This window comes from Burkholderia sp. Bp9015 (assembly GCF_003853505.1).
Classification (GTDB): Bacteria; Pseudomonadota; Gammaproteobacteria; order Burkholderiales; family Burkholderiaceae; genus Burkholderia.
Genome location: NZ_QTPZ01000008.1, coordinates 55,437 through 111,953, shown reverse-complemented (window position 1 = coordinate 111,953; position 56,517 = coordinate 55,437). Strand labels below are relative to the sequence as shown.

The 56,517-nt window shown below is 62.1% G+C and carries 54 protein-coding genes and 2 pseudogenes (2 of these 56 running past the window's edge); 44 read left to right on the top strand and 12 right to left on the bottom strand.

Annotation, left to right across the window (positions count from 1 at the left end; genetic code table 11):
• From istA to DIE12_RS11380, 3 genes and pseudogenes are all read right to left on the bottom strand, one after another.
• A pseudogene (gene istA, locus DIE12_RS11390) lies at positions 1-408 on the bottom strand (IS21 family transposase) (its annotated part extends 228 nt beyond the left edge of the window); the annotation flags it as partial.
• A 486-nt stretch (positions 409-894) separates the two neighbouring features.
• Positions 895-2,055 (bottom strand): porin, encoded by a 1,161-nt coding sequence (locus tag DIE12_RS11385; RefSeq protein WP_124551235.1) that lies wholly within the window; start codon positions 2,053-2,055, stop codon positions 895-897.
• A gap of 70 nt (positions 2,056-2,125) precedes the next feature.
• Positions 2,126-2,683, bottom strand: a complete 558-nt coding sequence (locus tag DIE12_RS11380; RefSeq protein ID WP_124551234.1) for a VOC family protein — start codon at positions 2,681-2,683, stop codon at positions 2,126-2,128.
• A gap of 173 nt (positions 2,684-2,856) precedes the next feature.
• Here DIE12_RS11380 and DIE12_RS11375 point away from each other — a divergent pair, with 173 nt between their 5' ends.
• The 5 genes from DIE12_RS11375 to DIE12_RS11355 all read left to right on the top strand — a co-directional run bounded on the left by DIE12_RS11375 (position 2,857) and on the right by DIE12_RS11355 (position 7,167).
• A complete protein-coding gene (locus tag DIE12_RS11375; protein WP_124551255.1) occupies positions 2,857-3,702 on the top strand; it encodes a fumarylacetoacetate hydrolase family protein in 846 nt (281 codons plus the stop codon).
• A 118-nt stretch (positions 3,703-3,820) separates the two neighbouring features.
• On the top strand, positions 3,821-5,137 hold the full coding sequence (locus tag DIE12_RS11370) for an MFS transporter (protein ID WP_260429018.1): 1,317 nt from the start codon (positions 3,821-3,823) through the stop codon (positions 5,135-5,137).
• 70 nt (positions 5,138-5,207) lie between these two features.
• Positions 5,208-5,996, top strand: coding sequence for an SDR family NAD(P)-dependent oxidoreductase (locus DIE12_RS11365; RefSeq protein WP_260429017.1), 789 nt, complete (start codon positions 5,208-5,210; stop codon positions 5,994-5,996).
• Between the two features lie 73 nt (positions 5,997-6,069).
• Positions 6,070-6,819: an IclR family transcriptional regulator gene (locus DIE12_RS11360; RefSeq protein WP_124551233.1), complete on the top strand. Its 750-nt coding sequence runs from the start codon at positions 6,070-6,072 to the stop codon at positions 6,817-6,819.
• A gap of 72 nt (positions 6,820-6,891) precedes the next feature.
• The gene (locus DIE12_RS11355) at positions 6,892-7,167 is read left to right on the top strand and encodes a hypothetical protein (RefSeq protein WP_124551232.1); all 276 of its coding nucleotides are present in this window, start codon (positions 6,892-6,894) and stop codon (positions 7,165-7,167) included.
• Between the two features lie 368 nt (positions 7,168-7,535).
• Here DIE12_RS11355 and DIE12_RS11345 read toward each other — a convergent pair whose 3' ends face one another.
• A complete protein-coding gene (locus DIE12_RS11345; protein WP_124551231.1) occupies positions 7,536-7,694 on the bottom strand; it encodes a transcriptional regulator in 159 nt (52 codons plus the stop codon).
• A gap of 560 nt (positions 7,695-8,254) precedes the next feature.
• Between DIE12_RS11345 and DIE12_RS11340 the strand changes: the two genes are divergently transcribed.
• From DIE12_RS11340 to DIE12_RS38050, 23 genes are all read left to right on the top strand, one after another.
• Positions 8,255-9,001 carry an SDR family NAD(P)-dependent oxidoreductase gene (locus tag DIE12_RS11340; protein WP_260429016.1) on the top strand — a complete coding sequence of 249 codons (747 nt, stop codon included), beginning with the start codon at positions 8,255-8,257 and terminating at the stop codon, positions 8,999-9,001.
• Positions 9,002-9,112: 111 nt separating this feature from the next.
• Entirely contained in the window at positions 9,113-10,477 is a 1,365-nt protein-coding gene (locus DIE12_RS11335; RefSeq protein ID WP_124551230.1) for a cytosine permease, read from the top strand.
• Between the two features lie 94 nt (positions 10,478-10,571).
• Positions 10,572-11,576: an AraC family transcriptional regulator gene (locus tag DIE12_RS11330; RefSeq protein WP_124551229.1), complete on the top strand. Its 1,005-nt coding sequence runs from the start codon at positions 10,572-10,574 to the stop codon at positions 11,574-11,576.
• A 126-nt stretch (positions 11,577-11,702) separates the two neighbouring features.
• Positions 11,703-13,034, top strand: coding sequence for a Rieske 2Fe-2S domain-containing protein (locus tag DIE12_RS11325; RefSeq protein WP_124551228.1), 1,332 nt, complete (start codon positions 11,703-11,705; stop codon positions 13,032-13,034).
• 463 nt (positions 13,035-13,497) lie between these two features.
• On the top strand, positions 13,498-14,244 hold the full coding sequence (locus DIE12_RS11320; RefSeq protein ID WP_260429015.1) for an aspartate/glutamate racemase family protein: 747 nt from the start codon (positions 13,498-13,500) through the stop codon (positions 14,242-14,244).
• Between the two features lie 403 nt (positions 14,245-14,647).
• Complete coding sequence (locus DIE12_RS11315) at positions 14,648-15,772, top strand: porin (protein ID WP_124551227.1); 1,125 nt, start codon at positions 14,648-14,650, stop codon at positions 15,770-15,772.
• A gap of 49 nt (positions 15,773-15,821) precedes the next feature.
• Complete coding sequence (locus DIE12_RS11310) at positions 15,822-16,139, top strand: DUF4148 domain-containing protein (protein ID WP_124551226.1); 318 nt, start codon at positions 15,822-15,824, stop codon at positions 16,137-16,139.
• Positions 16,140-16,621: 482 nt separating this feature from the next.
• On the top strand, positions 16,622-17,629 hold the full coding sequence (locus DIE12_RS11305) for an AraC family transcriptional regulator (protein WP_124551225.1): 1,008 nt from the start codon (positions 16,622-16,624) through the stop codon (positions 17,627-17,629).
• Between the two features lie 329 nt (positions 17,630-17,958).
• Positions 17,959-19,323, top strand: coding sequence for a Rieske 2Fe-2S domain-containing protein (locus DIE12_RS11300; RefSeq protein WP_124551224.1), 1,365 nt, complete (start codon positions 17,959-17,961; stop codon positions 19,321-19,323).
• A 157-nt stretch (positions 19,324-19,480) separates the two neighbouring features.
• Positions 19,481-20,887, top strand: a complete 1,407-nt coding sequence (locus DIE12_RS11295; protein WP_124551223.1) for an amidase — start codon at positions 19,481-19,483, stop codon at positions 20,885-20,887.
• Between the two features lie 36 nt (positions 20,888-20,923).
• Positions 20,924-21,949 (top strand): FAD-binding oxidoreductase, encoded by a 1,026-nt coding sequence (locus DIE12_RS11290; protein WP_124551222.1) that lies wholly within the window; start codon positions 20,924-20,926, stop codon positions 21,947-21,949.
• A gap of 9 nt (positions 21,950-21,958) precedes the next feature.
• On the top strand, positions 21,959-23,287 hold the full coding sequence (locus DIE12_RS11285; protein ID WP_124551221.1) for a M20 family metallopeptidase: 1,329 nt from the start codon (positions 21,959-21,961) through the stop codon (positions 23,285-23,287).
• Between the two features lie 118 nt (positions 23,288-23,405).
• Entirely contained in the window at positions 23,406-24,854 is a 1,449-nt protein-coding gene (gene iaaH / locus DIE12_RS11280; protein ID WP_124551220.1) for an indoleacetamide hydrolase, read from the top strand.
• A gap of 37 nt (positions 24,855-24,891) precedes the next feature.
• The gene (locus tag DIE12_RS11275) at positions 24,892-25,848 is read left to right on the top strand and encodes a VOC family protein (protein WP_124551219.1); all 957 of its coding nucleotides are present in this window, start codon (positions 24,892-24,894) and stop codon (positions 25,846-25,848) included.
• Positions 25,845-26,675 (top strand): alpha/beta fold hydrolase, encoded by an 831-nt coding sequence (locus DIE12_RS11270; RefSeq protein ID WP_124551218.1) that lies wholly within the window; start codon positions 25,845-25,847, stop codon positions 26,673-26,675. The genes DIE12_RS11275 and DIE12_RS11270 overlap by 4 nt, the downstream gene beginning before the upstream one ends.
• A 14-nt stretch (positions 26,676-26,689) precedes the next feature.
• A complete protein-coding gene (locus DIE12_RS11265) occupies positions 26,690-27,115 on the top strand; it encodes a lipocalin-like domain-containing protein (RefSeq protein WP_124551217.1) in 426 nt (141 codons plus the stop codon).
• 102 nt (positions 27,116-27,217) lie between these two features.
• Positions 27,218-28,021, top strand: a complete 804-nt coding sequence (mhpD, locus tag DIE12_RS11260; RefSeq protein ID WP_124551216.1) for a 2-keto-4-pentenoate hydratase — start codon at positions 27,218-27,220, stop codon at positions 28,019-28,021.
• A gap of 5 nt (positions 28,022-28,026) precedes the next feature.
• Positions 28,027-28,956 carry an acetaldehyde dehydrogenase (acetylating) gene (locus DIE12_RS11255; RefSeq protein ID WP_124551215.1) on the top strand — a complete coding sequence of 310 codons (930 nt, stop codon included), beginning with the start codon at positions 28,027-28,029 and terminating at the stop codon, positions 28,954-28,956.
• Between the two features lie 11 nt (positions 28,957-28,967).
• Complete coding sequence (gene dmpG / locus DIE12_RS11250) at positions 28,968-29,987, top strand: 4-hydroxy-2-oxovalerate aldolase (RefSeq protein ID WP_124551250.1); 1,020 nt, start codon at positions 28,968-28,970, stop codon at positions 29,985-29,987.
• An 18-nt stretch (positions 29,988-30,005) separates the two neighbouring features.
• Positions 30,006-31,139: an alcohol dehydrogenase catalytic domain-containing protein gene (locus DIE12_RS11245; RefSeq protein ID WP_260429014.1), complete on the top strand. Its 1,134-nt coding sequence runs from the start codon at positions 30,006-30,008 to the stop codon at positions 31,137-31,139.
• A gap of 12 nt (positions 31,140-31,151) precedes the next feature.
• Positions 31,152-31,685, top strand: a complete 534-nt coding sequence (locus DIE12_RS11240) for a cupin domain-containing protein (protein ID WP_124551214.1) — start codon at positions 31,152-31,154, stop codon at positions 31,683-31,685.
• 26 nt (positions 31,686-31,711) lie between these two features.
• Positions 31,712-32,233: a hemerythrin domain-containing protein gene (locus DIE12_RS11235; RefSeq protein ID WP_185641238.1), complete on the top strand. Its 522-nt coding sequence runs from the start codon at positions 31,712-31,714 to the stop codon at positions 32,231-32,233.
• Positions 32,234-32,583: 350 nt separating this feature from the next.
• Positions 32,584-32,742, top strand: coding sequence for a hypothetical protein (locus DIE12_RS38050; RefSeq protein WP_185641237.1), 159 nt, complete (start codon positions 32,584-32,586; stop codon positions 32,740-32,742).
• Positions 32,743-32,948: 206 nt separating this feature from the next.
• Here DIE12_RS38050 and DIE12_RS11230 read toward each other — a convergent pair.
• Both DIE12_RS11230 and DIE12_RS11225 read right to left on the bottom strand, forming a co-directional pair.
• A pseudogene (locus DIE12_RS11230) lies at positions 32,949-33,225 on the bottom strand (IS701 family transposase); the annotation flags it as partial.
• 353 nt (positions 33,226-33,578) lie between these two features.
• A complete protein-coding gene (locus DIE12_RS11225; RefSeq protein ID WP_124551213.1) occupies positions 33,579-34,370 on the bottom strand; it encodes a DNA-binding transcriptional regulator in 792 nt (263 codons plus the stop codon).
• 192 nt (positions 34,371-34,562) lie between these two features.
• On the opposite strand from DIE12_RS11225, the gene DIE12_RS11220 reads away from it, so the two are divergent.
• From DIE12_RS11220 to DIE12_RS11190, 7 genes are all read left to right on the top strand, one after another.
• Positions 34,563-36,419, top strand: coding sequence for a bifunctional 3-(3-hydroxy-phenyl)propionate/3-hydroxycinnamic acid hydroxylase (locus DIE12_RS11220; protein ID WP_124551212.1), 1,857 nt, complete (start codon positions 34,563-34,565; stop codon positions 36,417-36,419).
• A 2-nt stretch (positions 36,420-36,421) separates the two neighbouring features.
• Positions 36,422-37,381, top strand: coding sequence for a 3-carboxyethylcatechol 2,3-dioxygenase (locus DIE12_RS11215; protein ID WP_124551211.1), 960 nt, complete (start codon positions 36,422-36,424; stop codon positions 37,379-37,381).
• A 20-nt stretch (positions 37,382-37,401) separates the two neighbouring features.
• On the top strand, positions 37,402-38,205 hold the full coding sequence (locus DIE12_RS11210; protein ID WP_124551210.1) for a fumarylacetoacetate hydrolase family protein: 804 nt from the start codon (positions 37,402-37,404) through the stop codon (positions 38,203-38,205).
• A gap of 13 nt (positions 38,206-38,218) precedes the next feature.
• On the top strand, positions 38,219-39,160 hold the full coding sequence (locus tag DIE12_RS11205) for an acetaldehyde dehydrogenase (acetylating) (protein ID WP_124551209.1): 942 nt from the start codon (positions 38,219-38,221) through the stop codon (positions 39,158-39,160).
• A gap of 13 nt (positions 39,161-39,173) precedes the next feature.
• Entirely contained in the window at positions 39,174-40,193 is a 1,020-nt protein-coding gene (gene dmpG, locus DIE12_RS11200; protein WP_039355196.1) for a 4-hydroxy-2-oxovalerate aldolase, read from the top strand.
• Between the two features lie 89 nt (positions 40,194-40,282).
• Positions 40,283-41,539 (top strand): 3-(3-hydroxy-phenyl)propionate transporter MhpT, encoded by a 1,257-nt coding sequence (gene mhpT / locus DIE12_RS11195; protein WP_124551208.1) that lies wholly within the window; start codon positions 40,283-40,285, stop codon positions 41,537-41,539.
• A gap of 69 nt (positions 41,540-41,608) precedes the next feature.
• Complete coding sequence (locus DIE12_RS11190) at positions 41,609-42,484, top strand: alpha/beta fold hydrolase (RefSeq protein ID WP_124551207.1); 876 nt, start codon at positions 41,609-41,611, stop codon at positions 42,482-42,484.
• Positions 42,485-42,752: 268 nt separating this feature from the next.
• Here the strand turns inward: DIE12_RS11190 and hcaR are convergent, their stop codons facing one another.
• Positions 42,753-43,790 (bottom strand): DNA-binding transcriptional regulator HcaR, encoded by a 1,038-nt coding sequence (gene hcaR / locus DIE12_RS11185; RefSeq protein ID WP_260429013.1) that lies wholly within the window; start codon positions 43,788-43,790, stop codon positions 42,753-42,755.
• Here hcaR and hcaE point away from each other — a divergent pair.
• The 5 genes from hcaE to hcaD are packed head-to-tail and all read left to right on the top strand — an operon-like array spanning position 43,771 to position 48,040.
• Positions 43,771-45,126 carry a 3-phenylpropionate/cinnamic acid dioxygenase subunit alpha gene (gene hcaE, locus DIE12_RS11180; protein WP_124551206.1) on the top strand — a complete coding sequence of 452 codons (1,356 nt, stop codon included), beginning with the start codon at positions 43,771-43,773 and terminating at the stop codon, positions 45,124-45,126. The genes hcaR and hcaE overlap by 20 nt on opposite strands.
• Complete coding sequence (gene hcaF / locus DIE12_RS11175) at positions 45,123-45,665, top strand: 3-phenylpropionate/cinnamic acid dioxygenase subunit beta (RefSeq protein WP_124551205.1); 543 nt, start codon at positions 45,123-45,125, stop codon at positions 45,663-45,665. The genes hcaE and hcaF overlap by 4 nt, the downstream gene beginning before the upstream one ends.
• 2 nt (positions 45,666-45,667) lie before the next feature.
• Positions 45,668-45,988 carry a 3-phenylpropionate/cinnamic acid dioxygenase ferredoxin subunit gene (gene hcaC, locus DIE12_RS11170; protein WP_124551204.1) on the top strand — a complete coding sequence of 107 codons (321 nt, stop codon included), beginning with the start codon at positions 45,668-45,670 and terminating at the stop codon, positions 45,986-45,988.
• Positions 45,985-46,806: a 3-phenylpropionate-dihydrodiol/cinnamic acid-dihydrodiol dehydrogenase gene (gene hcaB / locus DIE12_RS11165; RefSeq protein WP_124551203.1), complete on the top strand. Its 822-nt coding sequence runs from the start codon at positions 45,985-45,987 to the stop codon at positions 46,804-46,806. Before hcaC ends, hcaB begins: the two co-directional genes overlap by 4 nt.
• The gene (gene hcaD / locus DIE12_RS11160) at positions 46,772-48,040 is read left to right on the top strand and encodes a 3-phenylpropionate/cinnamic acid dioxygenase ferredoxin--NAD(+) reductase subunit (RefSeq protein ID WP_260429012.1); all 1,269 of its coding nucleotides are present in this window, start codon (positions 46,772-46,774) and stop codon (positions 48,038-48,040) included. The genes hcaB and hcaD overlap by 35 nt, the downstream gene beginning before the upstream one ends.
• Before the next feature lie 1,095 nt (positions 48,041-49,135).
• On the opposite strand, the gene DIE12_RS11150 is transcribed toward hcaD, so the two are convergent.
• A complete protein-coding gene (locus DIE12_RS11150; protein WP_124521182.1) occupies positions 49,136-50,296 on the bottom strand; it encodes a DUF4382 domain-containing protein in 1,161 nt (386 codons plus the stop codon).
• Positions 50,297-50,658: 362 nt separating this feature from the next.
• On the opposite strand from DIE12_RS11150, the gene DIE12_RS11145 reads away from it, so the two are divergent.
• On the top strand, positions 50,659-50,871 hold the full coding sequence (locus tag DIE12_RS11145) for a hypothetical protein (RefSeq protein ID WP_044843850.1): 213 nt from the start codon (positions 50,659-50,661) through the stop codon (positions 50,869-50,871).
• A 58-nt stretch (positions 50,872-50,929) separates the two neighbouring features.
• Here DIE12_RS11145 and DIE12_RS11140 read toward each other — a convergent pair whose 3' ends face one another.
• The 3 genes from DIE12_RS11140 to DIE12_RS11130 all read right to left on the bottom strand — a co-directional run bounded on the left by DIE12_RS11140 (position 50,930) and on the right by DIE12_RS11130 (position 53,225).
• Entirely contained in the window at positions 50,930-51,229 is a 300-nt protein-coding gene (locus tag DIE12_RS11140; protein WP_124488380.1) for a hydrogenase maturation factor, read from the bottom strand.
• 86 nt (positions 51,230-51,315) lie between these two features.
• Positions 51,316-51,738, bottom strand: coding sequence for an NUDIX hydrolase (locus DIE12_RS11135; protein WP_124521180.1), 423 nt, complete (start codon positions 51,736-51,738; stop codon positions 51,316-51,318).
• A gap of 98 nt (positions 51,739-51,836) precedes the next feature.
• The gene (locus DIE12_RS11130) at positions 51,837-53,225 is read right to left on the bottom strand and encodes a nucleobase:cation symporter-2 family protein (RefSeq protein WP_124521178.1); all 1,389 of its coding nucleotides are present in this window, start codon (positions 53,223-53,225) and stop codon (positions 51,837-51,839) included.
• 533 nt (positions 53,226-53,758) lie between these two features.
• Between DIE12_RS11130 and DIE12_RS11115 the strand changes: the two genes are divergently transcribed.
• Together DIE12_RS11115 and DIE12_RS11110 are read left to right on the top strand one after the other, a co-directional pair.
• Entirely contained in the window at positions 53,759-54,094 is a 336-nt protein-coding gene (locus tag DIE12_RS11115) for a putative quinol monooxygenase (protein ID WP_124488383.1), read from the top strand.
• Positions 54,091-55,248 carry an iron-containing alcohol dehydrogenase gene (locus DIE12_RS11110; RefSeq protein ID WP_124521176.1) on the top strand — a complete coding sequence of 386 codons (1,158 nt, stop codon included), beginning with the start codon at positions 54,091-54,093 and terminating at the stop codon, positions 55,246-55,248. Before DIE12_RS11115 ends, DIE12_RS11110 begins: the two co-directional genes overlap by 4 nt.
• Before the next feature lie 171 nt (positions 55,249-55,419).
• Here the strand turns inward: DIE12_RS11110 and DIE12_RS11105 are convergent, their stop codons facing one another.
• Entirely contained in the window at positions 55,420-56,328 is a 909-nt protein-coding gene (locus DIE12_RS11105; protein WP_124521174.1) for a LysR family transcriptional regulator, read from the bottom strand.
• Between the two features lie 184 nt (positions 56,329-56,512).
• Between DIE12_RS11105 and DIE12_RS11100 the strand changes: the two genes are divergently transcribed.
• Positions 56,513-56,517 carry the start of a putative glycolipid-binding domain-containing protein gene (locus tag DIE12_RS11100; RefSeq protein ID WP_124521172.1) on the top strand. Its footprint extends 580 nt past the window's final position, so the window shows 5 of its 585 coding nt (coding positions 1-5); its start codon is at positions 56,513-56,515; its stop codon lies off the right edge, out of view.

Genomic DNA, 56,517 nt, shown 5'->3' with positions numbered 1-56,517 from the left:
ACAGCTCCAGTCGAACTGGAACGCCTCGCCGGGCTCGAAGGCCAGTGGTACGTAGGCCTTTCTGCGTGGAGCTTCGGCCTGCTCCTCATGCCAGCGCCGAACAAACGCGCTGACGCGGCCGTAGCTGCCGGCATAGCCCTCGCCGCGGATCGCCTCGAACATGAACCGCGCAGTGCGCCGGTCACGCTTCGGGCGATGACTGTCAGCCCGCAGCCAGCCCGTCAGCTGTGCGGCCCACTCGTCGACGACGCTTGGACTGACGCGCTTCGGATACTTCGGCTCGACGGCATCGGTCTGCCGCAGCCAGCTGCGCACCGTGTTTCGGGACAGGCCCGTACGCCTCGCAATCTCGCGCAGCGGGACCTTCTCGCGGAAATACATCCGCCTGATCTTGGCCAATATGCCCACCGTGATCACCTTTGTATCCCCTGCTCAAGGATTGAGCAGGGCATTCAATCACGTGGGTCAAAATTCGATGAAAATTGCACCCCTTAGTGGGTCAGTTCTGCGTGGACATCAACAGGCAAATCGCTCCGCGGGGATCGAGTGCCGCAGGATCACGTGCTCTTGTCGATCGACGCAGTGCAACTGAATAACAAGCTTTACTAGATCCACCGCCATTCTGGATACCGCTTCCATATCTGATCTCCTCATCGAATCGTCGGCGACTCGCGTCATCGTGCTCTTGCCGGAGCGAAAGTCCCTGGCATTCGGACACGAACGGTCAGCCCTGTCCAGAAAACTCAAGCGGCCTAGGTTCCACTTAAAATCTCGGAATCCTGTCGGAACAGGCGGCGCCGCCTCACTGACGAGGTTTCCAACCCATGCCAAGATGAAAAGGAAGACAGACACGCGCCTGCCCCCCCGAATCACCTGATCGCCCATATGGCGCGATCAGAATCGGTGCCGCACGCCCACGCGAGTCACATACTGATTCGAACTGTTCGATGCGGAGAATCCATCGAGATTGGCTACGGCGGACTCGCCGAGCGAATCGGTCCCGGACGCGTGCTGATACTGCGCCAGGATATAGACATCAGTCCGCTTGCTCAGTGAATAGTCGATGGTGAAGCCGCCTTGATGGTAGCGCGCGCCGCCCTGCTCGTCGTGTGGCCGGCTCCATGTGTAGTGGTACACGACTCCGGTGTACAAACTCGGTGTGACGGCATAGAGCGCATTGACTTCGCCGTTAAAGAACAGCACGTCATCGTGGTAATGGAGTCGATTGGGGCCGGCATCCGAACCGAGGTTCGAGAAGCGCGTGTGGCTGAACGAACCGCCAAGCGTCCATTTGCCGACCTGATACGTTCCGCCGAGAGCATAAATCTCCATCCGTTCCGCGGAAAGATAGCCGCTGAATACGGGCGGCGCAACGAGCAGGGTGCCTTTCGCCGCGCCGGATCCATCCATGCTGGCGGTGTTGATGCGGTTGAAGTTGGCATAGCCCGCTCCGAGGTTCAGCGAGCGATTCTGGTAATGCACACCGGTCGACCACATCGCATTACGTGACATCGATCCTGCCTGATTGCCGAATCCATAGACCCCGCCAAAGGAGAATCCATTAAAGCTCGGACTCAGATATTTGACCGCGTTGTTCGTCTTGTACGAGGAGTCGAGATTGTCGACATCGCCAGGGTGCGTCGCGATTACGCCGCCAAAGCGGTTCGACGCATTGGCTTGCCACAGATAGTCACCAAAAATGTCCCACTGGCGGCCGAGCAGGACTGAGCCGTATCGGTCGCTGACGAGACCCACGTAAGCGTGCCGGCCGAACAGGCGCCCGTTCTGAGCGGCCTTTCCGCTCATGACGTCAAAGCCGTTTTCCAGCGAAAACTGCGCGCGCAGGCCTCCACCAAGATCCTCGGTGCCGTTGAGCCCCCAGCGGCTCGAACTCAACGTGCCGCTCGTCGCGCTCGTCATGCTATGTCCCGCGACGTTGCTCACATAGTTGACCCCCGCATCGACGATGCCGTAAAGAGTCACTGAACTTTGTGCGTGGGCGCTCGCCGCGCCAAACGCGACTACCCCGGCCACCAGGGGCAGGTAACGTTTCATCTGTGTCTTCCTTTGTTTTAGATTTATTTGCCGCGCGTTTGCGCGTCTTTTGTCTTGTCTCTGCCGCCGTCTACCTGGTCGCGTCTTCCTCCATCCGTTGTGCCATGCGCGCGCGCCACGTACTGCGCGCCTCGAACCCCGGCAAGCTGCGCGCGTGAGTTTCGACCTGTTGCATCAAAACGTCTTCCGGCTGGCACAAATCGATGTCCACCTTCATCGGTTGTGACACGTACCAGGGCGTATCGGTGAAGAGTTCTAGCCGGTTGCCTTCCGGGTCGCGCACATAGAGCGAAATCGCGTTGCCGTGGGTGACCGGCTTGATTTCCTGCATGTCGAGGTCCACGAGGCGTCGGTAGAACGCACACAAGGTCTTGAGGCTGTCGGCCCTGAACGAAATCTGGTTGATGACATTGAAGTGCTCGCCGTTGGGCCGCCCCGTCGCGAGCACAACCTGATGGTGCTCGTCGGGATCGCGGCTCAAAAACACCAGATCGACCCAGCCATCCGCCCCCGGCAAACGCCCGCGGTCCGTCACCGTGAAGCCGAGCACGTCGTGATAGAAGCGCTCCATGCGCCCAGGATCCAGGACGTACAGGCCGACATGGCTAAAGTTCAGTCCCACTCTCATTGTTTTCTCCGTTTTTGTCTTGAAGTGACAATACATCAAGAAAATATTTGATGTAAAGCAATTTGATGTGTATATTTTGTCACCAGCGGGGTCGCGCCAAGGTTCCGGTCGCGTTCCTTTCGGCCTATTCGCACTGTTTGTCAATCGGACGGGCAGGTATCCATGGAGGAGCAATGAAGTTCATTAGTTACGTGCGCAATGCAAAGCCCGGTGTGGGCGCAGTGGTCGGCGATGGCGTGATCGATCTGGGCAGCCGGATAGGCCACACGGATCTGGGTGGCGCGCTGCGCACGCTCGGTCTCGACGCGCTCAAAGACAAGGCAGCCAGTGCCAGCGCCGACTTCGCGATGAGCGAGATCGAGGCGTTTCGTCCGGTCGTGGCCGATCCGGGTCTCATCGCGTGCGCGGGTCTCAACTACGCCGCGCACGTCGCCGAAACGCGGCGCGAAGCGACCGAGCGGCCGACCATCTTCCTGCGCGTGAACGAATCGCAGCTCGGTCACGAGCAGGAGATGAAGATTCCGCCGGAGTCCGCCAAGCTCGATTACGAAGGCGAGATCGCTGTCGTGATCGGCAAGGGCGGCCGTCGCATCGCCGAGGACAGGGCCTACGAGCACATCGCCGGCTACAGCTGCTACAACGATGGCAGCGTGCGCGACTGGCAGTTGCATACGTCGCAATGGATTCCAGGCAAGAACTTTCAGGGCACCGGGGCGTTCGGTCCATGGCTCGTGACGACGGATGAGATTCGTGAAAGCGATGTGCTGACGCTCGAAACGCGCCTGAACGGCGAAGTGATGCAGCGCGCCAATACCGATCTGCTGCTGTTCCCGATCGCGACGCTGATCTCGTATGTTTCCACGTTCGTGACACTCAATCCGGGTGACGTGATCGTCACCGGCACGCCGGGCGGCGTTGGCGCGAAGCGTCAACCGCCGGTCTTCATGAAGGCCGGCGATATCGTCGAGGTGGAAGTCAGCAAGGTAGGTGTGCTACGCAACCGCGTCGCTGCTGAGTAAAACTGACTGCACGTAGAGAGAGAAGGAAGCCTTTTTCCAGGGCCATCGACGGTTGCACCGCTGTGCGCGCGAACCGTCGATCTGGAAAACAGCATCTAATATTGATTGGAGCGAGACAATGAGCTACACGGCAGACGGGATAGCGGGCGTATCAGGGTCCGCGGGGCAGGGCATGACGCGTGCGCAATGGCGCATGGTGTTGCTGGCCAGCCTCGGCGGCGCACTGGAATATTATGATTTCGTGGTTTATGGCTTTTTCGCGCACTACATCGCGAAACAGTTTTTCCCGGAGGCTTCGTCGTTCATCGGCCTGCTGCTTTCGTTCGCGGTGATGGCCATTGGCTACTTCATTCGACCGCTAGGCGGGATCGTGCTCAGCAGCATCGGCGACCGCTATGGCCGACGCAGGGTGTTCCTCGTTTCGATCGCCGTCGTCAGTGCGGTGACGTTTTGCATGAGCTTCCTGCCGAACTATGCGAGCTGGGGCATCGCCGCGCCGATCATGCTGGTTTTGCTGCGCGCGGTGCAGGGTTTTTGCATCGGCGGCGAAATGCCGGGCGCGATTACTTACGCGGTAGAAGCGACGCCCGCACGCGCGGGCCTCGCGGTCGGCATCATCATCGCAACGCTGAACTTCGCGGGCCTGCTGGCCAACGGCGTCAATGTCGCGGTGCAGACGCTGCTCACGCCGGAAAACGCCGCACTTTATGGCTGGCGCATCGCGTTCTTCCTCGGCGGGCTTTTCGGTCTCATTTCGTACTGGATGCGCCGCAATCTAGAAGAGTCGCCGGAGTTCAAGAAAATGCAGGGCTCGGTCGTCAAGCAACCGTTTCGCGAGACGATTCGCACGCACGGTGGCGCGGTCCTCGTCGGCGGGCTGTCGATCGCGACGATGGGCGGTTTCACCGGCATTTTCTATGGCCATATGCCAGCGTTCCTGGCGCAGCAAGCCGGCTATGTGCCGCGCGACGCCGCCGTCGCCCAGAACATTTCGCTGATCGTTGGCGCATTCGGCCTGCTGGCCGCAGCATGGCTCGGCGACAAGATTCCGCGCCGCCACATTTTGCGCGTGTCGGCGGCGCTGCTCGTGGCGCTGAGCTGGCCGTTCTATGTCGCGCTGACCTCGCACTCTGTGAACCTGATCGTGCTGTGCTCCCTCGCGTGGCTGGTGTTCTCGCTGACGGCCGGTACCTGGGGTGCCGTGCTCGCGGATCTTTTTCCCGTCCACGTGCGCTTTAGTGGCATTGCGTTGTGCTACAACGTTTCGGTTGTGGTCTTCAGCAGCTTCGCACCGATTGTTGCGTCCGTGCTGATTCAGGAGACCGGCTCGCTCAACGCGCCTGCGCTTTACGTCGCGGCCATTTCGGCGATTGCCTTCGTCGCGAGCTTCGGGATCAGGCGCGCACAGGTGCGCGCTCAACAGCCCGCTGCATAAGAAACGCGCGCCGCAATTTATTCCATCGACGGGCATGGGCTAGGTCGATGTCCGTTCTTATTGATGCTGGGTGAAGACAGTGAACAGATATGAAAACAAGGTAGTTCTGGTTACGGGTGGCGTCGGCGCGTTCGGCATGGCGATCGCGACGCGTCTCGTCGAGGAGGGTGCCTCGGTGGTGCTCGGCGATCTTTCCTTACCGGGCCAGGACGCGATCAACACGATGTTCGGCGCTGCGGGCCGCGTGCACGGCGTGCAGCTCGACGTGACGAGTCCCGAAAGCTGGGAACTGGCTATTGCCGAAACCCGTCGCCGCTTTGGCCGTTTCGACATGCTCGTCAATAATGCGGGAACGCTGTCGCCGGCCCCGGCCGTGTTCGACGAGATCGGCCTTGACGAATGGCGGCGTGTCTTTTCGGTCAACGTGGACGGCTGCTTTCTCGGCGTTCAGGCTGCACTCAAGGCCATGAAATCCTCAACGGAAGGCGGCGCCATCGTCAACATGGGTTCGATCGCGGGCTACGTTGGCTCAAAGGACAACGGCGCCTACGGCGCGAGCAAGAGCGCGGTGCGCAATCTGACCAAGCAGGCGGCGATCAGCGCAGCCCGTTTTGGTTACAATGTTCGCGTCAACGCCGTGCATCCGGGCTATGCCTGGACACCGCTCGTCGAGGCGAAGCTCACCGAGCAGTATGGGAGTCGCGATGCGGCCATGCAGTTCATGCGCTCGCTCAATCCGATGGGTAAAATCGTCGAGCCGCGCGATGTGGCGGCTGCTGTTGCCTACCTCGGCTCCGACGACGCACGGATGATCACCGGTGCAGACCTGATCGTCGATGCGGGGCGGTTGAGCCAGTGACCGGCTGGATGGAGCGGTGCGAAGCCGCTTCCCCAATGGGCGCAGCCATGATCACATAGAGACAAAGCATTTCATGACTGCTTTCAACAAGTTGCTTTCGATTCTGGACCTGTTCAGCGAACAGTCACCGTTTCTGACGGCCGATCAGATCGGCGAAAAACTGGGATGCTCGGCTTCAACAGCATACCGGTATGTTCGTGAACTGCTCGCCGTCGGGCTGCTGGCCAAACATGTCGGCAGCGAATACAGGCTGGGCCCGAAAATCATCAAGCTCGACTACGAGATACGTAATTCCGATCCCGTGCTCTCGGTCGCGCAACCCATCATGGCCGAACTCGTCGAGCGGGTTGGCTTCGACGTTGTCATATCGCACTGGTTCGATCATGAACTCGTGGATACGCATCGCGAGACCAAGGACCCGGCGCTTGCCCTGAAATACGGCCGCGGCCGGCCCCGGATGCTGTTTCGGGGCGCCGCGCCCAAGGTGGTGATGTCAACCTTTCCCCGCGCACGGCTGCTTGCACTATACGAAACGCACGAGGAGGCGATCCGGGCAAGCGGCATGGCCCAGTCGTTCGAGGAGTTGCGCTCGGTCCTGTGGGCCATACGCAAGGCGGGGCACTATGTTTCCCATGCGGAAGTCGAGCCAACCGTTGCTGCCATCGCGGTGCCGGTTTGCGCGGACCGGTCGGGTGTCGCGAGTGCAGCGTTGCAGATCGTCATGCCGGTTTCCCGGCTCGAATTCACGAACGTCGAGCGCCTGATCGAAGCACTCAAGGAAGCCGCCGCCATGGTCAGTGCACGCAGTGCAAAAGCAGAATGAGACTCTGCCTTGTTCTGTTGCCCACCTTACCCGTGAAATCTTGGCGTATCCGGTTTTTTCGCGGTTGAGGGCGTGCAACGACATTACAATCGAAAAACGGTTTTTGCGGTCGACAAGACCTCGAAACCGCCTGCAATCATACTCATGCAAAACCGCATTTTGCGGTTGATACAGGTCAGGGGCGGTGTTGAAGATACCGAATCCGCTCTCTGGCTCTGGCCATCGCGTCACGGTCAGGCGCTGCTCCTGCTGATCCTGACGGTGACGCGCACAAGTAAGGTGAAGGTCGCCCGGCCCGACGAGTTAGCCTCGATGCGAAGGTATGGACAATTCCGTGCGCTCGGATGAAGTACGAGGTCGAACTGCGCGTGCCGCTCTGCGATGAGGCCGTCGAGCTCGTGTGCAGGCAGATTGATAGCCACGCAAAGTGAGGATGGCTGTTTCCCGGCGACAAGGAAGGGAAGCCGCTGTCGAACATGTCGATGCTGCTGCTTCTGGCCGGATGGAGCGTGCCGACATCACCGTGCATGGTTTTCGATCGACGTTCCGGGACTGGGTCGCGGACTGCATTGACTATCCGGCTTCACTGGCCGAGCAGGCGCTCGCACATACCATCATCGTCGATGACGGTCTCCGGGTACCGGCGCCGAGATATGCTCGAGGGCCGGCGCGGGGTGATGGAAGATGCGCGGGCCGTGCATCGAACGTGCTGCCCTTCACGCAGCCGGTGACTGATGCGTAGCGTCCGCGACCAGCGCGAGGCCGGGGCGCTTCCCTGCGCGCTCGGCGAGCTGCGCATCAATGCCCTCCTCGAGCCATGCAGAGCGGCTGAGCACGAGCTCGAATGGTTTCGGGAATGTGCCGGTCGCGATCATGCGGTAGAGCGTCGATTGACCGTGCCCGCTGCTTCGTCATATCAGGGACGCGATACTTGCCTGCGCCATCAATTCTGGTCGTGGAGCGCGGATCTGCTGGCCGGCAATCGTTCCGCAATTGTCATCCCGCGGCAGCGCCCTATAAGCGTGCCCATCGTTCCACAGCGCACTCTGCGCGAAACGCGGGGCGGCTACTGAGAACTAGGCATTCCAGGGGCGGCTCGCACCAGCGACGCCGCTGCACGGTGCTCCCATCGATTCACGCCGAGCACGCCGTTGTACACGTCCGTAATTATCAGGCACCCTGATAAAATGCCGCGTCGCAACATTTTTGTGAGGTTGTGTCACGATGCACTGGCTAACGCGACATCTGAGCCGGATTCCCCTGTAAAAATATGAGGAATGAGCCGATCGTCATACCCTTCTATGACGCCAATCCGATCGGGTCAGCGCTTTCCTGCACTCACGGGATAGGGCGCGCACCGTAGGGAGGTGATCAGCCAAATTGAATCGCTATTCTCAGCCACGAACTTCCTGAATCGAAACAACATGAGGATTCGATGATGCTGATGGATAACAAGGTTGGACTCGTTACGGGCGCCGGTTCCGGCATGGGGCGCGCAGCAGCGCTTGCGCTGGCGCGCGAGGGCGCGATCGTGATTCTTGCCGGACGCGGCGAGGACAAGCTCGCCGCCGTCAAGAAAGAAGTCGAGGCAGCGGGCGGCGTTGCCGAGATCAAGCCCGCAGACGCTTCGCGCCGCGAGGACAATGAGGCACTCGTCGCTTTCGCCGAAGCCCGCTTCGGCCGGCTCGACTTCGCCTTCAACAACGCCGGCGGTCACGCCGACTTCAAGCCGATCGACCAGACGAGCGTCGAAGAAGCGGAATGGGTCATCGATCTGAACTTCAAGGGCGTCTATTACGGCGTGAAGTACCAGACCGAGGCCATGTTGCGCGCTGGTGGTGGCGCGATTGTCAACAATGCGTCGATCTTCGGGCTGCGAGGAATGGACGGCATCGCGCACTATGTTGCCAGCAAACACGCCGTCGTGGGACTCACGCGCGCTGTCGCGAAGGAATACGCGCAGCGTGACATCCGCGTCAACGCCGTTTGTCCTGGCGCGACGCAAACGCCCAACTACATGCGCTCGACGGGCGGCGATGTGCATCTGCTCGATGACGCGATTCCGATGCGCCGCCTTGCCCAGCCGGAGGAAGTGGCGCAAGCGGTGGTCTTTCTGCTGTCGGGGCAGAGCTCGTACGTGACCGGCGCCGTATTGTCGGTGGACGGCGGCATGAGCATCTGATGCACGCACGCGGGCGCTCGTGAGCGCGCCCGCCCGGACGTGACGCAATTAATTTGTGAAGCAGTCCATATGATTGTGGGGAATGACGCGAACGCGTAGAGGGGAGTCATAATGCCAGGTACGTTGGTCCAGGAAGCAGCAAGCGAGGAAGATCTTTCAACCGAAAGAATCGGTATAAAAGGGCGGATGCCAAAGCTGTCGTTGACGATGGCCTGGTGGTCGCTGTGCAGCACGATGGTGCCTATTGTGATCGGCGCGACGCTCGCGCTCCACTTCGGGGCGTTGAACGCGATCATCGGCATGGTGCTTTCTGTCGTGGTCTATTCGTCAGCCAACTACGTCATCAGCCGCTTTGCGCTGCGCACCGGGCTCTCTGTCGCGCTCTTCTCGCGCGTCCTGTTCGGGCGCGTCGGTGCGCTGCTCGCCACGCTGATCTTTGCCGTGACGGTGATCTATTACACGGTTTTCGAGACTTCCGTGATGGCTGTGGCCGTCAACACGCTGTTTCCGAAGATATCGTTCCAGATCGCGGCGCTGCTCGTGATCGTGTATTCGGTGCCGCTTGTCTTCGGCAGTGTGCAGCACTGGCTGGACAAACTTAATGGCGTCCTGCTGCCGTTTTATATTTTCGGTTTGTTCGCAGCCGTTGCAATGGCAACTTACGAGTACGGCTACAACCCGAACTGGATCGATTTCGGCGCGGGCCGGAACGGCTCCCCGAACGGCTCCCCGAACGGCTGGTGGGACTGCTTCGTCGCTTACATGGGCGTATGGACCTTCATGATGGCCGCCTTCGACTTCGCGCGCTTCGGCAGGAAGGAAGACGAACGATACCATGCGCTCTTCAACTTCGGCGCGCCGTTCTGGGTTATGACACTCGTGATCAACGGCGTGATCGGCATCTACCTCGTCAGCGCGATTCCCACGAGCGGCCCGCTCTCCGAACTGTCCGTGGTGATGGCGCTGCTCAAGCTCATGGGTATCGGCGGCTTCCTGTTTCTGTGGATCACCCAAACGCGTATTAACACGGCGAATTACTATCTCGCCACTGTCAACACACATGCCTTCTTCGAAAAGGCATTGGGTTTGAAGTTACCCAAATTCGTCTGGGCGATCGTTGTTGGCGTGATCGTCTACGCCCTTACATTGTCCGGCCTGTTCGCCAATCTGCTCAAAGCGCTGCAATACCAGGGCGTGTTCGTTGTCGCGTGGGTCGCGATTGCGCTGACACACATCATTTCCACACGCTATGAAGATCCGTTCGGCGGCGACGACGAAGCGATCGAAGCGGTGCCTGCGTTCAACGTCATCGGCCTGAGCGCATGGTTCGTGGCTGCGGCCGCGGGCATCATCGTGATGAACCAGTCACCGAACATCAGCGGCTCGTCGGCTCCCGTGACATTCGTAGTTGCCGCAATTGCCTATCGATTTTTGACTACCTATTCTAGACGGGCAGTACAGGCAGGGCAGGTCTAGCCGCCTGGCCCAAGTGGATGCGCGCCTCGGGGATTTCCGAGGCGCGTCTGTTTTGCGAGTGCGAAGTATCGTGGATTCGACGAGGAGAGGCGCGATGAGCTTTTTGACTGGTTTTTCAGCGACATCGCCCGAGACCGTACTGTCCCAATTCCCGTTGTGCCGGACCACGAATATCGATGAAGCAGTGTCGTGGTGCGAACGCGTGTTCTGCGAGAGCGAGATTCGCAGCTCGGGTGTCGACGACAAGATCGATGCGACGATCTTTTACCGCAAACTGGGTTGCGCCGGCATCGGCCGCATGAGTTACGGCGCGAACGTTACCATCACGCCACGGACATTCGAATCGTTTTTGCTCGTACAGATGCCCATTCGCGGCGAGGAACAAGTCGAGTTCGACGGCCATCGCTGGGCATGCACACCCACACAAGGTCTGGTGCTGAACGCGCATGCGCAGACGCGTATTTACCACGACGCGGGTACCGAGAAGCTGTTCGCTCGCATCGACTCCGAGTTGTTGAACACATGCTGCCAGCAGGCGCTGGGCCGATCGCTGCGCAAGCCCATAGAATTCCAGCCGATCATGCCCCTGCACGAGCCGGGCAGCCAGCAATGGATGCGGACGTTAGGCTGGCTCTTCGACGCGCTCTCGACCGACATGACCGAGCTCCCTCCGCTGATGCGCACGCAGATGGAGCGCACGCTTGCCGTGACCCTGCTGATTCATCAGCCGAATAACTACAGCGCCGAGTTGCGCGCGGGCGACGAGCGCTCGATCACCCCCGCTTTTGTGCGCCGTGCCGAGCGCTTCGTCGAGGAGCACGCGCAGGACGCCATCACGATCGGCGATATCGCCGCGCATGTGGGCGTGAGCACCCGCTCGCTCTACGCGGGCTTCAGGCGCTATCGCAACACCTCGCCGATGCAGCATCTCAAGGACGTGCGTCTGCGCCGGGTCTTCGAAGAATTGAAGGTCATGTCGCCGACGAAAGGCACCATCGCATCGGTGGCGTTCAACTGGGGTTTCAATCATCTCGGACACTTCAGTGCCGATTACAAGCGCCTTTTCAACGAGACGCCTTCGCAGACGCTCGCTCGCTGATTTTTCTTGCACTGTCCGGATAGAGTTGCATTGATTCGATAGGAGTGTTGATCGGTTGCTGCCTATGATGGAACCAACGTTCGATTCAGATAGAACTAAACGTAGTCATCAAGGAGGAAGCAGTCCATGTCCGATCAGCCAGTTGTGCGCCGCCGTAACGGTACCGGTCAAACTGAGAACAATGGAAATGCGGGCGCCGCCCAAAGTCAGTATCAGCCGTATAAGGATGCCGCGTGGGGATTCGTCAATCACTGGTATCCGGTGCTATTCAGCAACGAGCTTGCGGAGGACCAGGTTGAAGGGATCCAGATCTGCGGCATTCCGATCGTGTTGCGGCGCGCGGAAGGCAAGGTCTATGCGCTGAAGGATCAATGCCTACATCGTGGCGTTCGTCTGTCCGAGAAGCCGATGTGCTTCAACAAGAAGACGATTACTTGCTGGTATCACGGTTTTACGTTCGATCTCGACGACGGCCTGCTTTCCACCATCGTCGCAAACCCCGACGACAAACTCGTAGGCACGATGGGTGTGACGTGGTATCCGGTGGAGGAAATCGCGGGCATGATCTTCGTGTTCGTGCGCGCGGACGACTTCCCGGACGACGCCGTGCCGCCGCTCGCCGAGGATCTGCCGCTGCGCTTCCCCGAGAATAGCGAGCGCTTTCCGCATCCGCACTGGCCGGCAGTGCCGCATCTGCTCGACAAGAACGCGGTTGCGATGGGCATTCATCGTATCGGCTACACCAACTGGCGGATCGCCGTCGAGAACGGCATCGACAACGGCCACCTGCTGCTGCACAAAGACAACTCGATCGTCCACGCGAACGAATGGATTTTGCCACTCGGCATCCTGCCCAATGGCGACGACTGCATTGCCGTGTTCGAGGATGAAAATGGCCCGAAGGGCATGCTCCAGTGGATGGGTACCGAAAAGTGGACGCCGGTTCTCGAAAACAAGGAGCTGGGACTTTCGGTGCCCGGCGTTCGCGGCCGCCCGTATCGCACTTCGATCACGCTGCCCGGCATCGTAGCAGTCGAGAACTGGCCTGGCGAAAAGATGATACAGCTCGAATGGTTTGTGCCAATTACCGACGACACGCACGAATACTGGGAAGTGATCGTGCGCATCTGCGAAACGCCGGAAGAGCTGCAGGACCACACGTATCGGTTCGAGCGCGTCTACAAGCCGCTTGCGCTGCACGGCTTCAACGATTGCGATATCTACGCGCGCGAAGCGATGGAAAACTTCTACGCCGATGGAACGGGCTGGGAAGATGAGAAACTCGTCGCCACCGATATTTCGCCGATTACGTGGCGCAAGGTGGCGGCCCGCTGGAACCGCGGCATCGCGAAGCCGCCGAAGGGCGTGCAAGGCGCACGTCGCGATTCGAGCTTGCGTTTCAAGCAGACTGCGGATGGCAAGCGGCCCGCCTACAAGGTCGAGCAGATCGAAGATTGAGCAGACGCTTAAAGCGCTTACGTCAAAGCGGGCTTCGGCCCGCTTTTTTTTGATATCAAGATTCGTATTACATATCAATTAAAAGATATTGCACTCATCGGATAGCTGATGCAGCGAAGGGGAAGCCCAAAAACACCGCACACCCTACGATGTTTCCAACGCGATCCGATGGCGCAGCCGGTCTCCCGAGTTCGTGCTTTTGTCCAGACGATGTAATGAGCGACAGGCCGATGAACATGAAGGAACGAATTGCGCGGCCGATTTCCGGTACATCGGCCGGCAGTGATTCGTGGCCGGTTCGCCCGAGCCGGTCGCGCAAGAGTTCGGCGGCATGGGGGTGATTTACATCCCGGAACTCGTACTTTGCATGCTGAAGATCATGTGTGTCGTCTGGACACGTTGACGCGGGAACGGCGCGATCAGCGCCTCTGACGATTCGACGCGGGACAACTGGAGAGCACGAGTGAGCGATAAAAAGCGGGTAAAAATAATTTTCCCGGTTCCAATGAGCGATCAGACGCGTGGGCTGGTCGAGTCGCAATTGCCCCCCGGCATCGTGCGCGATGACATCGAGGTGGGCTTCTTCGGCGCTGGCCGGCATATCATGCTTGCCGACACCTACTACGACATGGCGGTCATGGAGCGAGCGGTTATCGAAGCGGGCCTGCAGGCCGAGGCCGAAGGCTTCGACGCGGTGTGCATCAACACCGTCAGCGACTCGGGCATCGCCGCACTGCGCGCGCGTCTTTCGATTCCCGTGCTGGCGCCGGGCCAAAGCGCATTTCATGTCGCCGCGATGCTGGGCCATCGCTTCACGGTGCTTACGATGTGGCGGCGCTGGTATCCGCTCTATCAGAAGACGTTGCGCGAATACGGTCTCGAATCCCGGCTCGCTTCCATTCGACACATCGACGTGCGCCCCGACACCGAAGCGTTGCTTTCGGGCAAGGAGGACATCGTGTTCGCGAAGCTCGAGGCCGAAGCGCGCCGCGCGATCGACGAAGACGGGGCGGACGTAATCGTGCTCGGCTCTACCACAATGCATCAGTCGCATGCGTGGCTCGCCTCACGTCTGCCGGTGCCCGTGCTCAATCCCGGCGTGATCGCCTACAAGCTGTGCGAGATGTTTCTCGACCTGGGCCTCGCGCACAGCAAGCGGGCGTATCCCTCGCCCGAAACCCTCAAGGATGCCGCATTCGGCTGGAGCTGAGCCGAGTTCGATACGCACACCGGATCGTCGCATGGCATCGAATTTCATGACTGACGCGCCCCAGGCGAATGGGAATGTGCGGCCTTCTGATCCGACATGACTATCGCGGCCGCGCCGCGCATACGAGCGCAGCGGACTGAACGCATTGATTGCGCTTGACGAGCGAGGCGCGCTTGAAGCCGCACGTGGTGCCGACACGCAGATAGAGGCTGGCACGTGCGCGCCCGGCGCCTTCGTGCCGACGGTGGAGATGTGCCTCGGACGCATGCCGACCGCCGCGTGAGGATTGGGCCACCCGGTTTCCCTGCTGCCGGGCGGGCGTCGTTGCGCAGGGAAATGTACCGCGTATCAAGCATATTAGCGGCATGGACAGACTCATCTCTATAGAAAAAGGTCAACGGCAATGAAAGTCACGGGCAAGCAGGCATTCTGTCTGGCGTTGGGGAGTCTTTGCGCGCCGGCGTTCGCGCAAAGCAGTGTGCAGATCTACGGGTTGCTCGACGCAGGCATTTCGTGGGTCAGCAATCAGGGCGGTCATTCCGTCACCAAGTTCGACGACGGCATTAACGGGCCGACCTTCATTGGCCTACGCGGCAACGAGGATCTGGGCAGCGGCGTACGTGCGCTGTTCGTGCTCGAATCGCAATTCCAGATCGGGCTCGGCAGCAATATCCCGGGGCAAGGGATTTTCGGCCGCCAGGCGTATGTGGGTTTGTCGTCGGACCGTCTTGGCACGCTCACATTGGGCAATCAGTTCGATTTTATGTATGACTCGTTTGCACGCGGTAGCAACGAGCCAGGCATTCTCGCGGGCGGTCTCTACAATTTCCGCAGCGGCCCGTTTCAGAGCCTGGGCTTGCCGTCGCGCAACCCGAACGGCGCAGGCAATCCGAGCGGCTCGACCGATTGGGATCGCGGTGCGGACGAACAGGTGTTCAACGCAGTCAAATACCAATCACCCTCGTTTCACGGTATTTCTTTCGGCCTGCTCTACGGGCTTGGCGGCGTGCCCGGGGCGTTCTCGGCGGGGTCGACGTTCAGCGCGACGGTGACGTACGCGGCCGGCCCGGTCGGCCTTGCGGCGGCCTATACCGGTGTGCGCTATCAGGGTCAAACCTCCGCCGATATCAATCCGTTTCGCACGTGGGGCGTGGGCGGCCACTACGATTTCGGCGCGGTGACGATGGCCGCGCTTTTCACCACCACACGCAACGTGAATTCGGGCGCCTCCGTCTACGCCGCGCAAATCGGCGCGAACTGGATCATCGTGCCGGACGTGACGCTCGGTGGCACGTATCTCTATATGAAGGGCAATAACGAGCTGAATAACGTGCACGCGAACCAGGTCGGTGCGACGCTCAGCTATCTGCTTTCGAAGCGCTCGCTCGTCTACGTGCAGGGCGTGTATCAGCGCGGCAGCCACGACTCCAATGCACAGATCAACGGTGTCCAGTTGCCGGCGGAACTGGGCGCTTCCACCTCGTCGAATCAGGGTATCGCCCGGATCGGCGTGCGCACGCTGTTCTGAGATTCATGCATGAAGGCCGCACCACGCTGAACGAAAAAAGGAAAACGACATGGAAACAGGCAGAAAAATCCGCGGGTTGGTGTTGACGGCAGCGCTGCTGTCGATATCAGGGACTCCCCTCGTGGCATTCGCACAGCCGGCGAGCGAGGCGGTTTCAGCGCCTGCGACGGCCGCTTCGGCGTCGCTCACGAAAAAAGAGTTGCGTGCGCAGCGCAAGGCCAAGCGCAAGGCCGCGCGCGCGAGAAAGAATGCGGAGTTGAAGCAACTTGAAAGCTCGGGATATCGAGCAGGCCAGTACGACCCGAACTACCCGGCAAACGTGCCGAAGGCTCAGCAGAAGGCCACAGGCACTCCCGCGAGCCAGTAAGCGATGCGGAGCGCGCGTGCCGATGCACGGCACGCGCGCAAACGGATCCCGAACGTGGCGAACCCCGGGTTCATCTGGTCCGACGAATGACTGCCCGGCAGCGCGCCCATTCTTGCAGTATCGGGATAGTCTATGCACGAACCGGATAGTAGGCCGGGTAAGCGTGGAATAGTCTGCATGCAACAATCCTGCGCGTGGTCAAGGCATTCGGCAGAGCATTCGAAAATGGACGGAGACGGTGCGAATGCACATGTATGGAAAGGGTTTGCGGCGGCGCACTGCCGACTACACCCGTAGACCCCGATGGTCCTCCCGGTTCACGCATACGAAATCTATGGCGGCAAGACCGCGACAGGTGAATTCAAACATTTGCATCGCGACCGTAGCGGAATTCGCGTGTGGGTGGAATTTTTTGCGACCGTATAATTGCCTGACCATCCAGGCTTGTCCCCCAATCACTGAATACATCTGACTTTTCAGCAATGGAACAGAACGAGGCGTTGCATTTTGAGGCTAGCGACGACTCTGGCCCCTCTACTGATGCGGAGTTATTTCGGACCCGGGATATAGAGCAGGCTCGAGACTGGGGGACGCGTACATTCTGCGAAAACGATCTTCGAAATATCGATGTGCGAAGTGAACTCGACGCGCGCCTGATGTATCGGAAGTATGGCTCGATCGGCATCGGACGAATGAGCTATGGCGGCGAAGTCAGGATCCGGCCGACCACCTTTGACGACTTCTATTTGGTACAGGTGCCACTCAGTGGCAGTGAGCACATCTCCAGTGGAAAGCACTGCATCAGTTCATCGCCTACGGTCGGCTCGATTCTCAACGCCAGGCAGCAACATGAAATTATTCATACGAGAGGCACTGAAAAGCTGATTCTCCGTATTGATCGCGATTTGGTGGAGCGTCTGTGCGGGCAGCATCTCGGCAACGGTGCGCAGACCCGAGTCGAATTCAAAACCGCGATGCCACTCGATTCCGCCGCCGGCAGGCGGTGGGCTTCCACCATGCAGTGGCTCTTCGATTATCTGGACGGCACTCATTCGTCATCACCATTGTTGGCGGCGCAAATCGAGCACATGATCGGCTCGCTGCTCCTCATCAGTCAAGCCAGCAATCATAGTCTGGCGCTTAATGAAGATCGATCACGTTCGGTGACGCCAGCGTTTATCAGGAAAGCAGAGATTTTCATCGAGGAGCGGGCGCACGAGCCTATTACGGTGGGAGCCATTGCCGAGCACGTAGGGGTCAGCACCAGTTCGTTATACACAGGATTCAGGAAGTACCGGAACACATCGCCTATGCACCTGCTGAAGTGCGTCAGGCTCAATCGGGTGCGGGAGCAGCTGTTGAAGTCGGATCCCCAAAATACCACGGTGACGGCGGTAGCGTATCAGTGGGGGTTTGCCCATCTGGGGCACTTCACCACCGATTACAAACGCTGGTTCGGCGAAACTCCTGGCGAAACACTGGCTCGCTAAGCTGTCTGCGTTGGACAAGAGACGGATGCGTAGGATTACGATCATCGAGGCGGGTTAAGGCGGTCCGCAACCGGATAGCGGCCTGCTGTAAAAATCGAATGCTGGTTAATCCAGGTACCAATCTGAACGGGGCTCTCGGGAGCCCCGTTTCCGATTGTAGGGAGAAACCCTCGGAACACATATTGAATGCACGGATGGGATAGGACCCGTAGTGATTGGAGTGTTCACTGCTCGGTCCGGTAATACGATTGCCTCGTGGTCACTGCTTAACCGGTGCGCAAAAAATTACCGCCTTTAAAAGGGCTAACTCCTTCTGAGGATGCACTCAAATGTCGAACCAAACTATTGTTCGTCGTCGCGTAGCGCAGCATTCGATTAGCGATACGCGCTACAACGATGCAAAGTCTCAGTCGCAATACCAGCCCTACAAGGACGCAGCCTGGGGCTTCATCAATCACTGGTATCCGGCGATGTTCAGCAAGGAGCTGGTGGAAACCACGGCCGAGAACGAAGAAGGCCTCCAGACGGGCATCAAGGGCATCATGATCGCCGGCGTGCCCATCGCGCTGCGTCGCGTCGATGGCAAGGTTTACGCAGTCAAGGACCAATGCGTTCACCGTGGCATTCGTCTCTCCGAGAAGCCGATGTGTTTCAGCAAGGAAACGATCACGTGCTGGTACCACGGCTTCACGTTCAATCTGGACGACGGCAAGCTCGCGACCATCGTTGCCAATCCGGACGACAAACTGATCGGCACGACGGGCATCACAACGTACCCGGTTCAGGAAGTCGCGGGCATGATCTTCGTGTTCGTTCGCGAAGACGACTTCCCGCTCGAAGACGTTCCCCCGCTGTCGGATGACCTGCCGTTCCGTTTCCCGGAAAACAACGATCGCTTTCCGCACCCGCTGTGGCCGGATTCGCCGTCGATCCTGGACGAAAACGCTGTCGCGCACGGCATGCACCGCACCGGCTTCGGCAACTGGCGCATCGCGTGCGAAAACGGCTTCGACAACGCACATATCCTGGTCCACAAGGACAACTCCATCGTTCACGTAAACGACTGGGTGCTTCCGCTGGGCATTCTGCCGGTCGCGGACGATTGCATTCAGGTCGTCGAGGACGAGAAGGGTCCGAAAGGCATGATGCAATGGTTGTTCACGGACAAGTGGCAGCCGGTGCTCGAAAACAAGGAACTGGGCCTGAAGATCGACAACATGAACGGTCGCTTCTATCGCACGTCGGTGGTCCTTCCGGGCGTTCTCATGGTCGAAAACTGGCCGGAAGAACATGTCGTCCAGTACGAATGGTACGTGCCGATCACGGACGATTTGCACGAGTACTGGGAAGTGCTGGTCCGCGTTTGCCCGACCGAAGAAGATCGCAAGAAGTTCAAGTACCGCTTTGACCGCGTGTACAAGGAACTGTGCCTGCATGGCTTCAACGACTGCGATCTGTACGCCCGCGAAGCGATGCAGCACTTCTATGCCGACGGCACCGGCTGGGATGACGAGCAACTGGTCTCGACCGACATCTCGCCGATCACTTGGCGCAAGCTCGCTTCGCGCCACAACCGCGGTATCGCGAAGCCCGGCAAGGGAGTCTACGGTGCAGTGAAAACCCACAGCACACGCCTGAAGGAGCTCGCCGACGGCAAGCGCCCGGCGTACTTCGTGGACCAGGTCTGGTTCTAAGGATGGGTCGGCACTCGCCAGGGTGCCTGTTTGCCCCGGTAGTACCTTGATGTCCCGGTTATGAAGGGAGAGGTCGGTTCGTCCGGTTTCCGATCTCCCTCTTCGTTTCCGTTGGAATCAAGTCTCGATCCAACTCAATTTATCGTCCCTATCCGTCATGAGCAGCTTTCCACGCGACTTGCATAATCTCGAGATCCACGACCTGTCGTTGCAGATTCGTAGTGGCAAGCTCAGCCCGGTAGAAGTCACCGCGGCGATGCTGGCCCGCGTGGACGCACTGGACGCGAATTTGCACAGCTTCGCCCGCGTGACGCCTGAACTGGCATTGAAGCAGGCAAAGCAAGCAGAGCAAGAGATTCGGGCCGGGAACGTCAGAAGTCCTCTGCATGGCATTCCGCTCGCAGTCAAGGATCTGTTCGATACCAAGGGCATCGTGACCGCCGGCGGTATGCCGATCCATTCGCAGCGCGTACCCACGGAAAATGCAACGGTCGTACAACGCCTGCAAGATGCCGGGTCGGTGATGCTGGGCAAGCTGCAAATGACGGAGGGCGCATTTGCCATCCACCATCCGACGATCCCCGACCCTGTCAATCCCTGGGGCGCCGCGCACTGGTGCGGTGCCAGTTCCTCGGGTTGCGGTGTCGCAACGGCGGCTCGGCTGTGCTATGGCACGGTCGGTTCCGATACGGGGGGATCGGTGAGATTCCCCAGTGCAGCCAACAATCTGACCGGGTTGAAAACCACTCACGGCACCATCAGCAGCAAGGGTGCGATGGAACTGGCCGCATCGCTGGATCACATAGGCCCGATGGCTCGCTCGGCGCGCGATGTACTGCTCCTTCTCGCGATTATTGGCGGTCACGACACGCAACGACTGCTTGACACCATTGACGAGCAACGATTCGGAAATTTCCTGAAGGGCTTCAGGGGATTGCGAATCGGCATGGACGAAGCGTGGATTTCGGCAGGCGTCGATTCCGTGATTCAGCGCGCGATTCAGCAGGTCAAGGTCATCCTCGCCGAGGCCGGCGGCGAAATCAAGAGCATCAAGGTTCCGGATACGCGGGCGACCAGCTCCAACTGGGAGCATCACTGCGGGGTTCAAACCGCTGTCGCTCATGAAGCGACGTATCCCGGCAAGGCCGCTGAATACGGTCCTGCACTTGCTCGTCTGATCGATCAGGGACGGCAGATCAAGGCAGTGGACTACGAGCGGATCATTCGCGAAGCCAGGCAGTTTGCGCGCGACATGGATGCGGTGTTCACCGAGGTGGACGTCGTATTGGCGCCGGTGCAGCCGTATGCGGCCCCGACGTATGAAAAGCTGGCGGATCTGGCTTCGGATCCTGAGGCCAACCGGCGGCTGATTCAGTTCACGGCGCCGTTCAATGCGTCGGGACACCCCGCGTTGTCGATACCTGTTGGATTTACGGAGCAAGGATTGCCCGTCGGCGGGCAACTCATTGGCCGCAAGTATCAGGACGACCTGCTGTGCATGGTCGGCATGGTATTGCAGAGCCACAGTGATTGGCATCGTCAGGTCCCGCCTGGATTGGCCTGATTGATTTTGAAGGTGTTCTTTTTTGTGGATTAAGTCATGGCCAAAGCGCATCAGGTAACCATCAATTTCGCAGACGGAGTAAGCCGTACCTTTGTCGCCGGGTCGGGCCAAAGCGTTCTCGAAGCCGCGATCAAGGCCGACGTACCTGTTCTGTATCAATGCACGGCCGGAGCCTGCGCGTCCTGCACGTGCAAGCTCGCGGACGGTGAGGCCGTGCCGATCCCCGGTGCCAGTTCGACGCTCCTCGCGTCGGAATACGCGGAAGGACATCGGCTACTGTGCGTCACGAAGGCCGAATCCGATTGTTCATTCGACGTCGCATACGGTTCCGAAGTCGGCTCGTCGGTCGCCCGCGAAGTGAATGTCTTCATCGACTCCGTGGAACGTATCGCACCTAATGTGATGCGTCTGACTGTCGAACTGGCCGATGGCGACTGGCTCGGATTCAGGCCGGGTCAGTTCATGCAGATCACGGTGCCCGGTGTGGGCGTTCTGCGCAGCTACAGCCCGTCGTCCACGTCGCTGACACTGCCCAAGATGACATTCCTGGTGCGGTTGTTGCCCAATGGCGCGATGTCCACGTTCCTCGAAAACGACGCACGAACGGATCAGGTTCTGACGATGAAGGGACCCTACGGTGCGTTCTTTCTGCGTGACGAGCATCGTCGCGCACCGCATATCTTCGTCGCCGGCGGGACGGGCCTGGCGCCGATCCTGTCGATGATCGACAGCCTTCGACAAAGCTCGGGCAAGAAGGCGCCGATGCTGCTTTCGTTTGGTTGTGCGGTTCCCGAAGCGCTGTTTTCTCTGGACGACATCGAACTGCGTCAGCACTGGTTGCCGTCGCTGAAGACCCGGATCTGCGTGGATCGCAACGCCACGGAAGGCCTGTACGAGGGTTCGCCGGTATCGGTTCTGAACGAAGACGACGTGACGGATCCGAACACCGTGGCTTATCTGTGCGGCCCTCAGCCGATGATCGAGGCGGCAACCACGCGCCTGATGGCGTTGGGCGTGAAGCCGGAATTGATTTTCGCAGAGCAGTTCGTTGCATCGAATTAAGGAGTAGCCGTGGAACTCAAAGCTACGAAACAACTGCCGTTTTCCGCTCAGCAGAACGAATGGTACGAAAAGGCCAAGGCCAACCTGAGTTCGAAGCGTCTTCAGAAGCTGTTGTTCGAACTGACGGACATTCACAGCCCGACGGGTTCGACCCGCGATGCTGCCGACTTCATGCAGCAGCACATGGAAACGATCGGGCTGCAAACAAAAACGCACGACAACTCGGCCATCAGCCGTTCGGTGATGGGTGAATACCGGGGCACCGGCGGCGGCGCGTCGCTGCTGCTTTATGCGCCTATCGACACTCACCTCGATCGCACCGCGGAAGAAGAGATTCTTTCCGGCCCCGGTCAGGAGGCCGATCTGCAGCCGCACGCCCGGCAGATTGACGACTGGGTATTCGGTCTCGGCGCTTCGAATCCGAAGGGCATGATCGCCACGCACGTCGAAGTGGCAACGTCAGTGCTGGAAGCGGGTATTCCGCTGAAGGGAAATCTGCTGGTCGGCTTGGCCGATGGCGGTATGCCCGTCGACATCAAGGCGCGTCATTCAGGCATGTCGAATGGCGTGATCAATCTGCTGAATCGCGGCATGTATCCCGATTTCGCCATCATCATGAAGCCGTGGAACTGGGTCTACCACGAAGAGCCGGGTATGGCGTGGTTCAAGGTCACGGTCAAGGGGACGATGGGTTATGCGGGGATCCCGCACGACACTCCGGGTTTCCGTTCGTCGGTGGTGCCGGCTGCCACGGTGATCCAGGCACTCCAGGCATGGCTTCCCGAATACACGAAACACAATACGTCGGGCGTTATCGAGCCGCATGGCTGGATTGCCGGCGTGCGTGGCGGTCAGCTCGAAAGACCCGCATTCCCGTCCGCGGTCACGGAGATTTTTCTCGACATTCGTGTGAACCCCCGGACGAGCCCCGCCGATGTCAAGGCGCAGTTCGCGAACTTCATCCGGGACGTGAACGCTCGTCTTCCGGAAATCGACCTGGACTGGGAGATGTACGGCTCGGTCCCGGGTGGCACCACGGATCCGGACAACTGGATCGTTCAGTCGGCCAAGCGTGGTTGGGAGCACATCGAGGGACGTCCGCACGGCGTTCCCGACATGCTCGCGGGTCAGACGGATGGCGCGGCGCTGCGTCGTTACGGTGTGCCGACTGCTCGTATCGGTTGGCCGTGGCCGGCTCAGGGCGCTCCCGTGCCGGTTGCCGAGGGGCTGGGTGGCATGGGTGCCACCTACGTTCCCGACCTGATGCCCTGCGCTGAAAAGATCCTGTATGCGGTGATCGACACGCTGACGCGTGAGCGGAGCGAGCTCGGCCTTTGAGTTTTTGTCGTTGCGGTTTCATCACCGGAAGGCAAAGCAGGATTCAGACATGGGCAACAGGCGCATCAAGATGCTTTTCCCGGTTCCGACGGGCGATGCCCGCCGCTAAGGATTGAATATGACCCACGATAAAGAACAACCGTTCATCGATTTCACGATGGCCGATGCCACTCGGGCTTTTCACGACGGATCGGTGACGAGTACCCAGTTGGTATTGGCCTGTCTGAACCGTATCAACGCAGGGCAAGCGCTGAATGCATTCGTTACCGTTGATGCAGAGGGCGCATTGAAGGCCGCAGCGGCTATTGATCGCGCACGGCAGGCCGGGGGGCGATTGGGGCTGCTGGCCGGCATCCCTATCGTGGTCAAGGACAACATTCATAGCGCAGGCTTGCGCTGCACCGCAGGTAGTCCCGCATTCGCGGACTTCGTGCCCGCCGCGGATGCACCGACTGTGCGCAAGCTCCGGGATGCCGGCGCCATTGTGCTGGGCAAGACCAACATGCATGAGCTGGCCTACGGAGCGACCGGCTACAACGGCGCCTTCAATACGGGAGCAGGCCGTGGCGTTCGTAACGCGTACGACCAGACAAAGATTGCGGGCGGTTCGTCCTCAGGCTCGGCCGCTGCTCTGGGTGCGCGTATGGCGCTCGGGGCGCTGGGAACCGATACGGGGGGGTCAATGCGCATTCCCCCGGCACTCAATGGCGTGGCTTCGCTGCGTCCTACCTGGGGTCGCTACTCGGACCAGGGCGTGATCCCGATTGCCCGAACTCGGGATACCGTGGGCCCGATGGCATTGACTATGCACGATGTGGCGCTCCTTGACGGTGTGATTTCCGACGAGTACGCGTTGCCCCACGTCGAACTCAAGACGCTGCGTCTGGGCCTTCCCGCCGAGTTCTGGGCGAATCTCGATCCCGACATACGCGATGTAGCGGAATCTGTCGTCACCCGCCTCACGCAGTTGGGTGTGACCTTCATCGATCTGGGCAAAACCGGCTTGATGGAACTGAATGATGCAGTGGGCTTCCAGGCGGTGGTCGGTGAATCCCGATCCAGTATGGAGCAGTACCTGAAAGACAACGATCACCCGATGACGGTCGAGCGCCTGGCCGAAAAGATCGACAGTCCGGACGTGAAATGGATCTATGAAAACTGGGTGCTGCCCAACAAGTTTCCGAATGCCGCGGGTGAAATGGTGGATGTCGCGCCGATGTACGAACAGGCACAAAAGGCCGGTGGCGGACGGGATCGGTTGAGAGCCAGGTATGCCGAACTGTTTTCGCAGCATCGGCTGGATGCGCTGATGTTCCCGACTACCGCATGCGTGGCGCCCGATGCCGACGACAGCATTTATGAGGAAGAGAACTTCCGGCGTCTGATCCAGAACACCGAACCGATGGCGAGTGCCGGCCTTCCGGGCCTGAATCTGCCAGCAGGACTGGGCGCTCAGACCGGACTCCCGGTTGGCATGGAGTTCGATGGTCCGCAAGGTTCGGATCGACGGCTGCTCTCGATTGGCATTGTGTTGGAAAGCGTTTTGGGCTGCATTGCGCGCCCCTGATGGGCCTGTACGTTGTTTCTACAAGGATCGAACAGAGATGATTGATGCGCTGAGCTACATCGTGGTCGAAACCCCGCGTATGCAGGAATGGATCGACCAGGTGACGAGGCACGTCGGTATGCAGGTCGACGTGATCGAAGCGGGAAAGACCATGCGCATTCGCGCGGACGAAAAGATTCAGCGGTTCGTCGTCACTGCGACCGGTGGCGAGTCGACGATGGGAATGGGTTTCGAAGTCCCGGACGTTGCGACGTGGGCCGCGTGCGCGAAGGCATTGGAGGCCGCTGGTTATAAAACGACGCCCGGCACGGCCGAGGAAATCGAATTCCGGGGCGTCGAAAACATGATGCACTTCCGTGACGATGATGGCGTGCGTCTCGAGATCGCCTATGGTCTGGCCGATGCGGATACCGAATTCGTGCCCGGTCGCCCGATTGGCGGTTTCCGTACCGGCAACATGGGGTTGGGTCACGTGGCGCTCATGACGGAGCACTTCGAGGAACTCTCGAACCTGTATCGCAACGTCCTGGGCATGCACCTCACGGACTACACCTATAAACCGTTCAAGGTTGAATTCCTGCACTGCAACCCGCGTCACCATACGATCGGTATCGCCCACACGGGCGGCAAGTCCGGCATCTATCACCTGATGCTCGAATACAACGACTTCGATGACGTCGGTCGCGCATACGATACCGCGCTCCTGAATCCGGATTCGATTGGTGTGACGCTGGGTCGTCACATCAACGACCACGCCACCTCGTTCTATCTGAAGAACCCGGATGGATGGATGTTCGAACTGGGTTGGGCAACGCGAACGATCGGCCCTGACTGGGAAGTTGAAGAACTGAAAGGCATGAGTCTTTGGGGGCATGACCGGACCTGGCTTCCGGATCACAAGCGCGAAGAAGCGCGACAAATTCTCAAGCAACTGGCGGCCGAAGGCATGCGTGCACCGGTTGTTATCCCCGATACACAAAAGGCAAAGTCATGAATAACGCAAGTCCCGAAATCGCAAATTCACTGACGCTGGGTGACTTCACGCTGAACTATCACGACGTTGGTGACGGGGAAGCCGAGCCCGTCCTGCTGATTCATGGTTCAGGCCCCGGTGTCACGGCCTGGGCCAACTGGCGCGGCATTATTCCCGTACTGGGCCAGAAGGCGCGCGTTATCGCGCCGGATATGCTGGGATTCGGATATACCCAGTGCACCGAGCGCCTCACGCTGACTCCCGCTGTCTGGGTGGAATCCCTGGTCGTGTTGCTCGATGCACTGAAGATCAGGCGGGTATCGGTGGTCGGCAACTCCTTTGGCGGTGCCATCGCGCTGGCCCTGGCCAACGCGCATCCCGAGCGTGTGAATCGCCTGGTACTGATGGGGGCGGCAGGCATCAATGCACCGATCAGCGAGGGCCTCGAAAAGGTATGGGGTTACACGCCCAGCCTGGAGGCCATGAAGGGGTTAATGGAAGTGTTCGCCTACGATCACTCGATCATCACCGACGATCTGGTTCGTATGCGTTACGAGTCGTCGATTCGTGCCGACGTGCAGGAACGATTTGCCCGCCTGTTCCCGGCGCCGCGTCAGCGGGGCGTGGAAATGCTGGCTCTTGCCGAATCGGATCTGAAGGCGATCAAGCACCAGACACTGCTTATCCACGGCGTGAACGATCAGGTGATCCCGGTCGAGTGGTCGCGACAGATGAAGACGTTGCTGCAGAACTCGACGCTGCGGGAGTTCGATCAGTGCGGACACTGGGTGCAGATAGAAAAGGCCGCGGCGTTCACGCTCGCGGTTTCCGAATTCCTGTTCAATTGATGAGCGAGATCACGATGGAAAATCTGGATATCGAGGGCCGTTGGGAAATTCAGGCCTGGGAACAAATTTTTGATGACGGCCGGGTGACCTACCCGATGGGTATGGCGCTCGATGGGTTCATGGAATACGGGCCGAATGGCATGTTCTGTGCCATCACCAAAAAGGATCGCGCACAGTTCACGACCGGAGGTCAGTGGAATGCGTCGGATGCAGAGAAGGCCGCGGCGTACAACACATACCTGACCTACGCCGGCGACTGGAGCGTCGCAGGCAATGTGGTAACGCACGCGGTAAAACACTGCCTTTTCCCGAACTGGGTAGGTGGCGAACAGAAGCGCTTTGCGGAGCTGAAAGGCGATCTGTTGTCTCTGACCACGCATAAGCTGGAAGCGGGTACGTCGGAAGCGCGGGTCGCTCGTCTCACATTTAAGCGTGCCTGAAGCCCGTATATGTCGGTTCTTCCTGAATGCCTTTCCCATACCTGGATGGATCGCGGGGTTCGCCTGCATCCATGCGGCACCCAGCGTGCGAGGAGAAATTAGATGAGCAAGCAAGCGATCGCGGAACGGCTGCGCATTGCCGAAACCACCCGCCAGGCTATCGATCCCATACGCGCGGGATTTGCGGTTCCTGCGATTCATCCGGAAATCGCGCTTGACGATATGGCAACTGCCTATGCGGTGCAGCAAATCAATGTCGAGGGACGTGTCGCTCGGGGCGAACGCATTGTTGGTCGCAAGATCGGTCTGACCTCGCAGGCGGTACAGAAACAGTTGGGCGTCGATCAACCGGACTTCGGCACCCTGTTTGCGTCCATGGCCTACGGCGATAGTGAACCGATCCCGCTGTCGAAACTGATCCAGCCGAAGGTCGAGGCCGAAATCGCATTGGTGCTGAATCGCGATCTGACGCACGAGCGTCATACGTTTGCCGATCTGCTGGGGGCGACGGACTACGCGGTGGCCGCCATCGAAGTCGTGGACAGCCGAATCCGAAACTGGAACATCAAGTTCGTGGATACGGTTGCCGACAACGCATCGAGTGCCGCATTCGTTTTGGGTTCGCGTCCGGTTCCGCTGTCGCAGCTCGATCTGAGCACGTGTGCGATGAAGCTTGAATCAGACGGGGAAGTGCGCTCGACAGGCAACGGCGCTGCGTGTCTGGGTCATCCGCTGAATGCCGCGGTATGGCTCGCGGACCGTATGGCTGCGCTGGGTGCGCCGCTGCGTGCGGGTGATGTCGTTCTGACGGGCGCGCTGGGGCCCATGGTTGCAGTCACCACGCCTGGCACCTGCACGGCGGTAATCGAAGGGCTGGGCCCGGTCCGCGCAACTTTCATCAAATAACGAATATGGCGAAGAAACTCAAAGTAGCGATCATCGGCTCGGGTAACATCGGCACCGATCTGATGATCAAGATCATGCGCAAAAGCGAAGTACTGGAAATGGGCGCCATGGTCGGTATCGATCCGAACTCGGATGGTCTGGCGCGTGCGGCCCGTCTGGGTGTCGCGGTCACCCATGAAGGTGTTGAAGGCCTGACCCGGTTGCCCGTGTTCAAGGACATCGATTTCGTGTTCGACGCCACGTCGGCCGGCGCTCACGTGAAGAACGACGCATTCCTTCGCACGCTGAAGCCCGACATACGGATGATCGATCTGACTCCCGCGGCAATCGGACCGTACTGCATTCCCGTCGTGAACGGCGAAGCGAACGTCGATGCACGCAACGTCAACATGGTGACGTGCGGCGGGCAGGCCACGATTCCGATGGTCGCGGCGGTTTCGCGTGTCGCCAAGGTTCACTACGGCGAAATCATCGCGTCGATCTCCAGCAAGTCGGCAGGCCCGGGTACCCGGGCCAACATCGACGAATTCACGGAAACCACCTCGAAGGCGATCGAAGCCGTGGGTGGAGCATCGAAGGGCAAGGCCATCATTATTCTGAATCCGGCCGAGCCGCCGGTCATCATGCGTGACACGGTGTACACGCTGTCGGAACGCGGCGATCGTGATGCCGTGGAGGCGTCGATCGAAGAGATGGTCAAGGCAGTGAACGCCTATGTCCCGGGTTATCGTCTGAAGCAGAAGGTGCAGTTCGATGAAGTTCAGAACCTGAACATCCCGGGACTCGGCAGCTTGAGCGGCCTGAAAACCTCGATTTTCCTCGAAGTCGAAGGCGCCGCACACTACCTGCCCGCTTATGCAGGCAACCTCGACATTATGACCAGCGCCGGTATGCGTACCGCGGAACGCATGGCTCAATCCATGATCGGCGCATGAAGGGACTGCAAATGACTCAGGGAAAGAAACTCTACATCTCCGACGTTACGCTGCGCGACGGCTCGCACGCGATTCGCCATCAGTATTCGATCCGGAACGTGCAGGACATCGCACGCGCGCTGGATAAGGCGAAAGTCGATTCCATCGAAGTCGCGCATGGTGACGGTCTGCAAGGCTCGAGCTTCAACTACGGCTTTGGCTCCCATTCGGATCTGGAGTGGATCGAGGCAGTTGCCGACGTGGTGACGCATGCGAAGATCGCGACCCTGCTGCTGCCCGGTATCGGCACCATTCACGATCTGAAGGCTGCCTATCAGGCGGGTGCACGCGTGGTTCGTGTCGCTACCCACTGCACGGAAGCTGACGTGTCGAAGCAGCATATCGAATACGCACGCGAACTCGGCATGGACACCGTGGGCTTCCTGATGATGAGCCACATGACCACGCCGGAAGCACTGGCCGGGCAGGCGAAGCTCATGGAAAGCTATGGCGCCACCACGATCTACGTCGTGGACTCCGGTGGCGCGCTGTCGATGCAAGACGTCCGCGATCGTTTCCGTGCCGTGAAGGCGGTCCTCGAACCCGCAACGCAGACTGGCATCCATGCCCACCACAACCTGTCGCTGGGTGTCGCAAACTCCATCGTTGCCGTGGAGGAAGGCTGTGACCGTATCGACGCATCGCTCGCCGGTATGGGCGCGGGCGCCGGCAATGCGCCGCTGGAGGTATTCATCGCCGCAGCGGAGCGCATGGGCTGGCATCACGGCACGGATCTGATGACGTTGATGGATGCGGCTGACGACATCGTGCGTCCGCTCCAGGATCGCCCGGTTCGGGTGGACCGTGAAACGCTGGCCTTGGGCTACGCAGGTGTGTATTCGTCGTTCCTGCGTCACTCGGAAGTGGCGGCAAGGAAGTACGGCCTGAAGACGGTGGATATTTTGGTCGAACTGGGCAAGCGCCGTATGGTCGGCGGTCAGGAAGACATGATCGTGGACGTGGCTTTGGATCTGCTGAAAGCTCAAAGATAAAACCGGAGACACTCGAGAATGACAAACGAAGGTCGATACATGCGCGCCGCGCGCCTCCACGACAACACGTCGGGCCAGTTCAGCATCGATACGATCCCGTATCCGACGCTCAGGCGTCCGACCGACGTCGTGATCAAGCTGAAAGCGTCTGGCATCGTGCCAAACCTGGGCAATGTGATCACCAATTATCGGTCGGAAAAGCCCTATCTCGCGCATGCGGCACTGCCTGCCATCTACGGTCTGGACGCAGCGGGTGTCGTGGCCGAAGTCGGTCCCGCAGTGACTGGCATCAAGATCGGCGAGCGTGTGTACATCAATCCGGGCCGTTCGTGCGGGTCGTGCCACGCCTGCCGTGTGGGCGAGTCCATCAACTGCGAAGCCTACGCATTCCAGGGCTACTTCGGCTTCGGACCGAAGTCGCAGTTCCTGTATGAAGAATACCCGTACGGAGGCCTCGGCGAATACGCCACGGCGCCCGCGAACGGTCTGGTGAAGCTCGGCGACAAGGTTTCGTTCGAAGTCGGCGCGCGTATGGGCTATCTGGGCACGGCCTATTCGGGTCTGCGCAAGGCACAAGTCGCGGCCGGAAAGTCGGTGATGATCATCGGCGGCACGGGCACGCTGGGCTTGTGTGCCACGCTGATCGCACGTGCAATGGGCGCGACGAAGATCCTGGTCGTCGCGCGCAACGAGGAAACGCTCGCCCAGGTCAAGGCTATCGATCCGGCCCGTATCCTGACGTACTCGGTCGCCAACGGATCGTCGGGCATGGCTGCATGGGCCAAAGCGCAGACGGACGGCGTTGGCGTCGACTCGGTGGTGGACGCGATCGCTCCGGGCCCGAACATGCAGGTCACCAAGGACGCCTTCGGTGCGCTGCGTCGCGGCGGCAAGCTCGTGGAAATCGGTGCTCAGATCAACGAAGTGCCGGTCAACATGCACGAAATGATGTGCTCCGCGCTATCGGTGATCGGCTCGCTCTGGTTCACGGTTGGCGAAGGCCAGGATCTGGTCGCGATGATCGAAGCCGGTACGCTCGATGTGTCGTCGTTCAGAAACCACACCTACACGCTCGATCAAGCAAATGAAGCGCTCCGCGACGCAGCAAAGCGCGTCACGGGTTTCGTCAACGTCGTGGTTGTCTACGACTAGGGGATATACGAAATGGTACGTCGCGTTGTAACCGGCCAAATCGACGGCAAGTCGGTTGTCTTGAGCGATTCGGAAGAATCGGGACACGCTTTTGCAGCCGTTCGAGGTTTCAGGACCACGCAGATTTGGGCCACGAGTCCCGAAACCGCACTGCCGCATTCGGGTGGTGACCCCGTTGCGGCTGCAACCATGGTAATGCCGGCGCTGAACGGGACCCGTCTGATGATCGTGCAGTTCCCACCCGACACCGTGATGGCTGATCCCGAGTTCGACGGCGCTGCCGCTGGCGCCGAGTATGCGGCCATCCTGCCGGGTCTGGCCGAATGTTTCGAACCCGATGGCTCGGGATTCCATATCACCGACTCGGTTGACTACGACATCATCCTCAGCGGCGAACTCTGTCTGGAAGTCGACGATGGGGAAATGCGTGTGCTGAAAGCCGGGGATATCGTGGTTCAGAACGGTACGCGTCACGCATGGCGCAACAAGAGCAACGCACCGGCTGTGATGGCTTCGATTCTGATTGGAACCCAACGAAAGGCTTGACCCGGAACCGAAGCGGGGAATGAAAAATGAACGATCAACTGACCAATCACGATGACCATCATGCACGGCGAACGACCAAAAGCATCGAAAGGCTGGAATGGAGCGATGCGCTGCTACTCGGACATGGCCCTATGGACGATGAGCATCGTGAGTTTGTTCAGGTTGTCACTGCACTGCGCAACAGTACGGCACATACCGCTTTGGCTGCACTCGATGCAGTGGAGAAACATTTGATTCGCCACTTCGATCTTGAACACGCGTGGATGGAGAAAACGGGTTTTCCCGAGGTCTATTCCAAGTGCCATCGAGATCAACACGACGAAGTTCTTGGTGCAGTGTTTCAGGTGCATCAACTGGCGGCTATCGGTCAGATCGGGCTGGGTGCCCTGCATAGACTTGCACAATCGCTGATGGATTGGTTTCCGGGCCACGCGGACTATATGGACTCGTCCTTGTCCGCGTGGATAAACGGTAAAACTCATGGCGCTCAGGCTGTGGTATTGCGGCGCAATCTGCTGCACGAGGATCGGGTGCCTGCGGAACGGTAGTTTTGAACATCTGCACGGATCGTGCATCGCTTGTGCTCGGCGGGATTTCGACGAACATCGGCGTCGAGTCAGCGGCCCGCACGAGCACGGGTACGCGCTGGTGCTCGTCGAGGACGCAATGAGCTGCGCCACGCCCGAGCATCACCGCGCGTCGATAAATTACATCTTCCCGAAGCTCGGTCTTGTGCGGCGATCCGGCGACGTACTCGAGGCGCTCGCAGTTGATGACGCCAGGTGGACAAGTACAGTGCGGGCGGAGAGCAGCGATGAACAGCTAACATCACACCGCTGCTTCGTCACTTTTGCGCTTCGTCGAAACCGTGTTCGATGGCCGAGGGGCAGGGCGCGCGATGTTTGCGCTCGTCCCGCTGCTCGTGCTTGCATTCGTATCAGGCAGATCCGAGTGGCTCGCCGCTGCAATCGTGCCGGTCGCGATGCTCGTCGCACTCGACCGCTCGAAGCTTGCACTGTTGGGCGGCTTGTGCAAGGATCAGGTGTCTGGTGCATGACGGCTAGCGGTAATGGATCCTGCGGTGCATCTCGTCGCCGCCCGCGCTACTCGCCAGAACCATAAGAGACGGTTTCAAAATGGCCCCTTGGGGCTGTTAACTTTCGCGGCGAGCTGTTAATCTTACTGTGTCACAAACGTAATACGTCGCTGGTACGTCCGCAGCATGGGCACTGGCCAAGCCGAGCAAGCAAATGGTAGCTCAGGCTATGACGTAGGCTCGTGATCGATGTGGGAACGTGAAGCTGCGCGCGCAGGACTGCCGCGCGGGAGGTAATCCGAGGGAACGTCAGGCACTTGTGCGACAAAGTTTTTTTTTACTGCTGCCGGACTGTTCTGCGATGCGGCGTTCGGCCATCAAGAAGCCGTAAGCGGCGATGCTCAAGCTGGCGTGATGATGAAACCCCCGCCAGCCGCGCCCTTCGTAGTGGCCCAGACCGAAGTCCTGCTTCAAGTCCTGATAGTCGCGCTCGATGCGCCAGCGCTGGTCAATGTCGATCCCAACTGGCGTGAGCTTCATGGCGGACTCTCCGGTTTGCCTGGGTAGATCTACATGATCTTCCTTCTTGGGCATCTTGATGTCGTCGACCCAGACGGGTCCGCCTTTGCTACCTTTCCCTGTCCTCATTCTTGCCACCTCCGCAACTCACGAGGGGTGGGAGGCGTCCATTCCATTGCCCCGCCCACGAAATAACGAAATGGTCCGAGAATTCCGACGCGTTACGGCGGGCCGAATCTCTCCGGCCGGCACACTGGCGAGCGAATTCCGCCAATGTGATCTGCGACATTCTTGCTGGCCAGGATCACAGCGGCGTATCGGCTAGCTACCACCACCTGCTAATTCCCCGGTGCATCGAGCGCGCTCGTCATTTCCTGTGCGGCGTGCTGCAACGAAGGCAGAAAGCGTTTCACGGCCTCCGCCGGATTGATCGCGTGCTCGAGGTAGATCACGTTCAGCGCCGCCATCACCCGATCATGCGCGCTGACCGCGACGGCGAGCGAGCCGATTTTGCGTTGTTCGGTCCAATCCCCATGGTTCGATCCGAAACCATCGGCGCGCGTCCGCCGCACTAGATTGCGGATGAATGCGTCGTCCGACGCGAGTTGCTGCTGTTGTTCACCGCCGGCACCGGCGCGTAGCAGGTCGAGAATATCCTCGCGCTCCGCATCCTGGCACGACGCGAAGTAGATGCGCCCCGATGCCGTCAGCAGCATCGGCAGCCGGCGCCCGACCATCGAACGATGAAACGACAGCGGGCTGAAGCGATGCGTCGTCTCGCGAATGATCATCGAATCGCCGTCCGGCGTCGTCAGGTCCGACGGCCACACGATTCGCTGCAGCAACGTGGCCATGATCGGCGGCGCGACCGTTGCAATGTGTTCGTCGTCGGTGAATCCTTCGCTCAGCTCGCGCACGCGCAACGTCAGACGAAACGTGTCGTCCGATTCGCTGCGCCGCACGAATCCGCCTTCCACCAGCGTTTCCAGCAACCGCCGCACGGTCGTGCGGTGCAGCCCCGTGACTTCGCTCAACTGCTGGCTCGTCGCGCGACCGTTCTCCAGCGCATTGAGGGCTTGCAGCACCTGCAGGCCGCGCGACAATCCTCGGACATTTGCGTACTTGCTCATCGAAAAATGTATTAAAAATCAACGATGTGCAACCCTTGCACATTTGGTTGAAATTGTTGAGCGGGTGTCTCTCGCTCCCTAGACTTGTCTCCATCCCGCCGCCACACGACGCGACACGGAACCCGTGACGTGCCCCGGCCGGAATCCATCGGCATACGCAGCGACCACCGAGTCGCGCGAGGAAGGAGACACATGAATCCCTCACCCAGTCCAGCCACGCATCGCGACCAGCGCGACCCGCTTTCCACCGACGTCGCCATCATCGGCGCAGGCCCGGTCGGCTTGATGATCGCCAACATTCTGGGCCTTCAGGGCGTGCGTGTCACGCTGATCGAGAAGCTCGAACGGATCATCGATTACCCGCGCGCGATTGGTCTGGATGACGAAGCATTGCGCGTGTTCCAGTCGATCGGCCTGGCCGACGAACTCGTGCCGCACACGACGCCCGATCACTGGATGCGTTTCGTGACGAAGGGCGGTCACTGCTTCGCATCGATCGAGCCGCGCACCGACGAATTCGGCTGGTCGCGCCGCAACGCGTTCATCCAGCCGCTCGCGGATCGCGTGCTCCACGAAGGCCTCGCGCGTTTCCCACACGTCCAGGTGCTGTTCGGACACAGCGTTGCATCGTTCACGCAGGACGCCGACGGCGTCAGCATCGACGTGGACGATGCGGATGGCGAACGCCGGACCGTGCGCGCAGCGTACATGGTCGGCGCGGACGGCGGCAACAGCTTCGTGCGCCGCGTGCTGAACGTGCCGTTCGAAGGCCGCACGAAGCCGAACCAGTGGATCGTCGTGGACGTGCGCAACGACCCGATCGGCTCGCCGCACATCTATATGCATTGCGATCACGAACGGCCGTACGTGTCGGCGGCGCTGCCGCACGGCATTCGCCGCTTCGAGTTCATGGTGATGCCGGGCGAGACCGAGGAAGAACTGTCGAAACCCGACAACATGGCTGCGCTGATCCGCAAGGTGGTCGCGGATCCGGATGCGGTCGACTACATCCGCAAGCGCGTCTATACGCACAATGCGCGTCTCGCGTCGACGTTTCACGTGGGCCGCGTCCTGCTTGCGGGCGACGCCGCGCACATCATGCCGGTGTGGCAGGGGCAGGGTTACAACAGCGGAATCCGCGACGCGAACAATCTCGGCTGGAAGCTCGCGATGGTCGCGCGGGGGCTCGCGGACAGCCGCCTGCTCGAAACCTATACCGTCGAACGCCGCGCGCATGCGCGTTCGATGATCCATCTTTCCGAAGTGGCGGGCGATATTTTCGCGCCGACGACACGTTTCGGCGCGCGCTTTCGCGACACCTTCGTGCGTGCGCTGACCCTGTTCCCGGCGGTGAAGCGCTACTTCGTCGAAATGCGCTTCAAGCCGATGCCGCGTTACGAGGCGGGCGCGGTACTGCTGCCCGCGCATGCCCCGAGGCGCGGCTGGCTTGCCCGCGTGCTCGAACGCTCGGGCAATTCCGCGCCGGGCCGGCTGCTCGGCCTGATGAGCGAAAAGCGCGATTCCTTGATCGGCCGGCTCGCTTACGGTCGCGATCCGTTGGCCGCGTCGCCGGTCGGGCGCATGTTCATCCAGCCGCGCGTGCGGCTGCCCGAGGGCCGCACCGTGCTGCTCGACGACGCGATCGGCACTGGTTTCGTCCTGCTGGGCTGGGGCGCGGATCCGACCTTCGGCATGACGCCGCAGGCGCGTGCGTTGTGGGCGCGGATCGGTGGCCGCTTCGTGATCGCGAAGCCGGACGCCCAGCTCGCTTACGCCGACGACGTGCCCACGGACGTGCTCGCGATCGGGGACGAGACGGGCCGGTTGAAGGACTGGTTCAGCCGTCTGCCGGAGTCGGTCGTGCTGTTGCGTCCCGATCGTTTCGTTGCGGGCGTATGTGCGCCACAGCAGGTGTCCTCGGCGATTGTCGCGTTAGCGGAAAAGCTCGGCATGACGGGAGGCGCGCGGCACGAGCACGGCGACGTCGCGCCATCGTCGCAAAGCCAGGTGTGCGATCGCGATGTCCTCACATACACGGCAGGAGCATGAGCATGCCGATTCATCTCGAATGTCTGTCCCATACGCCGCTGCACGGCTACTTCGATCCGGCGCCCGACGTGGTTGCCGAAGTCGAGCGCATCGGCCGAGCCGCGCGTGAACGTGTCGAGCGTTTCCGGCCTGACCTGATCGTCGTTTTCGCCCCCGATCATTTCAACGGATTCTTCTACGACATGATGCCGCCGTTCTGCATCGGCGCACGCGCCGACGCGATCGGTGATTTCAAGAGCCTGGCCGGCACGCTGCCGGTGCCGGGCGATCTCGCGCACGCGCTGGCGGAAAGCGTGCTGGCCGCCGACGTCGATGTCGCGCTGTCGTACCGGATGCAGGTCGACCACGGCTGCGCGCAGGCGCTTGAAATACTGACGGGCGGTCTCGATCGCCATCCGGTGATTCCGGTGTTCATCAATTCCGTCGCGCCACCGATGGCGCCGCTACGCCGCGCGCGTTTGCTGGGCGATGCGATCGGCCGCCATCTCGCGCGTACCGACCGCCGCGTACTGGTGGTCGGCTCGGGCGGCATCTCGCACGAGCCACCTGTACCGGAACTGATCGGCGCGACGGCCGAAGTGGCGGAGCGGCTGATCGCCGGTCGCAATCCGTCGGCCGAGTCGCGCGCGGCGCGTCAGGCGCGTACCGTGGCCGCCGCCCGTTCGTTTGCCGCCGGCGACAGTCCGCTGCATCCGCTCAACCCCGAATGGGATCGCGCGTTCCTTGCCAGACTCGCATCTGGCGAACTGACAGCGCTGGACGGCCTGACCAATGACGCGATCACGCGCGACGGCGGCAAGTCCGCGCACGAGATCCGCACGTGGGTCGCCGCATTCGCCGCGCTCGCCGCGTATGGCCCGTACCACGCGTCACTCGACTACTACCGCGCGATTCCCGAATGGATCGCGGGTTTCGCCACCATGCACGCCACGCCGTCGACCGCTGTCGCGGCGCTGGCGTGACAGAACTCCAGGAGACCTCGATGTCCGATTCGAACCTTGTGACGACACTGGCCGCGCGACTGCGCGAAGCCGAGGCGTCGCTCAGCACGATCGCGCCGCTGCGCGGCGAGGCCGCCGCGGGCGGCATCCCGCTCGACGCGATGACGATGGCATACGCGGTGCAGCAGGCCAACGTCGACCGGCGCGTCGCGAACGGCGAGCGCATCGTCGGCCGCAAGATCGGCCTGACGTCGCTCGCGGTGCAGGCACAGCTGGGTGTCGACCAGCCCGATTTCGGCGCGTTGTTCGCGAACATGGCTTGCGGCGACGGGGCGCCGATTTCGCTTGCGCAACTGATCCAGCCCAAGGTCGAAGCGGAGATCGCGCTCGTGCTCGATCACGACCTCACGCAAGACCGGCACACGTTCGTCGACATTCTGCGCGCGAGCGCTTATGCGCTCGCCGCGATCGAGGTGGTGGACAGCCGCATCCGCGACTGGGACATCCGGTTCGTCGACACGGTCGCCGACAACGCATCGAGCGCGCGCTTCGTGGTCGGCAGCCGTCCGGTGCCGCTTTCCCGGCTTGATCTGACGGGCTGTGCGATGACACTGGCCCGCGATGGCGAAGTGCTGTCGAAGGGCAGTGGCGCCGCCTGCCTCGGCAATCCGCTCAACGCTGCCGTGTGGCTGGCCGACCGGATGGTGCAGCTCGGCACGCCGCTGCGCGCCGGCGACGTGGTGCTGACCGGCGCGCTTGGTCCGATGGTCGCCGTCCGCGAGGCCGGCACCTATGTCGCGCAGATCGACGGGCTCGGCAGCGTCCGGGCAACTTTTACGGCTTAACTCAGGAACTCGTATGGCTTCCGAAAAACTCAAGGCGGCGATCATCGGCTCCGGCAACATCGGCACGGACCTGATGATCAAGATCCTCCGTCACGGCAGGCATCTGGAAATGGCGGCAATGGTCGGTATCGACGCGAACTCGGACGGTCTCGCGCGCGCCGCGCGACTGGGTGTCGCTACCACGCACGAAGGCGTCGAAGGGCTCACGCGTCTGCCGGCATTCGACCAGATCGATTTCGTGTTCGACGCGACGTCCGCAGGCGCGCACGTTCGCAACGCCGCGCTGCTGCGCACGCTTAAGCCGTCGATTCGCATGATCGATCTGACACCCGCCGCGATCGGCCCGTACTGCGTGCCGGTCGTCAACCTCGACGCGCATATCGACGCGCCGAATGTGAACATGGTCACGTGCGGCGGCCAGGCGACGATTCCGATCGTCGCGGCTGTGTCGCGCGTCGCGAAGGTGCACTACGCGGAGATTGTCGCGTCGATCAGCAGCAAGTCGGCGGGCCCCGGTACGCGCGCGAACATCGACGAATTCACCGAAACGACGTCGAAGGCGATCGAGGTGGTCGGCGGCGCCGCGAAGGGCAAGGCGATCATCGTGCTGAACCCGGCCGAGCCGCCGCTGATGATGCGCGACACGGTCTATACGCTGTCCGACCTCGCGTCTCGCGCGGAGGTCGAGGCGTCGATCGAGGACACCGTCGCGAAGGTGCACGCGTACGTGCCTGGCTATCGGCTCAAGCAGAAGGTGCAATTCGACGAGATTCCGGCGAGCGCACCGATCCGTATTCCGGGCCTGGGAACGTTCAGCGGCCTGAAAACGTCGGTGTTCGTCGAAGTGGAGGGCGCCGCGCACTACCTGCCTGCCTACGCGGGCAATCTCGACATCATGACTTCCGCCGCGCTCGCGACCGCCGAACGCATGGCGCAGGCGCGCGTGAGCGCGTAAGGAGCAAACGGCGATGAGCAAGAAACTGTATATCTCCGACGTGACGCTGCGCGACGGCAGTCACGCCATTCGACACCAGTATTCGATCGCGAACGTGCAGGACATCGCACGCGCGCTGGATCGCGCCAGGGTGGACAGCATCGAGGTCGCGCACGGCGACGGCCTGCAAGGGTCGAGCTTCAACTACGGCTTCGGCGCGCATACCGATCTCGAATGGATCGAGGCGGTAGCGGACGTCGTCGAACACGCGCGGATCGCGACGCTGCTCTTGCCGGGCATCGGCACGATTCACGACCTGAAGGCCGCGTACGACGCCGGCGCGCGCATCGTGCGTGTCGCGACGCACTGCACCGAGGCGGATATCTCGAAGCAGCACATCGAATATGCGCGCGAACTCGGCATGGACACGGTCGGCTTCCTGATGATGAGCCACATGACGACGCCGGAGAATCTGGCCGTCGAGGCGAAGAAGATGGAAAGCTACGGCGCGACCTGCATCTACGTCGTCGATTCCGGCGGCGCGCTGACGATGTCGGACGTGCGCGACCGGTTCCGTGCGGTGAAGGCGGTGCTGAAGCCAGAAACGGAAACCGGCATGCACGCGCACCACAACCTGTCGCTCGGCGTCGCGAACTCGATTGTCGCGGTGGAGGAAGGCTGCGACCGGATCGATGCGTCGCTCGCAGGAATGGGGGCAGGCGCCGGCAATGCGCCGCTCGAAGTGTTCATCGCGGCGGCCGAGCGGATGGGCTGGAACCACGGCACCGATCTCTACACGCTCATGGATGCCGCCGACGACATCGTGCGACCGCTGCAGGACCGTCCGGTGCGCGTCGACCGCGAAACGCTCGCGCTCGGCTATGCGGGCGTGTATTCGAGCTTCCTGCGTCACTCGGAAGCGGCCGCGAAGAAGTACGACATCAGCACCGTGGACATCCTCGTCGAACTGGGCAAGCGCCGTATGGTGGGCGGCCAGGAAGACATGATCGTCGACGTCGCGCTCGATCTGAAGAAGCGTGGCGAGGCCGCATAGGAACGGACGGCAGGACCGCGCACGTCGCGGTCCGATACATGACAGCTGCCGGCAAGAGCGGCCTGTATATCAATCTTTGGAGACTTTTGATGAATACGTCACGAAAGGAAGGCGATACCGCGCGAGATGGACGCACGGGACACGCGACGATCATGTTGTGCCTCGCGATTGCGTTGCTCGAAGGGTTGGACCTGCAATCGGCGGGGGTGGCTGGCCCGCGCATGGCGAAGGAGTTTTCGCTCGCCGTCGCGCAGATGGGCTGGGCGTTCAGCGCGGGCGCGCTCGGCCTGCTGCCGGGTGCCGCGCTCGGCGGCAGGCTGGCCGACCGGTTCGGCCGCAAGCGCGTGCTGATGTGGTCGGTCGCGATGTTCGGCCTGTTCTCGCTCGCGACGACGCAGGTCTGGAGCTTCGAGAGCCTGCTTATTGCGCGACTGATGACGGGCTGCGGGCTCGGCGCCGCGATGCCGAACCTGATCGCGCTGTGCTCGGAAGCGGCAGGCCCGCGGCAGCGCGGCACGGCGGTCGGCGCGATGTACTGCGGGATGCCGTTCGGTGCGGCGATCGCCGCTGTGATCGGCATCGCGAGCGCAGGCGATGCGAATTGGCGTCACGTGTTTTACGTCGGCGGAGTCGGGCCGCTCGTCATGGTACCGCTGCTCGGGATGTTCCTGCACGAGTCGCGGCAGTTCGTGGCGACCCGGTCGACCGTGGCGGGCCATGTCGCCGGCCTGCCCGGCGTGCGTGACGCGCTGTGGCGACACGGCCGCGCGCGTACGACCATTGCGCTGTGGATCAGCTATCTCGGCACGCTGGTCGTGCTGTATTTCCTGATGAACTGGCTGCCGTCGATGGTGCTGTCGCGCGGACTGACACGCGTGCAGGCCAACGTCGTGCTGATGATGTTCAACATCGGCGGTGGTATCGGGGCCGTCGCGATCGCGACGCTGATGGACCGCTTTGGACGGCGCGGCACGGTGATCGGCATGTATGTCGGCGTCGCTGTCGCGCTGACCACGCTGGCGAGCGCGGGCGGCGCGACGTCGATGGCGATCGGCGGTTTGCTGTGCGGGCTGTTCCTCGTCGGCGGCCAGTCGGTGCTGTATGCGCTGGCCGGCCATGCGTATCCGACCGAAGTGCGCGGCACGGGCGTGGGTGCGGCCGTCGCGGTGGGGCGGCTCGGTTCGATTCTCGGGCCGCTGGTCGCAGGACAGTTGTTCGCCCTCGGCCAGAGCCCGTCGATGCTGGTGTCGGCGAGCATCCCGCTGATCGTGATCGCCGCGGTGGCGGCGTTGACGGTGGTGGGCGCGTTTGCGCGGCAGCGCACGGGCGAGCCGCAGCGCGCGTAGCGATTCGGACGGGCCTCGCGAGCGCGGCCCGCGATCGAGATCATTCATTTTTTCGGAAAGGACATCATCATGACTGCGACGACATCACCGATCACGGAAGCGTCGACGAGCCAGTTTGCCCGCGTGAAGGACGGCGACCTCGAACTGCGGATCCACTATAACGACACGGGCGCCGGACCCACCGGCGAGACGGTCGTGATGCTGCACGGCTCGGGCCCCGGCGCGAGCGGCTGGGCGAACTTCAACCGCAACGTCGAGCCGCTGGTCGCGGCCGGCTATCGCGTGATCCTGATGGACTGCCCGGGCTGGAGCAAGAGCGATCCGATCGTCTGTGCGTCGTCGCGCTCGGAACTCAACGGCCGCGTGCTGAAGGGGCTGCTCGACGTGCTCGATATCGAGCGCGTGCATATTCTCGGCAATTCGATGGGCGGGCATAGCGCGGTTGCGTTCGCGCTCGGCAATCCCGGGCGCGTGGGCAAACTCGTGCTGATGGGTGGCGGCACCGGCGGCCCGAGCAACTTCGCGCCGATGCCGACCGAAGGCATCAAGCTGTTGCAGGGGCTGTATCGCGAGCCGACGATCGAGAACCTGAAACGGATGATGAACGTGTTCGTCTATGACTCGAGCGCGCTGACGGACGAGTTGATGAAAGCACGCCTCGACAACATGCTCGCGCGGCGCGATCACCTCGAGAACTTCGTGAAGAGCCTCGCGGCCAATCCGAAACAGTTCACCGACTACGGCCCGCGGTTGGGCGAGATCGCAGCGCCGACGCTCGTGATCTGGGGGCGCGACGATCGGTTCGTGCCAATGGATACCGGCCTGCGGCTCATCGCCGGAATGCAGAACGCTCAACTGCATGTGTTCAACCGGTGTGGGCACTGGGCGCAGTGGGAGCATGCGGACGCGTTCAACCGGATGGTGGTCGACTTCCTGCAGCATTGAGTGCGGCGGCGGGCGCTGCTTTCGAGAGGCGTTTCGCCGATCCGGGGCTTGCGCGTCGGCCGGATCGTCGCGTTGGCCTCGATTCGGATCACAACGATCGCTTCCGGCCGCTTCTGCGGCGCCCCCCCCCTCGGGGGCGTTGTGGTCCGGTTCGACGGGATGATGCCGGCTCGTCTTTCGCGCGGCCGCCCATGATCCTGCGTCGTTGCGCACGATCCCGCCACGTCGAATGCGCTGGGCGCGATCGTCGTCCGACAGCGCATCGTGTTCAGTCGTGGCGGCTGAAGGTTGCGCGGCGCATCAGGTCCACGAGGGCGCCCAGCTCCCGGGAATGCGGCTCCGCGCGCGTGACCATCAGCAGATCGATGCGGGGCGCTGGACTGGCAAGCGCGCGGCAGCACATCGATTCACCAACCAGCGCCGCGACGTACGCCGGCAGCAGGGCAACGCCGAGCCCCATCCCGACGAGGTTCAGGTTCAGCAGGATGTTCGTCGCGACCTGCACGACATCCGGGTGGATCCCGTGGTCGGTGAAGTACCGGTCGACGATGTCGTACAGCTGCCCCGCGTAGGCCGGATTGGTCTGGATGAACGCCTGGCCGTCGAGCATCGCGGGTGCGATGCGCGCATGCGCGGCGAGCGGGTGATCGGCCTGCATCAGCACGATGAGCGGTTCGGTTAGCACGACTTCCTCATGCAGATTCGGCGCCTGCACGGGCCGACGCATGAACGCGATGTCGATGTCGCCACGCAGCAGCGCGTCCTCCTGTTCCATCGTCGGCATGCTCCGCAGTTCGACGTGCACACCCGGACACTGCATCCGCAGCTTTGGCAGGATCGCCGGAAAGATGGCCACTTCCGCTGCCGGCACAAATCCGATTCTCACGGTCAGTGCTTGCCGCCGGCCTGTCTGACGAGCCCGTTCGACAGCGCGATCCGCCTGCGAGAGCACCAGCCGCGCTTCCGCAAGGAACACGTGGCCCGCTTCGGTCAGTTCGACCTTGCGCTTCGAGCGCTCGAGCAGCCGCGTGCCGACCTCGTCCTCGAGATCGCGAATCTGTTGGCTCAGCGACGGCTGTGCGGTGTGCAGCCGTTGCGCGGCGCGCGTGAAGTTCAGCTCGTCGGCGACGGCAACAAAATATCGTAGGTGTCGGAGTTCCATTCGGCTGTCATCGCCAAAACGTCTAACGGCAAACAAACAAACTATTTCACAACGAACGCACGACCGACGATCATCCTCGCGTGCCTGTCCGTATGGAACGGATGGTGCCACGGAGGAGACGCAAATGACAGAGAAGCTTGACATCGACGCACTGGTCGACTCACGCAACGGCCGCGTGGTGTCGTCGATCTATACCGATCCGGCGATCTACTCGCTGGAGCTCGAACGCATCTTCGGACGATGCTGGCTGTTCCTCGCGCATGTGAGCCAGATTCCGAAGGCCGGTGATTTCTTCAACACGTACATGGGCGAGGACCCCATCGTCGTCGTGCGGCAAAAGGACGGCTCGGTGAAGGCATTCCTGAACCAGTGCCGGCACCGCTCGATGCGGGTGAGCTTCGCCGACTCCGGCAATGCGCGCTCGTTTACGTGCCCGTATCACGGCTGGTCGTACGGCACGGACGGCGCGCTGATCGACGTGCCACTTGAGGCGCGCGCGTTCCCGCATGGCCTCTGCAAGCAGCATCTCGGGCTGCAGGAAGTCACGAGGGTTGCGATCTACAAGGGGTTGGTGTTTGGTAACTGGGACGCCGATGCGCCGGATCTCGACGCCTATATGGGCGACATGGCGTGGTATCTCGATGGCGTGCTGGATCGCCGGGAAGGCGGCACCGAGATCGTGGGCGGCGTGCACAAATGGGTGATCGACTGCAACTGGAAATTCCCGGCCGAGCAGTTTGCGAGCGACCAATATCACGCGCTGTACTCACACGCGTCGGCGATCGAGGTGCTCGGCTTGAAGGCCGGTGCCGGCGACAAGGCCCTCGGTGCGGGGCAGACCGCGCGCCCTGTGTGGGAGACCGCAAAGGACGCCCTGCAGTATGGTCAGGCCGGCCACGGCAGCGGCTTCTTTTTCACCGAGGAGCCGGACGCGAACGTATGGGTCGACGGTGAAGTGTCCCAGTATTTCCGCGATACATATGAAGAAGCGGAGGCGCGCCTGGGGACGGTGCGCGCGCGCCGTCTCGCGGGCCACAACAACCTGTTCCCGACGATGTCCTGGCTGAACGGCACCGCGACCTTGCGCGTGTGGCATCCGCGCGGCCCGAACCAGGTCGAGGTGTGGGCGTTCTGCATCGCAGACAAGCAGGCGTCGGACGAAGTGAAGGCCGCATTCGAGCGCAGCGCGACACGCGCGTTCGGCCCGGCCGGCTTCCTCGAACAGGACGATTCGGAGAACTGGGTCGAGGTGCAGAAAGTGCTGCGCGGCAACCGCGCGCGCAAGACGCGGCTCTGCGTCGAAATGGGCCTGGGCGGCGAGCGTGTGCGCACGGACGGCATTCCGGGCATTACCAACTACATCTTCTCGGAAACGGCGGCGCGCGGGATGTACCGCCGCTGGGCCGACCTGTTGCTGTCTGACAACTGGGGCGAAGTCGAGCGCCGGACGCGCGAATATGAACAGGAGCTGCTGAAATGAACGACGCCGCCACGATCGAACGGGTGCCCGTGACAGCGGCGCTGCATCACGACATCACGCAGTTCTTGTATCGCGAGGCCGACTGCCTCGATACATGGCGCTTTCGCGACTGGCTCGCGCTGCTGAGCAACGACGTGCAGTACACGATGCGCACGACCGTCAACGCTCAGACGCGCGACCGCCGCAAGGGCGTTCAGCCGCCCACCACGTGGATCTTCAACGACACGAAGGCGCAGCTGGAGCGCCGCATCGCACGGCTCGAGACGGGCATGGCGTGGGCTGAGGAGCCGCCTTCGCGCACGCGGCATCTGCTCGCGAACGTCCGGGTCGAACCGACCGACGCGCACGGAGAATACGACGTGTACGTCAACTATCTGCTGTACCGCTCGCAGAAGGAGCGCGACGAGACGTTCTATGTCGGGGCGCGCCGCGATCGCGTGCGTCGTGCGGACGACGTCGGCGATTGGCACATATGCCGCCGAGAGATCGTGCTCGACCAGGCAGTGCTGTCTTCCCATAACCTCAGTGTGCTTTTCTGATCATGGCTCGAATCCTCGTAGGACCCATCGACGCGCTCGCCGACGGCGACGCGACGCGCGTAAGCGGTGCACACGGCGCGATCGCGGTGTTTCGCGTGCAGGGCACGTATTACGCACTGTCCGATCGCTGCACGCACGGCAACGCGTCCATGTCCGACGGCTATATCGAAGACGATGCGACTGTCGAATGTCCATTGCATGCCGCGCGCTTTTGCCTGAAGACCGGTGCGGCGCTGTGCCAGCCTGCGACGGACGCATTGCGTACGTTCCCGGTCGTCGTCGACGCCGGTGCGCTATACGTCGACGAGCCGGAGCTGGCATGAGCTGGCTCGATGGAGAAGTCGCGCTGATCACGGGCGGCGGGTCGGGCCTCGGGCTCGCGCTCGTCGAGCGCTTTCTCGCCGAAGGCGCGCGGGTCGGCGTGCTCGAACGTTCGGCGGAAAAAGTCACCGCATTGCGTGCGCGCTTTGGTGCGGATATCGAAGTGGTGTGCGGCGACGTGCGCGTGTACGACGACAACCGGCGCGCGGTCGACGCGACCGTCGAGCGTTTCGGAAAGCTCGATACGTTCGTCGGCAACGCCGCGCTGTGGGATCACGGCGCGGGCCTGCTGGGCCTGTCACCGGAAAGGCTCGACGCCGGGTTCGACGAATTGTTCGCGGTCAACGTGAAAGGGTACCTGCTGGGTGCGAAGGCGGCTGCAGACGCGCTGGTGGCATCGCAAGGCAGTATGATTTTCACGCTGTCGAACGCGGCGTTCTATCCGGGCGGCGGCGGTCCGCTGTATACGGCGAGCAAGCATGCGGCGGTCGGTCTGATTCGCGAGCTGGCGTACGAGCTTGCGCCGCACGTGCGCGTGAACGGCGTCGGGCCGTGCGGGATGGCGAGCGACCTGCGTGGCCCCGACGCACTTGGACAGTCGCAGCAGCGCATCATGGATACGCGGACCCCGGAGGCGATCGCCAGTATTCTCCCGCTGCAGTTTTTTCCGGCGCCGGCGGATTTCACCGGACCGTTCGTGCTGCTTGCATCGCGTGCGAACAATCGCACGCTATCCGGCGTGATGATCCAGGCCGACGCAGGCCTCGGCATTCGCGGGATCCGTCATGTCGCTGGAGGCCTCGATGTCGCTCGACCGTGAAGCAGGTGGTGCGGCCGGCGAGGCCGCCTGCGTGATCGTGGGCGCGGGGCAGGCGGGTACGACCGCGGCAGCCGAGCTCCGGCGGCGCGGCTTCGACGGACCTGTCGTGCTGATCGGCGATGAACCGCATGTGCCTTACGAGCGACCGCCGCTGTCGAAAGAGGTGTTGCTGAAACCGGATGGCGCGTGCATTGCGCTTCGTCCGGAGACGTTCTACGCCGACCAGCGGATCGAGCGCAGGCTCGGCACCCGCGTCACGGCGATCGATCCGGCGCAGCGCACGCTGACGTTTGCCGATGGGACGCTGCTCGAATTCGGCAAGTTGCTGCTGGCGACAGGGGCGCGGGTCAGGAGGCTGCCGATGCTCGACCGTCTGGGCCCCGGTGTGCATACCTTGCGTACACTCGACGACGCGCATGCGTTGCGTCGAGCGCTTCAAGGCGGCACGCGGCTGTTGATCGTTGGCGGTGGCGTGATCGGGATGGAAGTCGCATCGAGCGCGATCGAGCTTGGGGCCCGGGTGACGGTGATCGAGCAGGCACCAGACGTGATGGCGCGCTGCGCGCCGTTGCGGGTGCGTTCACATTTGCTCGCGCTGCATCGTGCGCGGGGCGTGGATGTGCGGACCGGAGTGAAGCTGCTCGACGCGGCGCGCAACATCGATGGGTTCGTGTTGACGCTCGAAGATGGCACCGCCGTACGCGGCGATGCCGTTGTTTACGGGATCGGCGTCGAACCGGACGATGCGCTCGCGAGGGATGCCGGCCTGCGTACGGACGGCGGGATTCTCGTCGACTCTGCCTGCCGGACGTCGCATCCGGACATCTTCGCCGCAGGCGACAATACGGCCGAAGTAGACCCACGCGGTGGCCCGCCTCTGCGTCGGGAAAGTTGGGATAACGCAAATCGACAGGCCGTGCGTGCGGCCTCGGCGATGCTCGGTGAGCCGGATGACTTACCGCAGATGCCGTGGTTCTGGACCGATCAATGTGGCGTGAACCTGCAGTTCGCAGGCGACATGACAGCCTCCGAGTGGATCGAGCGTGGTGATCTCTCCGGATCCGCGTGCGTGCTGTTCGGATTGCGCGACGGGGTGGTGACGGCTGGTGTGACGCTAAATCGCGGGCGCGACATGCGCTTCGTACGTACCCTAATCGAGCGACGCGCCAGGCTCTCGGCGGACGTCCTCAGCGATTGTGAACAAGATCTGCGTGCGCTCGCGAATAATGTGTGACGTAGAGCGAACTGGTCCGTGATTTCGTCGGCGAGGCATATCGTGAGGTGCGGTAGCGCTATTGAGGTCGACCGCATGCCGTGGGACGCTGCGCCTACGCCAGTCTATTATCCCGTCACGGTATTTTGGGCGGCGCGCGCTTCATCTCCGTCCACAGCGGAGAGCGCGCTTCTGGTGTTGGCATTCGAGATATACCGAGTGGCGTGAGCCGACCGTGCAGACGGCACCGGGACGGGCCACGGGGCGGTGGCACAGCTGCACGGACGGCGTTTCAATCGGGGCGAGCGTGCGGGTTGCCCGAGAGGGTCGGGGGATGCGCTTCGTTCGGACGTGTCCTGCTGTAGTGCGAATGCCGCGCTTACGAGCCGCTGATTCTCGGGCACGCCTTCGATCTGCGCGCGATCGGCATCATTGAGGTTCTCGCCCGGCGTGGCAGTTGGCGAGCCGATCGGATTGCGGAGCTGCGTCCGTGACAGCACTACGTTTGGCGGTCCGGCATAGCTTTGGCTACGCTCGACATGAATTTTGACTTGACATAAATGTATCTCGCCGGATCGCATTCCCGCATCGTACCGGCTTGTGGGGAGCGTCCCGAACGCAGGCGAGTCCGTGAGGGTAGAGTTTTTGTTGAATTTTTGCGGGAAACTGCTCGGCCGCCGTTTCTCATCAGGGCGTTGCGGCTGATATTGGATTGCCGCTGAGCTCAATATGGGTAGGATTGTGGGTAGGAGGCTATCTGCAGCTGCGGGAGTCTTACCTGGCGGGTCTCCGCGAGCGTTGGTTGTAGTCGGCTGCCTTCCGCCATTCCGCCGCGATGCCCGTCATGCAGCGACCGACCATGAAAAAGGCCCGCGTACGCGGGCCTCGTGCAATCAGCAATTGCCTTTCTTCGCCTGTCCGGGCGGGCAGAACCCGTTCCCCGGTCCGCCCTGCGGCGCCACGACGACCGGCGGCCCCGGAACATATGCGACGCATCCGCTGAGCGCGCCGACCACGCTCGCCGCGGCGAGCAATGTGATAACCCCTTTCTTCACTTCGTTCTCCCGTTTATTGAGGAAAGGGCCGTGAGGCCCTTTCGATGATGCTGCCGATGCGTCAGAAGCTGAAATTGACGTTCGACTGGCTGGTCGTCGCGTTGACGTTCGTCGATTGCGTTGCGCCCGACGCTGCGTCCGCTTCGATCGTGTATTGTGCCGCGGCGATCGGCGACGCGGCCAGCGCGACCGGCAGCGAGCCCGAGTACGTGCCGACGATCGGCGCGGCCGTGGGCACGTTGAGCGCATACGTACCCGTATCCAGGTTCGCGTTGATCGACGTGATCTCGTACGCATTCGCATCGACGGTCTGCAACGCGCGCACGAACGCATTGGCGCTTGCCGTCACCGTGCCGCTGACCGTGCTCATCGTTGATGCCGGCAGCGTGATCGGGGCAGTCGACGCCGACACGGCCGTGGTCGTGTTCACCACGACCGGAACCGAGCGGACGATGCCGGACGCGAAGTTGTTCTGCACGATCACGACGTCGTAGTTGCCTTGCGTCGAGCTCTGGATCAGCGGCGACAGCACGAATTTTCCGGTGTTGTCGGCAACCGTGCCGCGGACCACCTTGCCGCCTTGTTCCGCATACACGGTCGCGCCGGCTTCGGCCGAGGCGACATAGCCGGAGATCGCGCCGCTCACGACGGTCGGGATCGCGGTGACGACCGGCTTCAGCGCATAGGTGCCGTTGCCGCGCTGGACGATCGACTTGCACGCGTTGAAGTCGAGTACGAGGTCGACGAGCGTGTTCGGTTGGACCGTGAAAGGCTGGATGATCTTGTAACCGCTTTGCGTCGCGCTCGGCGTCGCGAGCGCCTGTTCCGTGCCGCCCGTCGGGACGACCGAGTTCGCGAGGGTGTTGCCCTGGTTCGGCGCGAGAACGAGGCGGATCTGCTGATACTGGCCGGCCGGCAAGGCGGTCTGGCCGATATCGGCGAGCACGCCGTTGGTCAGCGACAGCAGGTCGATCTTCTGCGGTGTCGCCAGCGTGATGGTCGACCAGCCGGCATCGTTATCGGAAGCATTCCCATTCGCATTGACGCGAACCTGAGAGACGGTCACGAATACGTGATCGAAGCCGCATGACGGTGCATCGGTCATTGCGACATGCAGCGTGCCGGTTTGCGGGCTGCCGCCATCGTCGCCGCCGCCGCATCCTGCGAGTGCGAACGGCACCGCCGCCGCGCATAGTGCGGCCTTCCAGAATGTGTTGTTCATTGCTTTGTCCCCCTTCGAGGTTATTGTGCGTGCAACGAAGCATAGCCGCGGGGAACGCCCACAGTATGAGCAGCTTTGAAACGAACGGTAAATTCTGCGTCGGAGCGTAAGAACCGCTGCCCGTCGATCGATATTCGCGACGCAATGGCAGGCAATAAGGCTCACAGCGAGGGAATCCTGTCCGGATCGATCGAGCAGGGCATGAGTCGCCGGGACACGGCATGTTCGCGATCGGCAAAAACTTGATCGGTGAAAGCACTAAATCCGCCCTGATTATTTCGCCGCTATAGTCGAATCACGAATGGTAGATGCGAGCGCCATGCGCCGCCGCCATTCAGGCAAAGACTGTAGACGGGTGCTGTATGAAAAACACAATCGAAAAGACCACCGGACCGGTGTGGGGTGTGGCGGCAGGCGTGTTTCTGGCTGCCGCAGGGCTGAGTCTCGGCATCTTCCCGAAATCGCTGAATAGCACGGGAACCGCAAACGACTTCCTGGCGTCCGGCGTTGCGATGCTCGGTATCTTCCTCGCCGTCTATTCCACACACGAACTACGACGAAAGCGCCTGCACTGAGCGCCGGCACGCGCGCTCCGCAAAACGCCGCAAAGATGATGCCGGGCCGATCGACGGCTCAGGAATGCGCGCGTCCTTTTGCCTGACCCGTATCGACCAGCAGATCGTCGACGAGGATTTCGCCGGCCGCGCGGCCTGCGCGCAACGCATTGCGGGTGTTGCGGAACAGGTGGCCGCCGTCGTCGGCGAGGCGAATCGGTCCGAGCAGGCGCGGCGCGCTGCCGGCCGAGCGTACCTGCACGACCGCGACGAACCCGAACCGCAGCTGGGCGGGCGGCGCGTCGTCGCGCGATTCGTCGAGCCGGAATTCGCAGCGGATATCGATCGTGTACCCGCGGTAGGTGTACGCACTGTTCATCTGCAGCTCGCTCGGAAGGGAACGCGGTGATGGACCGTGGGCGCATCATATCGGCTCGCGCGAGCCGGCGGGGGTGGGGTGTCTACCTACTCGAGGATTTCGTGCTCGTAGACGAGCTCGACGATGCGTTTCGTCGGGATGCTCGCGCGCAGTTCGTCGACGTTGTCGATGCGAAACCACTTGCACTTCTCGATCTCGTTGCTCGCCTGGGCCGTGTGCTCCGGGCCGACTTCGGCGAAGAACACGTGATGCACCTTCGCGAGCCCCGTGAACTGCATCGAATAGACGAGGTCCTGGCCGGTGATGCCGGTCTCTTCCTGCAGCTCCCGATGCGCGGCTTCGAGCGGCGTTTCGCCGCGCTTGATCGTGCCGCCGGGCAGTGCCCAGCGCGACGATGCGCGCGCGACGAGCAGGACCTGCCGTTCGCGGTAGCAGACGACGGTCGCGCGTTCCTTGACGGGGACCGCACTGGCTTCCGGCGCATTCGTGGAGATGGGGGCTTGAGGCATGAACCGATTCTAGCGAGAGTCGGGCGCCCGGCCAAGCCGGGCTCGTCGAGCGCGACGCGGCCCGTCGGCCGGACCGCGTCGTCATGGAGTCCGTAGCGTTACTTCTGTTCCGGCAAGAACCAGTTCATCACGAGCGCGCAGATGCCGCCCGTCGCGACACCCGACTCCAGTACGTTCTTCAGTGCATGCGGCAGGCTGTTCAGAATGTCCGGCACTTGCGACACGCCGAGGCCGAGTGCGAGCGACACCGCGATGATCAGCAGCGCGCGGCGATCGAGCTGGACGCCGGACAGGATGTTGATGCCCGATGCGGCCACCGCGCCGAACATCACCATTGCCGCACCGCCGAGCACGGGCTCCGGCACGGCCTGCAGCGCGCCCGCGACGACCGGGAACAGGCCGAGCACCACGAGCATGCCCGCGATCCAGATGCCGACGTAGCGGCTCGCGACGCCGGTGATCTGGATCACGCCGTTGTTCTGCGCGAACACGGAGCTCGGGAACGTGTTGAAGACGCCGGCCAGCAGCGAGTTCGCGCCGTTCACGAGCACGCCGCCCTTGATCCGCCGCATCCACACCGGCCCTTCGACCGGCTCCTTCGAGATCTTGCTGGTGGCGGTGACGTCGCCGATCGCTTCGAGCGACGTGACGAGGTAGATGATCAGCATCGGCACGAACAGCGACCATGAGAAGCCGATGCCGAAATGCAGCGGCGTCGGGACCTGGAACAGCGCGGCCTGGTGCACGCCGGTGAAATCGAGGCGGCCGAGCACGGCAGCCGCGGCGTAGCCGATCACGAGCGCGATCACGAGTGCGGTGCTGCGCACCCACACGATCGGCACGCGATTCAGCAGGATGATGGTGCCGAGCACGAGGCACGACAGCGTCAGGTTCTGGGCGCTCGCGAACGTGCCGTTGGCCATCGCGCCGTAGCCGCCGCCCATGCTGATGAGGCCGACCTTGATCAGCGTGAGGCCGATCAGCAGCACGACGATGCCGGTGACGAGCGGCGTGATCAGGCGCTTCACGAACGGCAGGATGCGCGACACGCCCATCTCGACGAACGAACCGGCGATCACGACGCCGAAGATCGCGGCCATCACGGTCTCGACCGGCGTGCCTTGCTTGACCATCACGCTGCCGCCGGCGATCAGCGGGCCGACGAAGTTGAAGCTGGTGCCCTGCACGATCAGGAGGCCGGCGCCGAGCGGGCCGAAGCGCTTGCACTGCACGAAGGTCGCGATGCCGGAAATCACCAGCGACATCGACACGATAAGGGTCGTATCCCGACTCGATACGCCGAGCGCCTGGCAGATCAGCAGGCCGGGCGTGACGATCGGCACGATGATCGCCAGCAGGTGCTGCAGCGCGGCGACGAAGGCGACCATCGGCGCGGGCCGGTCGTCGGGACCGTAGACGAGGTCGTGCGACAGGTCTGCATCGTCGGCGCCGTGGGCGGCGGATCGGGCGGGGGAAGCGGGTTGCATGGCGAGCGGGCCGGACAAGGTGGAAAGTGCGGCATTTTAGCCGAAGGGCCCACCGGCGCCGCCCGGGGGGCGATGCAATAGCCGGAATTCGGAATTCTGCTCGCCGCGCTGCAGGAGCGTATCGCCGGGCCGGTCCATGCGATCCGCGCCGCGTTGCCGCTGATGCCCGCGACCGGCTCGATCGTGCTCACCGGCGGACAGCTGGCGGACGCGTCGGTCGCGCCGACGAAGTCGGCGGAGCGATCGCGTTCCTGCTGGGCAACGGCTTCATGAATGCCGAAATCCTGCATGTCGACGGGGGCGGCCGGCTGGTGTGACGCGCGGGCATTCGACGGCCCTGCCGTGAACCCTTCGCGCGAAGCGTGCCGTCGCATGCATGACGCGTGCGCGGCGCAAGCGGCACCGATTCAATACAATGCGACGACGAGGCGTCGGCACCGTGTCGGGCCGCCGACTGCCGCCCTCGACGAGCGACCGCGCATGGTCGAATGACGGCCCGTCATGACGGGCCGCTGGCGAATACGGAGCGCAGCATGAACGAACCTTACCTGCAGGTCATCGCCCATTTCTTCGCGAAACCCGGCAACGGCGACCGCGTGATCGAATTGCTCGCGGAACTCGCGCCGGCCACGCGGGCCGAGCCGAAGAACCTCGACTATGCGTACTTCCGGTCGCCGGTCGATCCCGACCATATCGTGATCCTCGAGCGTTACCGCGATGCCGACGGCCTCGACGTGCATCGGGAAACGCCGCATTTCCAGCGGCTCGGTGTCGGCGCGATCATTCCGTTGCTCGATCGCCGCGACGTGACGCAGTACATGGTGCAGCCGGACACCGGCACGGCGACGCCACCGGGAGGCACCCGATGAACCCGTTTCAATTCCGTACCGTGCCGACGCAGATCGTCGAATTCGGCGCCGCGCGCCGGCTCGGCGCGCTGTTGCGCGAACGCTTTCCGGCGCTCGCGCGGCTGTGCGTCGTCACCGACGCGTTCCTGCATCGCAGCGGCGTGCTCGCGCCCGCGCTGGAGAGCCTCGCCGCGCACGGCTGGCAGGTGACCGTGATCGACGACGTGATCGCCGATCCGCCCGAGCACGTCGTGCTCGAGGCGACCGCGCGGGCGGTGGCGGCCGATGCCGAGATCGTGCTCGGCCTCGGCGGCGGTTCGTCGATGGACGTCGCGAAGCTGATCGCGGTGCTCGCGCCGGGGCGGCAGGCGCTGGCCGACATGTACGGCGTCGACAAGGTTGCCACGTCCCGGCTGCCGCTCGTGCAGATGCCGACCACGGCCGGCACCGGCTCCGAAGTGACGGCCGTGTCGATCGTCACGGTCGGCGAGGCGCGCAAGATGGGCGTCGTGTCGCCGCAGCTGTTCGCGGACGTCGCGATCCTCGACGCCGAGCTGACGCTCGGGCTGCCGCGCGCGGCAACCGCCGCGACGGGCATCGACGCGATGGTGCACGCGATCGAGGCCTATACGTCGTCGCGGCTGAAGAATCCGGTGTCCGACATGCTGGCCGTGCACGCATTGACGCTGCTGTCGCGCAACCTGCTGAAGGCCTGCGACGACGGCAACGATCGCCGCGCGCGCGAAGCGATGCTGGTCGGCGCGATGTTCGCCGGCCAGGCATTCGCGAACGCGCCGGTCGCGGCCGTGCATGCGTTGGCCTATCCGGTCGGCGGCATGTTCCACGTGCCGCACGGGCTGTCGAACGCGCTCGTGCTGCCGCACGTGCTGCGCTTCAATGCGCAGGCTGCCGCGCCGCTGTATGCGGAACTCGCGGCGATCGTCGCGCCGTCGGCCGCGGGGAGCGACGACGCGAGGACGCAGGCGCTGATCGACGAGATCGATCGCCTGATCGTCGCGACGGGCATTCCGCGCACGCTGCGCGAGGTCGGCATCGGCGAGGGCGACCTGCCGAGGATGGCGTCGGACGCGATGCTGCAGACGCGCCTGCTCGTGAACAATCCGCGCGAGGTGACGGAAGCCGACGCGCTGGCGATCTATCGGCAGGCGTGGTGATGCGGCGCGCGTGACTGCGTGACTGCGTGGCGGCTGCACGGGCAACGACGCGACGGCGCCGGCAAACGCGTGGCCGCATGGAATCGAATCGGATCGAATCGACGGACGGTTTCGAGGCGAGGCTTCAGTTGTCCGGAAAGCAGACGGTACCGCTCGGGCGGGTATGCGCGCTCAGGGTTTGCTTCCGTCCAAAAGCGCCGGAATCTCCTTCTTCAGCAGATCGACGACGACCCGCACGCGCGGCGGCAGCGGCCGTTGCGCCTGGACCAGCGCGTTGAGCGCGGATGCGGGGATCGTGTATTGCGGCAGAATCTCGACGAGCCTGCCGTGCGCGAGCGCATGGGCGCAGGCCGGCGCCTGCACGACGCCGATGCCGCCGCCGGCCAGGATCGTGTCGAACATCGGGCGCCAGTGGCTCGTCGTCATCACCGTCTGGATCCGCGCGTATTCGAGCGTCTTGTCTTCACTCCGCAGCGGCAACTGCTCGTTCGCGAAGATGCCCTTGACGCGGATGAACGGGTGGTTCGCCAGATCGGCCTTCGTGTCGATCGGGCCGAGGCGGTCGAGATAGGCGGGCGCGGCCACGAGCACGCGGTCGACCTGGCCGAGCGGATGCGCGACGAATCCGCCGTCGCCGAGCTGGCCGAGGCGGATCGAGATGTCGACGCCTTCCGTGACCGGATCGACGATGTTGTCGTTCAGCACCAGGTCGATGTGCAGTTGCGGATACGCGGTGCGGATATGCATCAGCGCCTGCGGAATCACGACCTCGCCGAAGCATTGCGGCGCGGCGAGCCGGATCGTGCCGCCGAGCGTGTTTTCCGTTTTCGAAACCGCTGCGATCGACGCTTCGGCCGCTTCGAGCAGCGCCTTGCTGCGTTCGTAGAAAATGCGGCCTTCGTCGGTGCATGTGAGCGTACGCGCACTGCGCATCAGCAGACGTGTGCCGAGACGTTTTTCGAGCTTGTCGATGCGCTCGCTGACGGCCGGTTGGCCCATGTCCAGATCCCGTGCCGCGCCCGACATCGTGCCGCGCTCGACGACCCTGACGTAGATGCGCATCGTCGCCAGCAAATCCATGAAATCACGCCCCTTGTCCGGTTCGGGTGATACCGAGCGGTGATGGTACCAAAGCAGGACCGGTACCGAAGGTGCGCGACGAGCCGATACTCGGTATCGGTACGAAGGCACGCGCCAGACAAAGGCCGTGAGATCATCGACGCCGTGAGCGAAAATCCGGCTCATGCGATCGACGGGAGCCGACATGAC

Bases quoted from the DNA above. Each gene is read 5' to 3' on its own strand.
- DIE12_RS11385 (WP_124551235.1), bottom strand. From the start codon at position 2,055: ATGAAACGTTACCTGCCCCTGGTGGCCGGGGTAGTCGCGTTTGGCGCG.
- DIE12_RS11380 (WP_124551234.1), bottom strand. From the start codon at position 2,683: ATGAGAGTGGGACTGAACTTTAGCCATGTCGGCCTGTACGTCCTGGAT.
- DIE12_RS11375 (WP_124551255.1), top strand. From the start codon at position 2,857: ATGAAGTTCATTAGTTACGTGCGCAATGCAAAGCCCGGTGTGGGCGCA.
- DIE12_RS11370 (WP_260429018.1), top strand. From the start codon at position 3,821: ATGAGCTACACGGCAGACGGGATAGCGGGCGTATCAGGGTCCGCGGGG.
- DIE12_RS11360 (WP_124551233.1), top strand. From the start codon at position 6,070: ATGACTGCTTTCAACAAGTTGCTTTCGATTCTGGACCTGTTCAGCGAA.
- DIE12_RS11345 (WP_124551231.1), bottom strand. From the start codon at position 7,694: ATGATCGCGACCGGCACATTCCCGAAACCATTCGAGCTCGTGCTCAGC.
- DIE12_RS11340 (WP_260429016.1), top strand. From the start codon at position 8,255: ATGATGCTGATGGATAACAAGGTTGGACTCGTTACGGGCGCCGGTTCC.
- DIE12_RS11335 (WP_124551230.1), top strand. From the start codon at position 9,113: ATGCCAGGTACGTTGGTCCAGGAAGCAGCAAGCGAGGAAGATCTTTCA.
- DIE12_RS11330 (WP_124551229.1), top strand. From the start codon at position 10,572: ATGAGCTTTTTGACTGGTTTTTCAGCGACATCGCCCGAGACCGTACTG.
- DIE12_RS11325 (WP_124551228.1), top strand. From the start codon at position 11,703: ATGTCCGATCAGCCAGTTGTGCGCCGCCGTAACGGTACCGGTCAAACT.
- DIE12_RS11315 (WP_124551227.1), top strand. From the start codon at position 14,648: ATGAAAGTCACGGGCAAGCAGGCATTCTGTCTGGCGTTGGGGAGTCTT.
- DIE12_RS11310 (WP_124551226.1), top strand. From the start codon at position 15,822: ATGGAAACAGGCAGAAAAATCCGCGGGTTGGTGTTGACGGCAGCGCTG.
- DIE12_RS11305 (WP_124551225.1), top strand. From the start codon at position 16,622: ATGGAACAGAACGAGGCGTTGCATTTTGAGGCTAGCGACGACTCTGGC.
- DIE12_RS11300 (WP_124551224.1), top strand. From the start codon at position 17,959: ATGTCGAACCAAACTATTGTTCGTCGTCGCGTAGCGCAGCATTCGATT.
- DIE12_RS11295 (WP_124551223.1), top strand. From the start codon at position 19,481: ATGAGCAGCTTTCCACGCGACTTGCATAATCTCGAGATCCACGACCTG.
- DIE12_RS11290 (WP_124551222.1), top strand. From the start codon at position 20,924: ATGGCCAAAGCGCATCAGGTAACCATCAATTTCGCAGACGGAGTAAGC.
- iaaH (WP_124551220.1), top strand. From the start codon at position 23,406: ATGACCCACGATAAAGAACAACCGTTCATCGATTTCACGATGGCCGAT.
- DIE12_RS11275 (WP_124551219.1), top strand. From the start codon at position 24,892: ATGATTGATGCGCTGAGCTACATCGTGGTCGAAACCCCGCGTATGCAG.
- DIE12_RS11270 (WP_124551218.1), top strand. From the start codon at position 25,845: ATGAATAACGCAAGTCCCGAAATCGCAAATTCACTGACGCTGGGTGAC.
- DIE12_RS11265 (WP_124551217.1), top strand. From the start codon at position 26,690: ATGGAAAATCTGGATATCGAGGGCCGTTGGGAAATTCAGGCCTGGGAA.
- mhpD (WP_124551216.1), top strand. From the start codon at position 27,218: ATGAGCAAGCAAGCGATCGCGGAACGGCTGCGCATTGCCGAAACCACC.
- DIE12_RS11255 (WP_124551215.1), top strand. From the start codon at position 28,027: ATGGCGAAGAAACTCAAAGTAGCGATCATCGGCTCGGGTAACATCGGC.
- dmpG (WP_124551250.1), top strand. From the start codon at position 28,968: ATGACTCAGGGAAAGAAACTCTACATCTCCGACGTTACGCTGCGCGAC.
- DIE12_RS11245 (WP_260429014.1), top strand. From the start codon at position 30,006: ATGACAAACGAAGGTCGATACATGCGCGCCGCGCGCCTCCACGACAAC.
- DIE12_RS11240 (WP_124551214.1), top strand. From the start codon at position 31,152: ATGGTACGTCGCGTTGTAACCGGCCAAATCGACGGCAAGTCGGTTGTC.
- DIE12_RS11235 (WP_185641238.1), top strand. From the start codon at position 31,712: ATGAACGATCAACTGACCAATCACGATGACCATCATGCACGGCGAACG.
- DIE12_RS38050 (WP_185641237.1), top strand. From the start codon at position 32,584: ATGTTTGCGCTCGTCCCGCTGCTCGTGCTTGCATTCGTATCAGGCAGA.
- DIE12_RS11225 (WP_124551213.1), bottom strand. From the start codon at position 34,370: ATGAGCAAGTACGCAAATGTCCGAGGATTGTCGCGCGGCCTGCAGGTG.
- DIE12_RS11220 (WP_124551212.1), top strand. From the start codon at position 34,563: ATGAATCCCTCACCCAGTCCAGCCACGCATCGCGACCAGCGCGACCCG.
- DIE12_RS11215 (WP_124551211.1), top strand. From the start codon at position 36,422: ATGCCGATTCATCTCGAATGTCTGTCCCATACGCCGCTGCACGGCTAC.
- DIE12_RS11210 (WP_124551210.1), top strand. From the start codon at position 37,402: ATGTCCGATTCGAACCTTGTGACGACACTGGCCGCGCGACTGCGCGAA.
- DIE12_RS11205 (WP_124551209.1), top strand. From the start codon at position 38,219: ATGGCTTCCGAAAAACTCAAGGCGGCGATCATCGGCTCCGGCAACATC.
- dmpG (WP_039355196.1), top strand. From the start codon at position 39,174: ATGAGCAAGAAACTGTATATCTCCGACGTGACGCTGCGCGACGGCAGT.
- mhpT (WP_124551208.1), top strand. From the start codon at position 40,283: ATGAATACGTCACGAAAGGAAGGCGATACCGCGCGAGATGGACGCACG.
- DIE12_RS11190 (WP_124551207.1), top strand. From the start codon at position 41,609: ATGACTGCGACGACATCACCGATCACGGAAGCGTCGACGAGCCAGTTT.
- hcaE (WP_124551206.1), top strand. From the start codon at position 43,771: ATGACAGAGAAGCTTGACATCGACGCACTGGTCGACTCACGCAACGGC.
- hcaR (WP_260429013.1), bottom strand. From the start codon at position 43,790: ATGTCAAGCTTCTCTGTCATTTGCGTCTCCTCCGTGGCACCATCCGTT.
- hcaF (WP_124551205.1), top strand. From the start codon at position 45,123: ATGAACGACGCCGCCACGATCGAACGGGTGCCCGTGACAGCGGCGCTG.
- hcaC (WP_124551204.1), top strand. From the start codon at position 45,668: ATGGCTCGAATCCTCGTAGGACCCATCGACGCGCTCGCCGACGGCGAC.
- hcaB (WP_124551203.1), top strand. From the start codon at position 45,985: ATGAGCTGGCTCGATGGAGAAGTCGCGCTGATCACGGGCGGCGGGTCG.
- hcaD (WP_260429012.1), top strand. From the start codon at position 46,772: ATGTCGCTGGAGGCCTCGATGTCGCTCGACCGTGAAGCAGGTGGTGCG.
- DIE12_RS11150 (WP_124521182.1), bottom strand. From the start codon at position 50,296: ATGAACAACACATTCTGGAAGGCCGCACTATGCGCGGCGGCGGTGCCG.
- DIE12_RS11145 (WP_044843850.1), top strand. From the start codon at position 50,659: ATGAAAAACACAATCGAAAAGACCACCGGACCGGTGTGGGGTGTGGCG.
- DIE12_RS11140 (WP_124488380.1), bottom strand. From the start codon at position 51,229: ATGAACAGTGCGTACACCTACCGCGGGTACACGATCGATATCCGCTGC.
- DIE12_RS11135 (WP_124521180.1), bottom strand. From the start codon at position 51,738: ATGCCTCAAGCCCCCATCTCCACGAATGCGCCGGAAGCCAGTGCGGTC.
- DIE12_RS11130 (WP_124521178.1), bottom strand. From the start codon at position 53,225: ATGCAACCCGCTTCCCCCGCCCGATCCGCCGCCCACGGCGCCGACGAT.
- DIE12_RS11115 (WP_124488383.1), top strand. From the start codon at position 53,759: ATGAACGAACCTTACCTGCAGGTCATCGCCCATTTCTTCGCGAAACCC.
- DIE12_RS11110 (WP_124521176.1), top strand. From the start codon at position 54,091: ATGAACCCGTTTCAATTCCGTACCGTGCCGACGCAGATCGTCGAATTC.
- DIE12_RS11105 (WP_124521174.1), bottom strand. From the start codon at position 56,328: ATGGATTTGCTGGCGACGATGCGCATCTACGTCAGGGTCGTCGAGCGC.